Raw genomic sequence first — 55,528 nt, 5'->3', positions numbered from 1 at the left:
CAGCAGGATGGAGGCGGCGTTGCGGGCGCGCGGCGGCGCGAGCGTCGGGACGTTGCTGATCGGCGCCTCGATCCCGGTCAGGGCGGCCGAGCCGGTCGAGAACGCCCGCAGCACGAGCAGGGCCCCGAACAGCCCCGTCAGGCCGGCCTCGTAGCCGGCCTCGGGGACGATCTCGAAGCCGGCGCTCGGTGCGCTGCCGAGGGTGCCGGTGGCCGCTGCCACCGCCCCGGCGCCGATCATGGCCGCCATGCCGGCGACGAACGCGTAGGTCGGCACCGCGTTGCCGATGCGCGAGCGGCCGACGCCGCGCAGGTTCAGGACCGCCAGGAGGACGACGCCGGAGCCCGCCAGGAGCGCCTGCCTCCCGTCGAGCAGGGGGACGGCGGCGACGAGGAAGTGCGCGGCCGAGGACATCGAGACGGCGACGGTGAGGACGAAGTCGATCAGGAGGGCGGCGGCGACCGTGGTCCCCGCGCGGGGACCGAGGTTGACGGAGGCGATCTCGTAGTCGCCCTTCCCCGAGGGGTAGGCCTTCACCGATTGCCGGTAGGAGGCGATGATGACGAGCATAACGGCCATGACGGCGACGCCGACCAACGGGGAGAAGTAGATGGCGGACAGCCCGGCCATCGCCAGCGTCAGCAGGATCTCGTCCGGGGCGTAGGCGACGGAGGACAGCGCGTTGGAGGAGAGCAGGGGCAGGGCGAGGCGGCGGCGCAGCGGGGCCTGCTTGAGGCTTTCGGTCCGGAAGGGCCGCCCCACCAGCATGCGTTTGAGCGCGTCGAGGAACGTCAGCACCTGTCAACGTTAGCCCGGCGGGCGCCGCACGGCCACACCGGCACGGCCGAAGCGTGCGAGACTGGGGTTCACAAGGCGCGGAGGGCCGTCGGGGCCGCTCCGCCGAGGTACGGAAACCAGGAGCTGACGTGGCGCACTTCGTCATCATGGGGGCGGGCCGGGTCGGCGTGACCCTGGCCCACGCGCTCGACGATTCGGGACACAGCGTGGCGATCATCGACCAGGACGAGCGGGCCTTCCGCCGCTTGAGGCGCGGCTTCTCGGGGCGCCGCGTGACCGGCGTCGGATTCGACCGCGAGACGCTCGAGCGGGCGGACATCGCCGACGCCTATGCCTTCGCCGCCGTCTCGAGCGGGGACAACTCGAACATCCTGGCCACGCGCGTGGCCCGCGAGAGCTACCACGTGCCCCACGTCGTGGCCCGCATCTACGATCCCGGCCGGGCCGAGATCTACCAGCGGCTCGGGATCCCCACGGTCGCCGCGGTGCGCTGGAGCGCCGACCAGGTGCTGCGGCGCATCCTGCCCGAGCAGGGCGTCAACGGCGACTTCCGCGACGCCTCGGGCCGGCTCCTGCTCGGCGAGGTCGCGGTGCATGCGGACTGGTACGGCAGCTCGTTGACGGACATCGAGGCCGCGGCCGGGCTGCGCGTCGCGTACCTGACCCGCTTCGGGGAGGGCCTCATTCCCGGCCCCGGCGCCCGCCTGCAGCAGGGCGACGTCCTGCACGCCATGATGCCCGTGGGGTCCACCGGCGAGATCGACAGGATCCTCTCCTCACCGCCGGCGGCAGCCGGAGACGGCGCGGAGGAGGAGCTGTGAAGGTCGTCATCGTCGGAGCGGGGAGCGTGGGCTCCTCGATCGCCAGGGAACTGCTCGCGCACGGGCACGACGTCCTGCTCATCGACGAGAAGCCGGAGGTCGTCGGGCGCAGCGGGCTGCTCGGCGCCCGGTGGCTCTTCGGCGACGCGTGCGAGCTCAGCACGCTCCAGGAGGCCGGGCTCGACGGCGTCGACGTCGTCGTCTCCGCCACCGGGGACGACAAGGTCAACCTCGTCGTCTCCCTCCTCGCCAAGAGCGAGTTCGGCGTCGGCCGCACGGTCGGCCGCGTCAACAACCCCAAGAACGACTGGATGTTCGACGACGCGTGGGGCGTGGACGTCGCGGTGAACACGCCGCGCCTCATGACGGCGCTCGTCGAGGAGGCCGTCGAGATCGGGGACCTCGTGCGGCTCCTGACGCTGCAGACCGGCGTCACGTCCATGGTGGAGTTCACGGTTCCCGCCGATTCGCCGCTCATCGGGATGACCCTCGGGCAGCTGGACTGGCCGCAGGACTCCACCGTCGTGGCGGTGCTGCGCGACGACCTGCCCATCACGCCGAGCCCCGACGACGTCATCGAGGCCCGGGACGAGCTGTTCCTCATCACGGCGATCGCCGCGGAGGACGAGCTGCGCCGCGTGCTCCGGCCCCAGCCGGAGCCGGGGAACCCGTCGGCCGGGTAGCACGTGCCGACGGGCGCGCGGCCCGGAAGGACCGCTGCGACCCCGTGGCTCAGGACTTGGCGGTGGCCGTCCCGTCCGCGGGCGGGCGCGAGAGCGACCAGGCGAGCCACAGGCCGATCGCGTAGAGCGGGAGGCCCATGGCCAGGCGGGCCGCCCCGAGCGCGGGCACGTTGTCCGCGAAGTACAAGGGGACCTGGACGGCGAGCCGGGCCGCGAACACGGCCACGACGATCCACGTGGCCACGGCATAGGCGCGCAGCCGCGCCGGCTCCCGGCGCCACGTCGTCCCCTCGCCGCGGATGAAGCCCAGGACGACGCCCATGAGCGGCCAGCGCAGCAGGATCGAGAGCACCATCGCGCCGCCGTAGGCGAGATTCGTGAAGAACCCGGCGACGTAGTAGTCCTTGGCCTCGCCCGTCGTGCGGGAGACGAGCGCGCACACGACGACGCCGGCGAGGCCGGCGAGGGCCTGCGTCAGCGGCGTGCGCTGGACGAGCCGCGCCACGGTGAAGACGGCGGCGACGGCGAGGGAGGCGATCAGTGCGGGATTGAGCTGCTGCCATACCGTGAAGACCACGAGGAACACGAGGCCCGGCAGCACGCTCTCGGCGAGGCCCCGGACACCGCCGATCGTCGCGAGGACGTCGACCTGGCCGTCCGCGCCGCGCCGGACACCGGCGTTCTCCGCGACGCGCCGGGCGATGTCCTCCGCGCTCGGCGCGGCGTCGTCGTCCGGTCGGGGTCGAACCGGTTCCTGCTCACTCATGGCGGGGGGCCTCGTTGCTCTCGGGCGCTGGAAGGATCTCGTAGCGCGGGTTGAAGACCGTGGGGACGCCGTCGACGGCGGACACCATGCCGGAGAAGCGGAGCCTCGCCCCGGCCACGACGCCGGGGACGGTCCGCTGGCCGTGCCAGACGAGCCGCAGCGACGGTGCGGGACGGCGCCGGCCGCCGGGCGGGGCCGGCGCGTCCACGACGCTGGCCAGGAACGACGGCGTCTGCGCGGCCGGCTGCAGCCGGACGTGCTCGACGAAGCCCTCGGCGTGGACCCGGCCGCGCGGGGGCAGCCCCTCGATGCCGGTGCAGGGCCCGGACGGAGCGGGCACCGCCTAGCCGATCTGGGTCGTCTCGGGGCCGCGCTCGGGCGGGGCCACCGGGGACGGGCCGCCCGGCTGCGCCGGTTCGCGGCGGGCGACGGCCCCCTCGGGCATGCGCAGCGGAAGGAGCTCGGCCGGGGGCATGGGCTGCTCGCCGCGGACCACGATCGCCCGGGCGATCCGGTCTTCGAGGCGCTCGGCCTGGGCTCGGTCCAGCGTGGCCGGCCCGCCGACGACGCCGCGGAGGAACCAGCGTGGTCCGTCGACGCCGATGAAGCGGGCCACCATGTACCCCTGCGTGCCGTCGGGTCCGGTCGCGGGGACGCGGGCGATGATCTCCTCGCCGAAGCGGCCCTGCACGCGGTCGGTCTTGCCGCCCTGACCGGCGATGCTCTCGGAGATCTGGTCCGCGATGCCGGACCACAGGCCGCTGGACTTCGACGCCGCGAAGACCTGCAGCTGCAGCCGCGAGCCGTCGAGCTCGAGGGCGACGGCGACGACGCGCTTCGTGGCGTCCTCGACCTCGAGCCGCAGGTTCATCCCCTCGATGGGCTCGATGAGCAGGGCCCCGAGGTCGACGTATCCGTCGCGCGCCGGCGCGTCCTCGGACTCGGCGTCGAACGGGCCGGACAACGCGGTGGGCGCCGTCCCCGCCTCGGCGGGGACGGATCCGGGTTCAACGGCTTCCGGGGCCTCCGCGGCGTCCGTGGCCGCGGCGTCCTGCGTTCCCGCCGCGTTCTTGTTCTTGCGCTTGAAGATCATGGTGCTGCTCCTTGGGCCGGACGGGCCGGCCGATCAGGGCCGGTGGTGGACACACCGGCCGGAAGGTCAACGTGCGGCGCCGGCGCCGGGTTCCGCAACGGCGAAGCCCCCGGTGGACCCGAAGCCCCCTTCGCCCCTCACCGAGCCGGGCAGCTCGTCGACGGCCACGAATCGGGCGGTCTCGACGCGCTGGATGACGAGCTGGGCGATGCGGTCTCCGCGGCGCAGTTCGATCGGCTGGCTCGAGTCCGTGTTCAGGAGGGTGACGGCGATCTCTCCGCGGTAGCCGGCGTCGACGGTCCCGGGGGCGTTGACCACGGTCAACCCGTGGCGCGTGGCCAGGCCCGAGCGAGGGTGCACCAGTCCGACGTAGCCGTCCGGCAGCGCGAGCGAGACGCCCGTGGGCACGAGCCGGCGCTCGCCCGGAGCGAGGACGACGTCCTCACGGGCCCGCAGGTCGGCCCCGGCATCGCCCGGATGGGCGTAGCTCGGCGGTTCGAGTCCGGGGTCGAGCATCTTCAGCTGGACGTCGAGGGTCGCGTGCGTCTCGGGCATGGGGCCGGGTTCTCCAAGGCTTCGGGAAGGGGACGTGTTCACTCTAGCGGCGATCCGGCACCGCCCCAATGCGCAAGGCTTCCTTCACGGGCCATAAACTGGTTGCCATGGCCACCACCCCGCAGCAGTCCCCCACCGCCCCCGCTCCCCTGTTCCACGAGAAGCTCTGGCCGGCCTGGTGGATCTGGCTCCTGGTCCTGGGGACGGGCGGCGCGGCGTTCGTTGCCCTGGCGCCGGTCGGCATCACGGCCGGCATCGTGGCCGCCATCGTCGTCGTCCTGGCCCTGATCGTCGTCGGCGTGGCCACGACGTCCGCGATCACCGTCACGGAAGACACCCTGCAAGTGGGCCGCGCCGTGATCGAGCGCTCCTACGTCGGCGAGGCCGCGGCGTACCGCGGCGAGGACGCCACCTTCCAGCGCGGCCGCGGCCTGAACGGCACGGCCTTCCTGTGCCTGCGCGGGTGGATCGACCCCGTCGCCCGGATCGAGATCACGGACCCGCGCGACGCCACCCCGTACTGGCTCGCCTCGACGCGCCGGCCGGAAGATCTCGTCGCCGCGCTGCAGCGCCCGTAGCCGCACCCCGCGGGCCCCCGACATCACACGGTCCCGGAAACCACAAAAGCGGCGTCCCGTCCGGGACGCCGCTTGATGCAGTCGGGGTGCCCGGCCCTCTGGCCCGGCTTCCCTGGTTCCTAGCCTTCGCAGTCCTTGCAGAAGAGCAGGCCGTTCTTCTCCTTGGCGACCTGGGAGCGGTGCCGCACCAGGAAGCAGGAGGCACACGTGAACTCGTCCGCCTGCGCGGGCAGGACGCGGACCAGCAGCTCCTCGCCGGACAGGTCGGCGCCCGGAAGCTCGTAGCTGTCGGCGGTCTCGGCCTCGTCCTCGTCAACGACCGCGGACTGCTTGTCCGAACGGCGGCCCTTCAGCTCTTCGAGGGAGTCCTCGCTGAGCTCGTCCTCATTCTTGCGCGGCGCATCGTAGTCGGTCGCCATAGTCTCTCAATCACGCTCCGGTGGTAGCTGCTATCGGTCTGCGCAGGCCCTGGCCCGCGCGGGAAATCCTCGTCTAGGCGCAGGCCGTGCCTGCGGGAAACAACTTCCGTCCCGTCCCTTGTCCGGAGCGGAATCCCCCTGTCCCGGCCCGTACAACGCCGCAACGGGCCGTTTTGTGCCCGTGACGCACAGATTGTTCACCATCGGCGGAGAAAAATCCAATCCCCGTCGGCCGCCCCGTCATCCTTGCCGCCAGGACACATCCGCGGGTCCCACCGGAGTGCGCGCCACACCCCCGCAAATCACGGGTTTCCGGGCCCTTCAATGGCATTGTTTCTGGGAGAACGCAACGGCTGTGGAGGTTTTTCATGCGGCAAGTCAAGCTGGTGGGTGTCCATGAGGACGGCGGGCACCTGCTCTTGGGCACCGAGGACGGTGGCAGCTTCCAGCTGGTCATCGACGAGGCCCTGCGCGCTGCCGTGTCCCGGCCCGCGTCCCGCTCCGGCGCGCCCTCGCCCGGGGCGTCACTGGCCCCGCGGGAGATACAGGCCCGGATCCGGTCCGGCGCCACGGCGGAGGAGCTCTCCGAGGAGTCCGGCCTGCCGCTGGCCAACGTGATGCGCTACGCGGGCCCGGTCTTCGCCGAGCGGGAGTACGTCGCCCAGCAGGCGCGGGGCGTCGAGGTCTCCGCACCCCAGGCGAACGACGGCTACCGCTCCACCTTCGGCGACGATCCCGCCACCCTGGGCGAGGTCGTCCCGGTCCGCCTGACGGGATTGGGCATCGACGCGGAGTCCGCCGAGTGGGACGCCTGGCGCCGCTCCGACGGCACCTGGGAAGTCGTCGTGAGCTTCGCCCCGTCCTCCTCGACGCACCAGTCGATGATCGGCGAGGAGCCGCCCGCGCGGTGGATCTTCCACCCGGCCCGCAAGTCGCTGCAGAACACCAACCGCTGGGCCCAGGTGCTCAGCGAGCTCGAACCCCTGGACACGCCCCTGGGCGGCCGCCGGTTGACGGCCGTCTCCGACCGGCCCTTCGACTTCGAGGCCGATGCCGCGACGCCGGCGGGCCCGGCGACCGGCGTCCCGCAGGCCGACCGCGACCGGGAGGACTTCCTGGACCTGCTCCGCTCCCGCCGTGGGCAGCGGCTCGGCACCGACGAGGACGCCGACGACGCGCTCGCGGAGGCCCTGACGCGCGGCGAGATCCCGGCCGCCCATCCGCGCGACGAGGAATTCGCCGACGCCGACGAGGCGGAGCGCCTCGGCCTGGCCGAGGACACGGACCATGACGGCCTGCCCCGGCTGCACGACGGCGTGAGCACGCACACGAGCGAGTTCACGGTCGTGCCGTCGCTGCGGGCCCTGCGCTTCGACGCCCGGGACGAACCGGAGCCGGACGGCGACGACGCCGCTCCCGACGAGTCCGGCCAGCCGCGCAAGAACCGCCAGAAGCGCTCCTCCGTCCCGAGCTGGGACGAGATCGTCTTCGGCCGCAAGAACGACTGACCCGCAGGCCGCGGCCGCGCGGTTCGCGCACGACCGACGCGGTGGCGGGCCGGGCTAGGCGCGGTGGAGGATGTTCTCCTGCAGCACGTCGTAGCCGAGGCGCAGGATCAGCACGCCGACCACCACGAGGAAGACGATCCTGATGAACCGGCTCCCCTTGCTCACGGCCATGCGCGCGCCGAGGTAGCCGCCGATCATGTTGGCCACGCCCAGGACCAGGCCGAGACCCCAGAGCAGGTGGCCCGAGGGCAGGAAGAACGCCAGGGCGCCGAGGTTCGTGGCCATGTTGACGATCTTCGCCTTGGCGCTCGACGCCAGGAAGTTGTAGCCCAGGAAGACCACCATGGCGATGATGAGGAACGAGCCCGTCCCGGGGCCGATCAGCCCGTCGTAGAAGCCGATCACGAGCCCGATCAGGCCCGCCGTGGCGTAGTGCCGCGGACCGGTGAAGCGCAGCCTCGTCAGCTCGCCGACGGTGGGCTTGAAGGCCGTGAAGAGCGCGACGGCGACGAGAGCGGCCACGATGATGGGCTTGAACACGGACGCGGGCAGCACGGTGGCGATGATCGCCCCGCCGAAGCTGCCGGCCAACGCGATGCCGGCCATGGGCAGCGCGGTCTTCAGGTCCGGGCTGGCCCTGCGGTAGTACGTGACGGCGCTCGTCGTGGTGCCGAAGACCGAGCCGAGCTTGTTCGTGGCGAGGGCCTGGACGGGCGTGATCCCCGGAACGAGGAGCAGTGCCGGGAGCTGGAGCAGCCCCCCGCCGCCGACGACGGCATCGATCCAGCCGGCGGCGAGGCCCGCGACCACCACGAGGAGCAGGGTCCCGGCCTGGAGGTCCTCCAGGCCGGAGCCCTCAAGCCCGGCGAGCCATTCGACCACGCGGGGCCGCTAGCCGCGGACCGTCGCGGCCAGGCGTGCGACGACCTCGTCCACGGGGACGTTCTCCGCCGTCCCGGAGGCCCGGTCCTTGACCTCGACGAGGCCCTCGGCGAGGCCGCGCCCGATGACGGCGATGGTCGGGACGCCGATGAGCTCCGCGTCACCGAACTTCACGCCGGCGGAGACCTTGGGACGGTCGTCGTAGATCACCTCGAGGCCGAGCGCCTCGAGCTCGTTCGCGATCTTGTCGGCGGCGGCGAACATCTCCTCCGTCTTGCCGGTGACGACGAGGTGGACGTCGGCCGGGGCCACGTTGCGCGGCCAGACCAGGCCCCGCTCGTCGTGGTTGGACTCGGCCAGCGCGGCCACGGCGCGCGTCACGCCGACGCCGTAGGACCCCATCGTCACCGTGACGAGCTTGCCGTTCCGGTCCAGGACCTGCAGCCCCAGGGCCTCGGCGTACTTGGTGCCGAGCTGGAAGATGTGTCCCATCTCGATCCCGCGCGCGGTCTGCAGCGGCCCCGAGCCGTCGGGGGCCGGATCGCCCTCGCGGACCTCGACGGACTCGATGACGCCGTCCCAGCCGAAGTCGCGTCCCGCCACGAGGCCGAAGACGTGCTTGCCGGCCTCGTTGGCGCCGGTGATCCACCGCGTGCCGGCCACGACGCGCGGATCGACGAGGTACGTGATCCCGCTGGCCGCGTCGGTGCCCAGCAGGCGGTCTCCGTCGCCCAGGCCGGGGCCGATGTAGCCCTTGACGAGCCGCGGGTGCTTCTTGAGGTCCTCCTCGGTGGCGGCCTCCACGGACAGCTCGCCGGGGACGTCGACGTGCGCGCCGATGTTGGCCTCGACGCGCTTGAGGTCCACGGCGCGGTCGCCGGGGACGCCGATCACGACGAGCTGGCGCTCGAGCGTGGGCAGCGTGACGGCCAAGACGACGTTCTTGAGGGTGTCGGCGGCGGTCCACGGCCCGCCCTCGCGCGGGGCGATGCGGTTGGAGGCCTCGACGAGCGTGTCGATCGTCGGGGTGTCCGGGGTGTCCAGGACCTCGAACGCCGGGAAGTGCGTGAAGTCGATCTCCTCCGGGACGACGGTCGTCACCGCCTCGACGTTGGCGGTGTAGCCGCCGGGCGAGCGGACGAACGTGTCCTCGCCGATCTCGGTGGGGTGCAGGAACTCCTCGGACTTCGACCCTCCCATGGCGCCGGCCGTCGCGGCGACCGGGACCACCTCGAGGCCGAGCCGGGCGAAGATCCTCAGGTAGGCGGCGCGGTGGGCCTGGTAGGCCGCCTCGAGGCCGGCTTCGTCGATGTCGAAGGAGTAGGAGTCCTTCATGATGAACTCGCGTCCGCGGAGCAGGCCGGCGCGCGGGCGGGCCTCGTCGCGGTACTTGTTCTGGATCTGGTACAGGTAGACGGGCAGGTCCTTGTAGGAGGAGTACAGGTCCTTGACCAGGAGGGTGAACATCTCCTCATGGGTGGGGGCCAGGAGGTAGTCGGCGTCCTTGCGGTCCTTGAGGCGGAACAGCCCCTCGCCGTACTCCTTCCAGCGGTTCGTGGCCTCGTAGGGCTCCCTCGGCAGCAACGCCGGGAAGTGCACCTCCTGGCCGCCGATCGCGTTCATCTCCTCGCGCACGATCGCCTCGACCTTGGCGAGGACCTTCAGCCCGAGCGGGAGCCACGTGTAGATCCCCGGGGCGGCGCGGCGGATGTAGCCGGCGCGGACCAGCAGCTTGTGGCTGGCGACCTCGGCGTCGACGGGATCCTCGCGGAGGGTGCGGAGGAAGAAGCTGGAGAGTCGGAGAACCACGGCTCCTCTTTCTGGATCGTGGGCCGGGGGCGCGAGCCGGCCGGCACGGGGACGTGACAGGGGGTCCGGGGCGGTCTGGCCGCCCGGGCCCCCTTCACTTTACCGCCTGCTCCCCCGGCGTCCGGCCCGCCCGGCGCCGGTTCAGAAGAGGATGGTCGCGAACTCCCCGACCTGGTGGAAGCCGACGCGGCGGTAGGTCGCCAGCGCGGGCGTGTTGTAGTCGTTGACGTAGAGGCTCGTCACGGGCGCCAGCTCGAGCGCGTGCCGGGCCACGGAGGCCATGTAGCCGGCGGCGAGGCCGAGCCCGCGGAACTGAGGCGCGAGCCAGACGCCCTGGATCTGGGTGGCGCGCGGCGAGACGGTGCCGAGCTCCGCCTTGAAGCGGACCCGTCCGGAGGGCTCGAGGTCCACGAAGGAGTGCCCCTGGCGGATCAGCGTGCGCACGCGGGCCCGGTAGTAGGATCCTCCTCCGGCGAGCGGGGAGTAGCCCAGCTCCTCCTGGAACATCGCCGCGCAGGCGGGCAGGACGACGTCGTACTCCTCCTCCCGGGTCCGCCGGACGACGCCGGGGCCCGGCTCGGGCGCGCGGTCGAGCCGCATGAGCGGCTGGGAGGCGCGGATGTCGAAGGCTCGCTGCGGGCCGTCCTGCAGGCGCGACCACAGCGACAGGACCGTGCGGGCATCGCCGAAGACGGAGGAGAAGCGGCGCTCGAGCGGCAGGATCGCGTCCGCGAACGCCGTCGCGTCCTCCGGCGAGGCCTCGACGGGGACGATGTTCATCCCCACCCAGCATGCGGCGGCGAGCCGGTTCCCGTCGAAGCGGCCGAGCACGAGCGAGCCGGTCGAGGACGGCGCGGCGGTCCCGGTGGCCTCGAGCTGGGAGTCCATGAAGAGGTGGGCGACGGGGTCTCGGTCCACGAGGGCGCGCAATCCCGGCGTGTCGGCGTCGCCGAGCACGCGGACGCCGCCGCCCAGCTCCTCGCCCGCCGACGGCATGCGCCGTGTTCCGGGCAGCCACGGTGCCACCCTGGAGAGAATCCTCGCCACCGTTCCCCTTATCCCGTTCCGCCCGGTTCCCTGCCCCTAGTCTGTCAGGAACCGGAGCGGATGCGACAGGGCGCGCCCGTCGGGGGGCGCGCCCTGTGTCATGCGGCCGTCATACGGGCGGCCCGCCGGCGTCAGGAGACGGTGACCGTGGGGGCCCCGCCGCCGTCCTCGGGGACCTCCATGGACTCGGCGATGCGCATGGCCTCCTCGATGAGCGTCTCGACGATCTGGTCCTCGGGTACGGTCTTGATGACCTCGCCCTTGACGAAGATCTGGCCCTTGCCGTTGCCGGAGGCGACCCCGAGGTCCGCCTCGCGCGCCTCGCCCGGTCCGTTGACGACGCAGCCCATGACGGCCACGCGGAGCGGGACCTCCATGCCCTCGAGGCCCGCCGTGACCTCGTCGGCCAGCGTGTAGACGTCGACCTGGGCGCGGCCGCAGGACGGGCAGGAGACGATCTCGAGCTTGCGCTCGCGCAGGTTCAGCGACTGCAGGATCTGCAGGCCGACCTTGATCTCCTCCACGGGAGGGGCGGAGAGCGAGACGCGGATCGTGTCGCCGATGCCCTGCGAGAGGAGCGCACCGAAGGCCGTGGCCGACTTGATGGTGCCCTGGAAGGCCGGGCCGGCCTCGGTGACGCCGAGGTGCAGCGGCCAGTCCCCGCGCTCGGCCAGGAGCTCGTAGGCGCGCACCATGACCACGGGGTCGTTGTGCTTGACCGAGATCTTGAAGTCGTGGAAGTCGTGCTCCTCGAAGAGGGAGGCCTCCCAGACGGCGGACTCGACGAGGGCCTCGGGCGTCGCCTTGCCGTACTTCTTCAGGAGCCGCGGATCCAGCGAGCCGGCGTTGACGCCGATGCGGATGGAGGTCCCGTGGTCCTTGGCGGCCTGGGCGATCTCCTTGACCTGGTCGTCGAACTTGCGGATGTTGCCCGGGTTCACGCGCACGGCGGCGCAACCGGCCTCGATCGCCGCGAAGACGTACTTGGGCTGGAAGTGGATGTCGGCGATCACGGGGATCTGGGACTTCCGGGCGATGATCGGCAGGGCCTCTGCGTCGTCGGCGGAAGGGCACGCGACGCGGACGATGTCGCAGCCGGAGGCCGTCAGCTCGGCGATCTGCTGCAGCGTCGCGTTGATGTCGGTGGTGGGCGTCGTCGTCATCGACTGCACGCTGATCTGGGATTCAGAGCCGACGCCGACCGAGCCCACCTTGATCTGGCGGGTCTTGCGCCGCGGCGCGAGGACGGGCGGGGGCGCGGACGGCATTCCGAGGCTGACCGGGGTCAAGGCTTCCTCCGGGGTCGTGGGGGGCGGGAAGGTCAGGCGTGGTGGGCGAGCTCGCCCGTGGCGGGGATCCACGCTGTGGTGCGCAGCGCCGCGACGAGGCCCTGGGCATTAAACGGGTCCTGCTGCAGGGCGCTGGCCAGCCGCGCCTCGTCCGGGGCGCGCAGGATCAACAGGGCCCCGCTGCCGTCGGCGTAGGGGCCGGAGGCCACGAGGGACACGCCCTCGGCGTCGGTCAGCGAGGCGAGGAAGGCGCGGTGCTCGGGGCGGTGCTCGTCGCGGGCGGCGTCCGTGCCCGTCCCGTAGACATACTCGACAGCGAAAATCGTCATGTTCCTACCCTAGACCGTGCGGCGGCGCGGCCACGACGGACGTGGCGCGCCCCACCTCGGCGGCGCGGCGGTTCCGGGCCCCGGTCCGCTACTGGTAGGAGACGAACCACGGCTTCGGCTCGACGTCGTAGGTCTGCTCCGGGCTGAACGTCGGCGAGTCCTCGTCGATGAAGTTCTTCCAGGCCATGCGGATCCCGCCGGGGAGGTCCCGGCGCAGCGCGTTCCAGGTCTCGAGCTTCTGCCCGGGGGTCCCGTTGCCGTCGGCGTGGAGCACGAGCGACAGCTCGGGATGGCCCGTTTCCAGGCTCTCCCGGTCGCGGATCATCCGCAGCTGGAACTGGTGCAGGATGACGACCTTCTGCGGCAGCCGGTGCTTGCGGGTCAGCTCGGCGAGCCACGCATTGGCCTCGTTGAGCTCGGCGGCGGACACGGAGCCGATCTGCACCATGTGGCGCTGGTCCGGCCCCAGCCGCCACTCGGGGTCGTAGGCGATCCCGACGTGCGGGAGCTTCAGCAGCTCCTCGTAGTGCCTGGCCTGGCTCAGGAAGTCGTTCCGGCCCGGCTGGAGGTCCAGGACCACGTAGACGCCGGCCTTTCCGGCGGCCTCGACCCAGGGGCGGAGCGTCTCGACCGGCGTGTAGCGGGAGTAGGTGCCGTCATCGCCCGCGCCCGCCGAGGCGACCGTGGCGATGATCTCGAAGGCCGGTTGCACGGGCTCGTCGCTGTAGGGCTGGTAGTCCGCGGCCAGCTTCTTCACCCGGGCGACGGCGGCCTCGGCGTCCTGCTCCCCCAGCAGGCCCAGGGCCCCGGTCTCCGGGTGCCCGTAAAGGGCGACCATGCGGCGCGCGGGGAAGACCGTCTGCCCGCCGCCCGGGAGCTCGGGGCCGGTGGCCGCGGTCTCGGCGAGGGCGGCGAAGTCCTCCTCGGCCCCCAGTCCGGGGCCCAGCCCGAGGACGGGGCGACCGGCAGCCGCCTGGAAGAGCGCCAGGTTGGCTCCCTCGCGCGGATCGGGCGAGGCGAGCACTTCCACGTCGGCGCCGGCCGCGGCGGCCGTCGCGGAGGCCGCGGCGAGCGCGTCCTCGTCCTGATCCAGGACGACGACGAGCGGCGGCTGCCCGGGGGCCGGCGCCGGTGTCGTGGGCGGCAGTTGCGCGTCCGGTGCCCGGCCGTCGACGAGAGAGCGCCCGGCCGTGAAGGGCTCCCACTCGCCGTCGGGCTCTCCCCAGGCCACGACGTGCTCGGCGCCGAGCCGTTCGATCTCGGCGGCGAGCGGTGCGGCCTCGTCGCCGGGCCCTGCCTGCAGGAGCGGGACGCCGAGCCGGGCGGCGGCCTCGGCGGCGGCCGGAGGCAGGGCGCCACTGTTGGGGACCGCCACGAGGACGACGGCCGGGGCGTGGTCGAAGTAGAGGCGGCTGGCCTGGAGCGCGGCGTCGGAACCGGTGGCGTCGAGCCGTGCCGGGCCCGGATCCGGCTCCTTCAGCACGACGGCGTGCGGGTCCGCCGTCGACGCCGGCGCGGCGGTGCCCGCGGCGTCCGACGGCCCGGTGCCGGGCGTGCAGCCGCCCAGGAGCAGGGCGAGGGCGAGGACCGCGCAGACGGCGGCGGCAGGGCGGATGCCGGGGGTTCCGGCGGCGGGGTGGCGTGGAGTGGCAGGACGCACGACGTGTCCTTCCGGTGGTGGTGCGGCGCCGGGCGGTGCGGCGGCGGCAGTCAGAACAACTGGACCGGCTTCACGATGTCAGCGTAGATCAACAGCACGCCCATCCCGAGGAGCATCGCCGCGACGACGTAGGTCAGCGGCAGCAGCTTGGCGATGTCCACGGGCCCGGGATCGCGGCGCCGGAAGAGCTTCGCGAAGCCGCGGCGGAGCGCCTCCCACAGCGCGCCGGCGATGTGTCCGCCGTCGAGCGGTAGCAGCGGGATGAGGTTGAAGACGAACAGGGCCACGTTCAGGCTCGCGATGAGCCCGAGCAGCGTGGAGAAGCGGTTCTGCAGCGGGATCTCCTCCATCGCCGAGACCTCGCCGGCGATCCGGCCGACGCCCACGACGGACATGGGACCGTTGACGTCCCGCGGCGCGTCGGTGAACGCGGCCCGGGCCACGGCCGCCATGCGGGCGGGCAGGTCCAGGACCACGTCGGCGACGGCCCGGACGTTCTGGCCGACGAGGCCGGGGACCTCCGTGACGGGCAGGGTCATGAGGAGCTGCTCCGAGCCCATGCCGACGAAGCCGACCTGGACCGTCTCGACCGTGCCGTCGGGGGCGACGACGGCCCGCCCGTTGATGTCCAGCGCCGGGCGTTCGGTCAGCAGCGGCGTGATGGTCCCGGCGAGTTCCCGGCCGTCGCGCTCGTAGGTGATGGTGGTCTCCTGGCCCGCGCCGGCGCGGATGCGCTCGGTCAGCCGGTCCCAGTCCCACAGGCGCACGGGCACGCCGTCGATGGAGGTGACGACGTCCCCGGGCCGCAGCCCGGCGGCGAAGGCCGGGGCCTCGGGGTCGCCGGGCTGGCAGGCCTCCTGGCCGGCCTCGGCGCGCTGGGCCTGCTCGGCGTCGGAGACGACGCACTGGTAGACCTCGGAGACCCGCGTGGTGCTCTGCACCGTGCCGAAGCCCGAGACGAGCACGGCGATGAGGGCGCACGCGATGAGCAGGTTCATGAGCGGCCCGCCGAGCATGATGATGATCCGCTTCCACACGGGGAGCTTGTAGAACATGCGGTTCTCGTCGCCGGGCTGCAGCTGCTCGGCCGCGGCCTTGCGGGCGTCGTCGGCGAGCTGCTGGAACATCCCCGTGCTGGACTGGCGGACGACCTCCTCCCCCGCGCCGGGCCGTCCCGCGGGAACCGTGGCCGGCGGGTACATGCCGATCATGGAGACGTAGCCGCCCAGGGGCAGGGCCTTGAAGCCGTACTCCGTCTCGCCGCGCTTGAAGGACCAGACGGTCTTGCCGAAGCCGACCATGTACTGGGGAACGCGGACGCCGAAGAGCTTGGCGGGGACCAGGTGGCCCACCTCGTGCAGGGCGATGGAGACGGCGATGCCGACGGCGACGATCAGCACGCCGACGGTGAAGAGGAGGACGGTCACATCTGCTCCCAACGCGCGCGGGCCCGGTTTCGTGCCCAGTCCTCGGCCGCGAGCACGGCCCCGAGGGTGAGGGAGGCGCCGGCGACCGCTCCGGCGTCGTACTCGTCGACGACGGCGGCGACCGAGTCCACGATGTCCAGGAAGCCGATCCGGCCGGCGTGGAAGGCGTCCACCGCCTCCTCGTTCGCCGCGTTGTAGACGGCCATGTGGGTCGCCGAGGCGCCGGCGGCCTGCTTGGCGAGCCGGACCGCGGGGAAGGCCTCCTCGTCGAGGGGCTCGAACGTCCACTCGGCGGCGAGCGTCCAGTCGCACGCCGCGGCGGCCCCCGGAACGCGGGCGGGCCAGGCCATGCCGAGCGCGATCGGCAGGCGCATGTCCGGCGGGGAGGCCTGGGCGAGCGTGGAGCCGTCGACGAACTCGACCATCGAATGCACGACCGATTGCGGGTGGACCACGGGGACGATCCGCTCGAGCGGGACGTCGAAGAGCAAGTGCGCCTCGATGACCTCGAGCGCCTTGTTCACGAGCGTCGCGGAATTGGTGGTGACCACGCGGCCCATGTCCCACGTGGGGTGGGCGAGCGCCTCGGCGGGGGTCACGGCGGCCAGCTCGGGGCGGCTGCGGCCGCGGAACGGGCCGCCGGAGGCGGTGACGACGAGCCGGGCGACCTCCGCGCGCGTGCCGCCGGCGAGCGCCTGGGCGAGCGCGGAGTGCTCGGAGTCGACGGGGACGAGCTGTCCCTCGGCGGCGGCGTCCTTGACGAGCGCCCCGCCGACGATGAGCGATTCCTTGTTGGCGAGGGCGAGCAGGCGGCCGGCCTCGAGGGCGGCGAGGGTGGGGGCGAGCCCGATCGAGCCCGTGATCCCGTTGAGGACGACGTCGGCGCCCTCCCAGGCGGCGATGCGCGCCGCGGCGTCGGGGCCGGCGAAGAGCTCGGGGCGGTAGCCGCGGACGCCCTCGGCCGCGGCGCGCTCGGCGATGGCGGCGGCGAGGCCGTCGACGGTGCCCGCGGCGGATCCGACGGCGCCGGCGCGCGTGGCGACGGCCTGTTCCGCGAGGAGGGCGGTGTTGGAGCCGCCGGCGAGCGCCGCGACCTCGAAGCGGTCCGGGGCCGCGGCGGCGACGTCGAGGCCCTGGGTGCCGATCGAACCGGTCGATCCCAGGAAGACGACGCGGCGGGGCCGGTCCGCGGGCGGAGGGGTGAAGTGCTGCTCGGTGGTGCTCACCGGCCCATTCTTCCAGACCGCCGGATCAGTCCCAGTCCTCCTCGGCTCCGTCCGGGGCCGCCCCGTGGTCCGGGGATTCGTAGGGGTGGGACAGCATCCAGGCGATCCGCCGGCTGGCGGCCGGGTCGGCCGGGAAGGTCCGGGCGTGGAAGAGTGCGGGATCCATCAGGGAGGGCCGCCGGCCTTCGCCGTCGGCCCCGTCCCAGCCGCTTCCGGCCTCCCACGGCGATCCGCCCGCCTGGTGCGCCGCCGCGTCGGGGTCCCACGAGGGGTCGGCGGCGCCGAACTCCACGGCGAGTGGCGAGCCGAGGTGCGCCGCGAGCTCCTGGGCGATCAGGATGCCCTCGGCGCGCAGGCGCTGGAGGACGGCACTTGTCCCTCCGCCCGCAGTCGTTCCGGCCCCGCCGGACCCCTCCGCCAGGTGTGTCTCGTGCCATCGCCGCAGCCGGCGCTCCAGCTCGGGGGCGGGCGAGAGGACGTCGTACCCGATCGCCTCCCAGGCCCAGACCGGGCTGGGCCCCTCCTCGGGAACGAGCCGGACGTACGGGACGCCCTCGAGCGTCGTGTAGCTGGTATCCGGGCCCTCGGCGTCATCGAAATCCATGCCTGCCATTCTGCGCCACGCGGGGAGATGGCGCGGTCCCCCATGGCCCGGCCCGTGTCGGCGTCCGCTTCCCCGCGGCGTCCGGGAACACCGCCGGGGCGCTCGCGTGCGGGGCGGGCTGGTCCGGGCCCGCTGCCCCGGCGCGGCTCAGTCCCCGGCGCGGTGGGCGATGAGGCGAGCGCGCTTGAGGACGACCTCGTCGACCATGCGCCCCTCGAAGCCGAACGCGCCCTGGCGGCCCCCGGCGGCCGCGAGGAGCCTGCGGGCCCAGTCGAGCTCCTGGGCCGTCGGCGCATAGGCACGGCGGATGACGGGTACCTGGCCGGGATGGATGCAGGCCGTCGCGGCGAAACCGCTCGCGACGGCGTCGAGCGCCTCGGCGCGCAGGCCCCCGTGGTCCTCGAGGTCCAGGAACACGGCGTCGATGGCGGCCTTGCCGTGGGCGCCGGCGGCCAGCCGGACGGCGGCCCGGGCGTGGCGCGGAACGTCCCGGTAGCGCCCGTCGTCGAAGCGGCTGGATGTCCCCCCGAGGGAGGCCATGAGATCCTCGGCTCCCCACATCAGCGCGACGGTGTGGGGGGCGGCGGCAAGGGCCGGGGCATTGACCACGCCCGCGGCCGTCTCGCACAAGGCCACGACGCGGTAGCCGTCCAGGGACTCGAGCTGCTCCGGGCGTTCGGCCTTGGGCAGCATGACCGTGGTGTAGCCGGTCCGGGCCAGGGCCTCGAGGTCCGCGGCGAAGTCGGGGCTGCCGGCCTCGTTGACGCGCACGATCGTCCGCTCGGGGTCCAGCCGGCTCGCCGCGACGGCCTCCCGGGCGGCGGGGCGGGCCTCCGTCAGGACGGCGTCCTCGAGGTCGATGATGACCGCATCGGCGCGCTCGGCCGCCTTGGCGTAGCGCTCCGGCCGGTCGGCGGGCACGAAGAGGATGGCGGGGCCCAGCGCGAACCCGCTCATGGCGCGCTGCCCTCCGGTCCCCTGCCCGCCGCACCTCGCCCGCCCCCGGCGGACCCGCTTCCGGCGGCAGGCCGGCCCCCCGCCAGCGCGGCCCGGTGGCCCTCCGAGGTCCACATGAGGCAGCTGCGGGTCGCCTCGGCGACGATCGTGCCGTCCTGCTTGCGTCCCGTGTGGCGCATCGTGGCGATCCCCTGCCCGGGCCGGGACGCCGAGGGCCTGGCCGCGAGGATCTCCGTTTCCGTGTAGAGGGTGTCTCCGTGGAAGAGCGGGTGCGGGAAGCGGACGTCGTCCAGCCCCAGCTGTCCGACGATCGTGCCCTGGGTGAGCTGCGCAACCGACTGGCCGACGACCGTGGCGAGGGTGAACATGGAGTTCACGAGGCGCTGGCCGAACGGCTGTCCAGCGCTCCAGGCGGCGTCCAGGTGCAGGGCCTGCGTGTTCATGGTCATCGTCGTGAACAGGACGTTGTCCGCCTCCGTGACCGTGCGCCCGGGGCCGTGGACGTAGACGGCCCCGACCTCCAGCTCGTCCAGGTACAGGCCCCGCTGCTCGATCCGCCGCCCGCCCGACGGGCCGCGCTCCGGCGTCGTCCCCGCGCCCATCCCTAGAGCCCCAGCTCGCGGGCGATCAGCATGAGCTGGACCTCCGTGGTGCCCTCGCCGACCTCCAGGATCTTGGAGTCGCGGTAATGGCGGGAGACCAGGAACTCGTTCATAAAGCCGTAGCCGCCGAAGACCTGGGTCGCGTCGCGGGCGTTGTCCATGGCGGCCTCGCCGGCGACCATCTTGGCGATCGCCGCCTCCGTCTTGAACGGCTTGCCGGCCAGCATCTTCGAAGCGGCGGCGTAGTAGGCCAGGCGGGCGGTGTGGGCGCGGGCCTGCATGCGGGCGATCTTGAACGCGATGGCCTGGTACTTGCCGATGTTCTGGCCGAAGGCGCTGCGCTCCTTGGCATAGCGGACCGATTCGTCGACGCAGCCCTGCGCGGCGCCCGTGGCGAGGGCGGCGATCGCGATGCGGCCCTCGTCCAGGATGGACAGGAAGTTCGCGTAGCCCCGGCCCCGCTCGCCGAGGAGGTTGGCCTCGGGGACGCGGACGTTCTTCAGGGTCAGCGGGTGCGTGTCGGAGGCGTTCCACCCCACCTTGTTGTAGGCCTTTTCCGCGGTGAATCCGGGCGTTCCCGCCGGGACGACGATCGTGGAGATCTCCTTCTTCACCGTGCCGTCGGGCCGCTCGCTCGTCCCGGTGACGGCCGTGACGGTGACGTGCTGGGTGATGTCGGTGCCGGAGTTGGTGATGAACTCCTTGGTGCCGTTGAGCACCCATTCGCCGTCCTCGAGCCGGGCCGTCGTGCGGGTGCCGCCGGCGTCGGATCCCGCCTCGGCCTCCGTCAGTCCGAAGCCGGCCAACGCGGTGCCCGCCGCGAGCGGAGGCAGGAGCTCCTGCTTCTGCTCCTCGGTGCCGAAGCGGTAGACGGGCATGGCGCCGAGCGAGACACCGGCCTCGAGCGTGATCGCGACGGACTGGTCGACGCGTCCGAGCTGCTCGAGGGCCAGTGCCAGGGCGAAGTAGTCCCCGTCCATGCCGCCGTACTGCTCGGGGAAGGGCAGCCCGAACAGGCCCATCTCGCCCATCTGCGCGACGACCTCGTAGGGGAAGCTGTGCTCCTCGTCGTGCTTGGCGGAGACGGGGGCGACGACCTGGTCGGCGAAGTCGCGGACGGTGTCGACGAGGTCCTGGTATTCGTCTTCGAGTTCAAGGTTCGGCATGCTCAGGCTCCTGTGGTGGTGGTCTGCTGCGCGGCGCCGGCGGTGGCCGGATCCGGTTCGGGCTCGGGGTCGGGGTGGACGGTGGCGAGGACCTGGTCCTTCCGGACCTGCTCGCCGACGGCGGCATGGAGGGTGACGACGCCGGACACGGCCGCCGTGAGCGGGTGCTCCATCTTCATGGCCTCGACGCCGATCAGCTGCTGGCCGGCGACGACGTGGTCCCCCGTGGCGACGGAGACGGAGACGACCGTTCCGGGCATCGGGGAGCGCGCCTCCGGATCCCCGGCCGACTCCCCCCGCTCGATCGCCGACAGGGCGCGGTGCAGCAGCTCCCGGCGGTCCGGGCGGCGGACCACGGTGCTCCAGCCCTCCGCGGAGACCCAGGCGTCGCCGAAGCCGTCGGATGCGGTGGTCCGGACCGTCAGCCGCACGGCGCGGCCGTCGACGCGGGCCCGTCCGTCCGGCGCCGCGGGTGCGACGACGTACTCGACGCCGTCGACCTCCAGGACCTCCCCGCGGCCGGCCGGCGCCGGGCGGCGCAGCACCGTGCGGGGGCCGTCCTGCGTGTCGATCAGCAGCTCCCGGCAGCGGCGGCCCGCGACGCGCCAGTCGTCGTTCCCGTCCCACGGTCCCGGCTGCCCGCCGCGCCCGCCGGCCGGCGTCCGCCCCGCCTCGTCGGCGAGGAATCGGGCCGCGGCGACCGCGAGCTCCGAGCCGGTGATCGCGCGTTTCGGTGCGACGCCCTTGCGGTCGATGAGCGTCGTGTCGAGGCGGCCGGCGGCGACGTCCGGGTCCGCGACGAGCGAGCGGAGGAACTCGAGGTTGGTCTCGACGCCGAGGACCACGGTCGCGGCAAGCGCGCGGTCGAGGCGGTCCAGCGCCTCGGGGCGGCCTGGGCCCCAGGCGATGACCTTGGCAATCATCGGGTCGTAGTGCTCGCTGACCCATCCGGCCGTCCCGAGCGAGGAGTCGACCCTGATGCCGTCTTCCGAGGGCTCCTCGAGGTGGAACGCCTCGCCGATGGAGGGCAGGAAGCCGTTCGAGGGCGACTCCGCGTAGACGCGCGCCTCCACGGCGTGGCCCTCGAGCCCGATCTCGTCCTGCCCGAAGCCCAGTTCCTGCCCGGCGGCGACGCGGAGCTGCCACTCGACGAGGTCGATCCGGCCGCCGCCGATGCGCACGACCTCCTCGGTGACGGGATGCTCGACCTGCAGGCGGGTGTTCATCTCCATGAAGAAGAACTCCCCCGGCTCCTCGTCGGAGACCAGGAACTCGACCGTTCCCGCGCCGACGTAGCCGACGGACCGCGCGGCGTCGACGGCCGCGGCTCCGAGGCGCTCCCGGAGCGCCGGACCGTCCGCCAGGCCCTCGAGGAGCGGGGACGGCGCTTCCTCGATGACCTTCTGGTGGCGGCGCTGCAGCGAGCACTCGCGTTCGCCCAGATGGACGGTGTGCCCGTGCCGGTCGGCGAGGACCTGCACCTCGATGTGGCGTGGGCTGCGCACGAGCCGCTCGAGGAACAGCGTGTCGTCGCCGAACGCGCCGCGGGCGGTGCGCCGGGCGCTCGCGAGGGCGGCCGGGAGCTCCTCCGGGGACTCGACGGCGAACATGCCCTTGCCGCCGCCGCCGGCCGAGGGCTTGATGAGCAGCGGGTAGCCGACCCCGGCCGCGGCCTCGACGAGCTGGTCGTCGGAGAGCCCGGGCTCCGCGATCCCCGGCACCACTGGCACGCCGTGGGAGGCCACGTGGTTCTTGGACCGGATCTTGTCGCCCATGAGGTTGATCGAGTGGACGTCGGGGCCGATGAAGACGATCCCGGCGTCCTCGAGGGCGCGGGCGAAGTCGACGTTCTCGGAAAGGAAGCCGTAGCCCGGGTGGACCGCTTGCGCTCCCGTGGCCCGGCAGGCCTCGACGACGGCGGCGATGTCGAGGTAGCTCCGCGCGGCCGCCGCGGGTCCGATCCGCACGGCGAGGTCCGCCTCGCGGACATGGAGGGCGCCGGCGTCGGCGTCGGAGTAGACGGCGACGGAAGTGATCCCGAGGCGCCGCAGGGTGCGGATGACGCGGACGGCGATCTCGCCCCGGTTGGCGACGAGGACGGTGTGGAACAGCTGCTGGGTCATGGAGGGCATCTCCTACATCCGGAAGACGCCGAAGGAGGTCTCCGGCAGGGGTCGTTGGGCGCAGACGTCCAGGGCCATGCCGAGCACGCGGCGGGTGTCGGCGGGATCGATGACCCCGTCGTCCCAGAGCCGGGCGGTCGAGTAGTAGGGGCTGCCCTGCGACTCGTACTGCTCCTTGATGGGCGCGGTGAACGCGTCCTCCTCCTCGGCGCTCCAGGAGCCCCCGCGGCCCTCGATCTGGTCGCGCTTGACCGTCGCCAGCACGGACGAGGCCTGGTTCCCGCCCATCACGGAGATCCGCGCGGCGGGCCACATCCACAGGAAGCGCGGCGAGTAGGCGCGGCCGCACATGGAGTAGTTCCCGGCGCCGAAGGACCCGCCGATGACGACCGTCAGCTTGGGCACGCGGCACGTCGCCACCGCCGTCACCATCTTGGCGCCGTTGCGGGCGATCCCGCCGGCCTCGTAGTCCCGTCCGACCATAAAGCCGGAGATGTTCTGCAGGAAGACGAGCGGGATGCCACGCTGGTCGCACAGCTCGATGAAGTGGGCGCCCTTCTGCGCGGACTCGGAGAACAGCACGCCGTTGTTGGCGACGATCCCCACGCGGTGCCCGTGGATCCGGGCGAAGCCCGTGACGAGCGTGTCGCCGTAGCCGGCCTTGAACTCGTGGAAGCCCGAGCCGTCGACGATCCGGGCGATGACCTCGTGGACGTCGTAGCGCGCGTTGACGTCCACGGGCACCGCCCCGTACAGCTCGGACTCGTCCGCGGCCGGTGCCTGGGCGGCCGTGATCTCCCACGCCGGCTCGGGGACGGGCGGCAGCGTCTCGACGATGTCCCGGACGATCTGCAGGGCGTGGGCGTCGTTCTCGGCGAGGTGGTCGACGACGCCGGAGACGTGGGCGTGCAGCTCGCCACCGCCGAGCTCCTCGGCGGTGACGACCTCCCCGATCGCCGCCTTCACGAGGGGCGGCCCGCCGAGGAAGATCGTGCCCTGGTTCCGGACGATCACGGTCTCGTCGCTCATCGCGGGGACGTAGGCGCCACCGGCGGTGCAGGAGCCGAGCACGGCGGCGATCTGCGGGATCCCGCGGGAGGAGAGGTTGGCCTGGTTGTAGAAGATCCGGCCGAAGTGGTCGCGGTCCGGGAAGACCTCGTCCTGCTTGGGCAGGAACGCCCCGCCCGAGTCGACCAGGTAGATGCACGGCAGCCCGTTCTCGAGGGCGATCTCCTGCGCTCTGAGGTGCTTCTTGACCGTCATCGGGTAGTACGTCCCGCCCTTGACCGTGGCGTCGTTGCACACGACCATGACGTGGCGGCCGTGGACCAGTCCGATGCCGGCGATCACGCCCGCGCCCGGGCTGTCGCCGTCGTACATGCCCTCGGCCGCGAGCGGCGAGATCTCGAGGAACGGCGAGCCGTCGTCGAGCAGGGCGTCGACGCGGTCCCGCGGCAGGAGCTTGCCGCGTTCGACGTGGCGCTTCCGGGAGGCCTCGGGTCCGCCGAGCGCGGCGCGGGCGAGCCGCTGGCGCAGCTCGCGGACCAGGCCGCGCTGGGCCTCGTCGTTGGCGGCGAAGCCGCCGGAGCCGGCGTCGACGCGGGATACCAGGGTCTCCATTGACGTCTTCCTGTAGCAGTGGGGGCGCCCGCGCCGCGGGGGCGTAGGATGACCGCACGGGACATTCGGTTAGCATCGGCTAACTGAAATCGAGGTTAGTGGTCGCTAACTGGAATGTCCAGCCGGATTCGTGGCGCGCGCCACATCCGGCCGCGCCCGACGACGCAAGGAGCAGGACACGCGATGACCGACACCGACCAGGCCCCCACGGAGCGCGGCCGCGCCAAGGCCAGCCGCCGCTCGACGCTGCTCGCCGAGGCCGCGCGGCTCTTCGCGCTCCACGGCTACAACGGGGTCTCGATCGAGGACCTCGGCGCGGCATCGGGCATCAGCGGCCCCGCCGTCTACCGCCACTTCCCCGGCAAGTCGGCCGTCCTGGGCGCCCTGCTCACGGGCGTCAGCGCGGACCTGCTCGACGGCGGACGCTCGGTCGCCGGAGCGGGTGGAGGGGCCGCGGAGGTGCTCGCCCGGCTCGTGGACTTCCACGCCGAGTTCGCGCTGGGACACCGGGACGTCATCCGCGTCCAGGACCGGGACCTCGCCAGCCTGTCCGACGGCGACGCCGCCGAGGTCCGCCGGCTCCAGCGCGCCTACATCGACGTGTGGGCGGACGAGCTGCTGCGGCTGCACCCACGGGAGGACCGGGCCGCCGCCCGGTTCCGCGCCCAGGCGGTCTTCGGCCTGCTGAACTCGACTCCGCATTCGACCCACCGCACGGACAGCGATCCCGACGCCCGGAGACTCCGTTTGACGGCGATGGCGCGTGCCGCCCTCTCCGCGCCGGTACCCTAGGACGAAGGACCCCACCACCGCATCGAGAGAGGCAACCACCGTGAAGCTACGCCCCGTCGAGGCCACGGACCTTGACTGGTTCTTCGAGCACCAGCAGGACCCCGAGGCCAACCTCATGGCCGCCTTCACCGCCAAGAACCCCGCCGACCGCGGCGTGTTCGACCACCACTGGGGACTGATCCTGAACGACCCTGAGATCACGGTGCGCACCATCGAACACGACGGGCGCGTGGTCGGCTCGGTCCTGGCCTACCCCAACGACGGGGTGCCGGAGATCAGCTTCTGGACGGCCAAGGAGTTCTGGGGCCAGGGCATCACCACGAGCGCCGTCGACGCGTTCCTCGCCGAGTTCACGCAGCGCCCCATCCGGGCCCGCGTCGTGACCGACAACATCGGCTCGCAGAAGGTCCTCACGCGCCGCGGCTTCGAGGTGGTCGGCGAGGCCGAGGGCTTCGCCAACGCCCGTGCCGCGGTCGTCAAGGAATACATCATGGAGCTGTCCTGACCCGGAGGGAGCGCTCGGCATGAAGGCGCGGCGCCCCACGGCACTCGACGTGGCCAAGCTCGCGGGCGTGTCCCGCAGCGCCGTCTCCATGGTCCTCAACGGCCATGCGGACGGCAACGTCGCCCCCGAGGCCCAGTCGAGGATCCGGGCTGCCGCCGCGGAACTCGACTACACGCCGCACCCCGTGGCCGTGAGCCTGCGCAACCAGCGCTCCCTCACCCTCGGGATCGTGACGGACGAGATCGTCTCCAGCCCGTTCGCCGGCAAGGTCGTCTCGGGAGCCTCGAGCGCCGCCGCCGAGCGCGGCTACCTCGTCGTCGTCGCCGACTCCGACCGGCATCCGGAACGGGAGCAGGAGCTCATCGCCGAGCTCGTCCGCCGCCGCATGGACGGGATCATCTACGCCACGGGCGCCCTCCGCACCCTCGACGTGCCCTCCGGCCTGCTCTCCCAGCCTGCCGCCCTCGCGAACTGCCGCGACGCGCAGGGGCGGCTTCCCGGCGTCGTCCCGGCCGAGGTCGAGGGCGGGCAGGCGGCGGCGGCCCACTTGATCTCGCTCGGCCACCGGCGCCTGGCGATGGCCGCGGGCGACGACAACGACGCCGGCCCCGAGCGCGTCGTGGGCTACCGGCGCGCGGTCTCCGCCGCCGGCCTTCCGGAGGGAACCGTCCTCGAGGCGGGGTGGGAGGTCGACGACGGCTACGCGGCCGCCGCACGCCTGCTCGGCGGTTCCCCGGAGGAACGCCCGACGGGGATCGTCTGCGCCAATGACCGCGTGGCCGTGGGCGTGATGCTCTACGCCGCGCGGCACGGGATCTCGGTTCCGGACGAGCTGTCCGTCATCGGCTACGACGACCAGCAGCACCTCGCCGCCCACCTCGTGCCGTCCCTGACCACGGTCGCCCTGCCCCACGCGGAGATGGGCGCCGCCGCGGCGGGCCTGCTCCTGGACGCGCTGGAAGGCCGGCCCGCGGCCGGCCCCCGGGGTGGCGCCGGGGCCGGCGCGCCGCTCATCCGCGTGCCGTGCCCGCTCGTGGTACGCGCCTCGACGGCCCCGCCGCGGACGTAACCCGGCCCGGCTCAGTCCGCCGAGGGGACCGCGAGCTCCCATGCCCGGCCCGTGGCGCCGGCCGGGACCCGGACGGCCCACGCCTGGCCCGCCCCCGGATAGGCCCTGACGGTGTGCGGCACCGAGCCCGTCCGGAAGACCTCGGCGATCGAGACGTCGACGACGATCCGCAGGCCGTCCCCGATCGGCAGCCGCGCCACGGTCACGGTGCCTTCGGGTCCCTCCAGGACCAGTTCGGCATCGCCGTCCGCCGCGTCGAGGTGGACCTCGGCCGCGTCGGGCAGGACCGTTCCCCCGGCCCGCCAGTCCAGCGGGCCGCGGCGGAATCCGGCGTTCTCGGCGGCGGGCACCGATACGAGCCGGCCGCCCGAGAACCCCAGTTCGCGGGGCAGCGTCAGCATCCCGGCCCAGCCGGCGGCGTCGGATTCCTCCTGCGGCCGGCCCTCCCAGGACCAGCCCCAGAGCAGCGCCCTCCCGTCCTCGCGCAGGACCTGCGGGGCGTAGAAGTCGGGTCCTGAATCGACCTCCCCGCCGCCGGCGGGCACGAGGCGCAGGGCCGGCGCGGCCGGGCCGGCCACCTCGGGACCGGCACCGACGGCGGCCCGCGAGAGCCCGGCGGGCTCCTGCCCCGGGACCGCCTCGAGCGCTCCGTGCAGGTAGCTCACGCCGCTCAGGCGGTGTTCGCCGCCGTCGTTGCGCCACAGCGAGAGGATGAGCACCCACGTTCCGTCGATCTCGAGGAGCTGCGGGCACTCCCAGATGTTGGCCGGCGCCAGTCGCGCGGCCAGCGGATCGGTGGAGTCGAGGAGCGTGCCGAGGTAGACCCAGTCGTCCAGGACCGTGGCGTCGTAGAGCAGGATCGCGGGGTCGCCGCCCGGGCTTCCCGCTCCCTGGATCGCGTAGCGGCGCCCCCCGTGGTGGAAGACGAACGGGTCCCGCACGTCAGTGAACGGCTCGCCCGGTGGCATCCCGGTGGCGAGGCGTCCGGGCTGCTCGAATCCGGCCAGTCCCGGGCGTCCCGTCGCGACGATCACGGAGGACGCTCCGCCGTCGGCGGTGACCCCCGTGTAGACGGCGGTCGGGCGGCCGGCGTCGTCCAGCACGGCTACTCCGGACCAGCAGCCGGCGGCGTCGGCTTCCCCTGGCTGGGGCCGCAGGGCCGGCGGATGCTGCTCCCAGGCCAGCAGGTCGGCGGAGCTCATGTGGCCCCAGACGATGTCCCCGTGCCGCGCCGAGCCGGGGTTGTGCTGGAAGAAGACGTGGTACCGGCCCTCGTGCCGGATGATGCCGTTCGGGTCGTTGATCCAGCCGGCCCGGGGCCGCGGGTGGATCGTGGGAAGGTCTCGGACCGGTGCCCGGGTGGCGCTGGCGGCGGCGGATGTCACGGTGATCTGCTCCTGGGGTGTCGATGGCCGGGCGTCGCCGGCGAAACGGGGATCCGGACGGGGCCGGAGGCGGTGGTGGACGGGTCCGGGCGGGGCTACTTGCCGACCCCGGCGGTCAGGCCTTCGCGCAGGCTGCGCTGGCCGAAGAGGAACACGACGAGGGCGGGCAGCATCGACAACACGACGCCGGCGAGGACCACGGAGATGCTCCCGGTGCCCATGTTGCCCTGCAGCGAGACGAGGCCGAGGGGAAGCGTGAAGTTCTCCTCGGAGATCGTCAGGATGAGCGGCCGGAAGAACTCGTTCCAGTGGAAGTTGAACGCCAGGATGCCGACGATCGCCATGCCGGGCGTGGCCAGCGGGAGGTAGACGGACCAGAACGTGCGCCACGGGCTCGCGCCGTCGATCTGTGCCGCTTCGGCGAGCTCGGCGGGCACCCCCATGAAGTACTGCCGCATGAGGAAGGTGCCGAACGCCGTCGGGATGGCGGGGATGATGAGGGCGAGCAGGGTGTCGGACAGGCCCATGCCGCGGATCAGCATGAACACCGGGACGATCGTGACCTGGACGGGGACCATCATGGTGGCCAGGACGATCGAGAACAGCGCCCCCTTGCCCCGGAAGCTCAGGCGGGCGAACGCGTAGCCCGCCATCGCCGCCGTCATCATCTGCCCGGCGGCGATGAGCCCCGTGACGAGCGCGGAGTTCAGGACCAGCCGGACCATGTCGATCTGCCGGAACACCTCCGCGTAGGAGGAGAAGTCCGGGTCCAGGGGCAGGAACTGCGGCGGCAGGTCGAACGACTCGGCCGGAGTCCGCAGGGAGGTGGACAGGGTCCACATCACGGGGCCGAGCGTCAGCACGGCGGCCAGGACCAGGAGGGCCGTCCGGCCGACGGTGGTCCAGGGAAACCGTCGGCGTCCGTCCGGCGCCGTGGCGGTGGGGGCCGCGGGGGCGGTGGCTTGGGTGTGCATCATGGCCTCACTGGTAGAAGACGAATCGGCGGCTGAGCCGGAACTGGACGAACGTGACGGCCATGATCAGCAGCATCAGGACGAGCCCGATCGCCGACGCCCGGCCGAACTCGAGCTGCTGGAAGGCCGACTCGAAGATGACCATGACGGCGGTGCGTGTGCTGTCGCCGGGACCGCCGCGGGTGAGCACGTAGGGCTGGTCGAAGACCTGCAGCGCGCTGATCACGGCCATGACCGAGGCCACGAGCGTCGTCGGGCTCAGCAGGGGCAGGGTGACGTTGCGGAACTGCTTCCAGCCGGTGGCCCCGTCGATGGAGGCCGCCTCGTTCAGTTCCTTCGGGATCGAGGCCATGCCGCCGATGAACAGGAGGAAGGAGAACCCGAAGTTCTGCCACACGTAGACCAGGACGACGACGGCCGCCGCCCCCTGGGAGGTCGTCAGCCAGGGCACCGCCGGGATCCCGAAGAGCGAGAGCAGCCAGTTGACGACGCCGAACTGCTCGTTGAAGAGGTATCGCATGAAGATCGAGACCGACGCGGCGGAGAGGATCAGCGGGAAGAAGAAGGTGGAGCGGAAGAACATCCGCAGCCACGAGGGCATCCGGGCCTGCAGGAGGGCGGCCAGGCCGAGCGCGATGCCGAGCTGGAGCGTCACGGCGACGACGACGAACACGATGGTGTTCAGGAAGCTGACCCGTACGGTCGGATCGGTGGCGATCTCGGCGAAGTTGGCCAGGCCGACGAACTCCGGCGCGGAGATGATGTCCCAGCGGAAGAAGGCCAGGACCACCGATCCGGCGATCGGCACGAGCGTGAACACCCCCATGCCGATCAGGGTGGGCGCCAGCAGGATCCAGGCCAGCAGCCGGTAGCCGGAGCGTCGGACGGTCTCCGGTGCGGCCGGGGCCTGTTGGCTCCTGCGGGCCTCCCGGACCGCCAGTGGCGGTGCGGTGCTCATGACTTCCTCCCGAGTGCTAGTTCAAGGTCCCGCTGGAGCAGCCCCATGGACTGCCGCAGCTGGGCGGGCCCCCCGCCGACGGCGGAGGAGACGTTCTTCATCAGGGCCGTTTCCACGGCGGCCTGCTGGGGCGGGGCCGGGATGGGCCCGGAGTCCGGGAAGCGGTCCAGGGTGTCGTAGAAGACCTGCCAGTGCCTGGGACCGGTCTCGCGGTAGAGCCCCTCGTTGACGAGGGAACGCCGCGTCGGGGTCGTGTTGGGCGTGGGGAAGACGAGCTCCATCGACTCCCGCCGGGCGCAGAACTTGACCCACTCCCACGCCGCGTCCTTGTCGCGTGCGGTGCGCATGACGGCGTAGCCGGCGGCGCCGAACTGGTGGCGCTGCGTGCGGGCCCGGGGGAAGAACTGGACGTCGAAGTCCCCGCTTCCCATGCCGGCCTCGTGCAGGCCCTGCACCCAGTAGCCGCCGGCCGGCGCGGCGCCGATGCGCCCGCTCGCGAAGAGGCCGACGAGCGCGCTGCCGCCGCCTTCCTCGGGCCGGACGCCGAGCCCTTCGCCGACGAGTTCGCGCAGGTAGTCGAAGGTGTCCAGGACCAACTCGTCGGTGGCGTTTGCCCCTTCCCAGAGGTAGCCGCCGCCGCGGCCGGACCGGGCGGGGTCGCCGGGATAGAAGCGGTCCCAGAGCCAGTCCCCGCCGGGCGCCTTCTCCTCGGTGAGGAAGGACGTGCCGTTGGCGTAGAGCCACGGCACGACCCCGCCGAAGAGGCGGTTGGTCCAGTAGTACGGTGTGAATCCCGCGGGCTGCGTCCGCTTCATGGCGCGCAGCACGTCGGCGAAGTCGTCCCGGTTCCAGTCGTCCGCGGGGCGTTCGAGGCCCGCCTCCTCCAGGTTCCTGGTGTTCAGGTACATGTTGGCGGCGTTCCAGTCCAGCGGAAGCTGGTAGAGGCTCCCCCGGTACATAAACGCCTCGATGAGGCTCGGGTGGACATCGTCGAAGTAGTCCGCCATCTCGGCGGCGTCGCGCCGCACGAACGCGTCGAGCGGCTCGGCGAGCTTCTCGGCGAATAGCTGGGCGCCCTCCGTGGCCACGTAGACGACGTCGGGCGGGTTGCCCGCCGCGACCATCGTGAGGATCTTGGCGAAGAAGTCGCGCCAGTCCGCCCCCTGGATGGCCTGGAGCCGCACCGGGATGTCCGGGTGCGCCCTGCGGAAGGCCTCGACGAGCCCCTGGCGCGCGGCGGCGTCGGCCGACGTGCCCAGGATGGCGATGCTCAGCTCGCTGCCGCCGCGCCCCGGGATGTCGGTCCCGCTCAGGCGGGGCCAGGCGCCGATCGTGGCGCCGGCAAGGCCCAGGCCCGCCGCTCCGAGGAGCGCGCGGCGCGTGAGCTGCCCCGCGCGGCCGGCGTTGTGTGGTTTCTCCATGATGACCTTTCCTAACACGTGTCAGGCTTCTGATCGTCAAGAGTAGAGGGACGCCTGACACGTGTCAAGCGTCACATTTCACCTCGTCGTTGGTCTGGGGCCCGGCCTCCGCGAGGCGAGGCCGGCCGGGACGGAAGGGACCGGACACGACAGCGTCGCCGCACGGCCCCGGCGGGGCGTGCGGCGGCGCGGGGACCCCGGGCCGGATCCGCCGGCTGGCGGACCCGGCCCGGGGTCCGGATGGGCGTCTACCGCGGGACCGCGGTGGACTGCGGCTAGACCATCGTGAGCAGCATCCCCGGATCGGCCAGGATGGTCCCGACGTCCGCGAGGAAGCACGAGCCCTGCTCCCCGTCAACGAGCCGGTGGTCGAAGGAGAGGCTCAGCGTCATCACCTGGCGCAGCGCGATCCCGCCCCGGTGTTCCCACGGCATGCGGCGGACCTGGCCCATCGCCAGGATCGCGGCCTCGCCCGGGTTCAGGATCGGGGTGCCGGCGTCGATGCCGAAGACCCCGACGTTGGTGATCGAGATCGTCCCCCCGGACAGCTCCGCGGGACCGGTGCGTCCCTCGCGCGCCGTCTCGGCCAGGACACGCACGGCCTGCGCCATGCCGGCGAGGTCGAGCGCCTGCGCGTCCTTGATGTTCGGCACGGTCAGGCCCCGCGGCGTCGCGGCCGCGATCCCGAGGTTGACGTAGTTCAGCTGCACGATCTCCTGGGCGGCCTCGTCCCAGCGGGCGTTGAGCGAGGGCGTGCGCTCGAGGGCGATGCAGACGGCCTTCGCGACGACGGCCAGGGGCGTGAGCTTCACTCCCGCGAACGCGCGGCCGGAGCGCAGGCGCTCGAGCAGCTCCATGGTCGGCGTGACGTCGATCGTCAGGAACTCGGTCGCGTGCGGGGCGGTGAAGGCGCTCGCGACCATCGCGGCGGCGGTGTGCTTGCGCACGCCCTTGATCGGGGTCCGTTCCTCCCTGGGCCTCCCGCCGAGGGTGCGGACGACGCCGGGGCCCGGCCCGGTGCCGCCGACCGTCACCGGCGCGGGGCCGGCTCCCGGGATCGGGGCCGCGCCCGGGGTGTCCCCCGAGGGCCCCGCGGATGCGGTCAGAACGCCGCCGGTGCCGGCCCGCGCGGCCGCCTCCACGTCCCCGCGCGTGATGAGCCCCCCGTCGCCGGAGCCCGCGACGGACGCGAGGTCGAGACCGAGGTCGCGGGCGAGCTTGCGCACGGGCGGGGTCGAACGGGGTCGTTCCGCCGCCGGAGCCGGAGCCGCGACGGACGCGGCGGCGGCAGCGGGGGGCGCGGCGGCGGCCGTGAGCGGCCCGGGGACGGCGTTGCCCTGGGCACCGCCGGCCGCGGCGCCCGGCCGCTCGCCACCGGCCGGGGCGGCCGACGGCGATCCGGCCGCTGCGCCCGGCCGCGCGCGGCGCGCCGGGCGGCCCTTCGTCTCGACGGCTGCCCCGTACCCCACGAGGTTCGGCTCGCGCTTCGCCGGGGCCCCGGCGTCGTCCGCCGAATCCGGGGCGGGGGCACCCGGCTCGTCGGCGACCTCGAAGGAGACGATCGGCTTGCCGACCTCCACCACGGTCCCGGGCTCCTCGTGCAGCTGGGCGATGACTCCCGCGTACGGCGACGGGAGCTCGACGACGGCCTTGGCCGTCTCGACGTCCGCGATGACCTGGTTCAGGGCCACGGTGTCCCCCACCGCGACCTTCCAGACGAGGATCTCCGACTCGGTCAGACCCTCGCCGAGGTCGGGGAGCCTGAATACCTTCAACATGGCGCTCATCTAGCCTTCCAGGGAGCTCAGGGAATGGGGGCGGCCCAGGACGCGGTCCACGCCGTCCAGGATGCGGTCCAGATCGGGCAGGTGGTGGAACTCGAGCTTCGACGCCGGGTAGGGGATGTCGAACCCCGTGACGCGGACGGGGGCGTGCTCGAGCTGGTAGAAGCAGCGCTCCGTAATGCTCGCCGCGATCTCCGCGCCGAGGCCCCCGTGCTGACCGGCCTCATGCGCGATGACGAGCCGGCCGGTGCGACGCACCGACGCCTCGACGGCCGCGAAGTCGATGGGCGAGAGGGAACGGAGGTCGATCACCTCGACGGACACGCCGTCGTCGGAGGCCGCGACGGCCGCGTCGAGGGCCGTCTTCACGAGCGGCCCGTAGGCGACGAGGGTGGCATCGGATCCGGCCGCGGCGACGCGGGCCGAGCCGAGCGGGAGCTCCGGAGCAGCCTCGAGGTCGACCTCGGCCTTCTCGTGGTAGCGGCGCTTGGGCTCGAAGTAGATCACGGGATCCTCGCACGCGACCGCCTGCTGGATCATCGTGTAGGCGTCCTGCGGGTTCGAGGGGCTCACGACGCGCAGGCCCGCGGTATGGGCGAAGTACGCCTCCGGCGACTCGGAGTGGTGCTCAGGGGATCCGATGCCTCCGCCGTAGGGGATGCGGATCGTCAGGGGCATCCGCACGCGGCCCTTGGTGCGGTAGTGGAGCTTGGCGATCTGGCTCACGATCTGGTCGAAGGCCGGGTACACGAAGCCGTCGAACTGGATCTCCACGACGGGGCGGAAACCGCGGTAGGCCATGCCGACGGCGGTCCCGACGATCCCGGACTCGGCGAGCGGCGAGTCCAGGACGCGGTGCTGCCCGAAGTCCTTCTGCAGCCCGTCGGTGACGCGGAAGACCCCGCCGAGCTGGCCGATGTCCTCGCCCATCAACACGACCTTGGGGTCGTTCTCCATGGACCGGCGCAGGCCGGCGTTGATCGCCTTGCCGAAGGTCAGCGTGCTCATCGTCCGGCTCCTTCCGAGGCCGCGTCGGCGGCGAACTGGTCGAGGTACAGCCCGTAGTGGCTGCGCTGGCGGTCGAGCCAGCTGTGCGGCTCGGCGTAGACGTGCTCGAACACGTCCATGGCCCCGGGCTCCGCCATCGAGATGACGCCGGCCCGCAGCTTCGCCGCGACGGCGTCGGCGTGGGCGCCGGCCCGGGAACGCAGGCCCTCGGGATCCACGCCCCTCGAGGCGAGGTGCGCTTCGAGCCGGTCGATCGGGTCCTTGGCCCGCCAGGCCTCGAGCTCGTTGGCGTCACGGTAGCGGGTGGGGTCGTCGGCCGTGGTGTGCGGGCCCATCCGGTAGGTCACGGCCTCGATGAAGGTCGGGCCGTTGCCGCTGCGCGCCCGGTCCAGGGCGATCCGCGTCGCCGCGAGGCAGGCCAGGACGTCGTTGCCGTCAACGCGCAGGCCGGGCATCCCGAAGCCAGCGGCCCGGTCGGCGATCTTCACGTGCGTCTGCAGCTCCACGGGTTCCGAGATGGCCCAGTGGTTGTTCTGGCAGAAGAAGACCACGGGTGCCTGGTAGCTCGCGGCGAAGACGAGGGCCTCGTTGACGTCGCCCTGGCTCGTGGCGCCGTCGCCGAAGAAGGTGATGGAGGCCTGGTCCCCGCCGTCGAACTTGATGCCCATCGCGTAGCCGACGGCGTGGAGCGTCTGGGCGCCGATGATGATCTGCGGGGTCGCCATGTTCAGCTCGAAGGGGTCCCAGCCGCTCGAGGCGTTGCCGCGCCAGACCCGCAGGATGTCCTCGAAGTCGACGCCACGGCAATAGGCCACGGCGTTCTCGCGATAAGAGGAGAAGACGAAGTCGTCGTCGCGCAGTGCGCGCGCCGCCCCGATCTGCGCGCCCTCCTGGCCCAGCAGCGGCGGCCAGAGCGCGAGCTCCCCCTGGCGCTGCAGGGCCGTGGCCTCGTTGTCGACGCGGCGCACCGCGACCATGTCCGTGTAGAGCGCCTCGAGGAAGGCGTCGTCGACGTCCCCGAGGACCGCGTCGAACGCGGCGTGGGCGCTGCGCTCGCCGGTGGGCCCGATCAGCTGGACCATCTCCTCCCGCCCACTGCCGGAGGATTCCTGTTGATGTTGCCAGGACACTGTTTGCACCCTTCGTCGTTGGTCGGGAAGCCGGCATCCGGCGGTGGCCGTGGGCGGTTCCCCGGAGGCGGGGCGCCGTCGCCGCACCTGTACTGTGACGATACTCACAGGGATCACCTCGCACAACCGGGGCGCGGCGAACTGAGCACTCTGCTCTGCCTCCGAACGGCGCATCGTGCTAATCTTGCGCACTATGCCGCACCTTGATGACACCGACGTCCGGCTCGTGGATGCGCTCTGCGACGATCCCAAGGCGACCGTCGTGGCACTGGCCCAACAGCTGGGGCTGTCCCGCAACACGGTCCAGGCGCGGCTCGCGCGCCTCGAGGAACGCGGGACGTTCCTCCCCTTCGAGAGGCGCGTGGCGCCCTCCGCCCTCGGATACCCCCTGACGAGCTTCGTCCATATCCACGTCCAGCAGCGCCGGCTCGGCGACATCGTGCGGGAGCTGGCCGGGATCCCGGAGATCGTCGAGGCCCACGGGCTCACCGGCGCGGCCGACATCCTCGCCCGCGTCGTCGCGGCGAGCGCCGAGGAGCTCTTCGCGGTCAACGGGAGGATCCTCGCCATCAAGGGGGTCGACCGGGCCGACACCTCGCTGTCCATGGCCGAGCTCATCCCCCACCGCATGCGCCCGCTGCTGCACCGGTCCCCCGGGCCCTCAGGCCACAAGACGCTCCCCTGACCCCCGCCCCAGGGAACGCTCCCCGAACCGCAGGGGCACAAGACGCTCCCCGGCCGTGTCGGGGTAGGTGCTCGACAGCGCGCCGCATTCCAACACGTTCCCCGACGCCGCGTGATGCGGGGCGTCGGGATGCGGGGCGTCGGGGAGCAGGACATCGGGGAGCAAGGCTTCGGGGAACATGCAGCGGGGGGGGGGGGGGGAAAGAAAGGCACCCCCGTCCCTCTGTCTCCCCATCCCGCGGGGGATCCGCTATTCGAAGCCCGGTCCTACCGCCCCCCCCCCCCCCCCCCCCCCCCCCCCCCCCCCCCCCCCCCCCCCCCCCCGCCGCTGCATTCGGTGCCGCGCGCCCGGTGGGGCGTCCGGCGTCGTACCCGGTTCCCCCTACGCGGGAGGAACCGGGTGCCGCGCTAGTGCTGCACCGCCTTCTCGGCGCCGACACCGGTGAGGGAACGGACCTCCATCTCGGCCTGGGTGGCCCGGTCCTCGCGGCCCTTGTCCAGCATGGTGCCGAGCCAGCCCAGGAAGAACGCGAGCGGGATCGAGACGATGCCCGGGTTCTTGAGCGGGAAGAGGACGAAGTCCGCGCTCGGGATCATGGCCGTCTCGCCGCCGGACATGACCGGCGAGAAGACGATCAGGATCAGGGCCGAGCCCAGTCCGCCGTACATCGACCACAGCGCGCCCTGGGTGGAGAAGCGCTTCCAGAACAGCGAGTAGAGGATCGTCGGCAGGTTGGCGCTGGCCGCGACCGCGAAGGCGAGGGCCACGAGGAAGGCCACGTTCTGGCCCTGCGCGCCGATGCCGCCCAGGATCGACAGGACGCCGATCACCAGCACCGTGCGCCGTGCGACCTTGACCTCCTTCTCGGGGGTGGTCCGGCCCTTGGCGATGACGCTCGCGTAGACGTCGTGGGCGAAGGACGCCGCCGCGGTGATGGTCAGGCCGGCGACGACGGCGAGGATGGTCGCGAACGCCACCGCCGCGATCAGCCCCAGCAGGAGCGAGCCGCCGAGCTCGTAGGCCAGCAGCGGCGCCGCGGAGTTCACGCCGCCGGGGGCCGCGAGGATGCGGTCCGCGCCGATCAGGGCACCGGCGCCGTAGCCGAGGACCAGGGTGAACAGGTAGAAGGCGCCGATGAGCCAGATCGCCCAGACCACGGACTTGCGGGCATCCTTGGCCGTCGGAACCGTGTAGAAGCGCATCAGCACGTGAGGCAGGCCGGCCGTGCCGAGCACGAGGGCCAGGCCCAGGGAGAGGAAGTCCAGCTTGGCCGTCTCGCTGACGCCGTACTGCAGGCCCGGATTCAGGATGTTCGGGTCCCCGGCGGTCTCGACCGCGGCGCCGAGGAGCTCGGAGAGGTTGAAGCCGTAGATGGCCAGGACCCAGACCGTCATGACGAACGTGCCGGCGATGAGCAGGCAGGCCTTGATGATCTGCACCCAGGTGGTGCCCTTCATGCCGCCCACCAGTACGTAGAGGATCATGAGCCCGCCGACGATCGTGATCACGAGCGACTGGCCGAGCCGGTCGTCGATGCCCAGCAGGAGCGAGACGAGCGCACCCGCGCCGGCCATCTGCGCCAAGAGGTAGAACAGGCACACGGCGAGCGTGCTGATCGCCGCGGCGATCCGCACGGGGCGCTGCTTGAGCCGGAAGGACAGCACGTCGGCCATGGTGAACTTGCCGGTGTTGCGCAGCAGTTCGGCGACGAGCAGGAGGGCCACGAGCCAGGCGACGAGGAAGCCGATTGAGTACAGGAAGCCGTCGTAGCCGTTGATGGCGATGGCGCCGACGATGCCGAGGAAGGAGGCGGCGGACAGGTAGTCGCCGGCGATGGCCGTGCCGTTCTGCGTGCCGGAGAACGAGCGCCCGCCCGCGTAGTAGTCGGCGGCGGTCTTGTTGTTCTTGCTGGCGCGGAGCACGATCACGAGCGTGACGGCGACGAACGCGCCGAAGATCGCGATGTTGATCCAGGGATTGCCGACCTTCGTCGACTCGGTGGCGGCCGCCGCGAACGGGGCCAGGGATGCGTGGATCACGGGCGGACTCCTTCCGGATCGCCTTCGAGCTCGTGGCGGATCGCCGTGGCCTTCGGGTCCAGCTTCTTGTTGGCGAACCGCACGTAGGCGGCGGTGATGGCGAACGTCGAGACGAACTGCAGCAGGCCCAGGACCAGGCCCACGTTGATGTTGCCGACGACCTTGGTCGACATGAAGTCGTGCGCGTAGGCGGCCAGCAGCACGTAGGCGAAGTACCAGAGCAGGAACACCACGGCCATCGGGAACACGAAGCTCCGGTGGGTGCGGCGGAGTTCCTTGAACTCGTCGGTGGCCTGCGTCTGCTGGAAGTCGGCGGCCGGCCGGTCAGTGGCGACCGGCGAGCCCTCCTGCTCCGGACCGCTGTCCGGTGGTGGGTTGCCCATGATTCCTCCTCGTGGGTGCGTTCCGCCTGTGCGGAACGTGACTGCCATCACTCTGTGGCAGGCGCCCGCGTGGTGTGAAGGGCGTCACATTTGCCGAGGGCCGAACGGTGCCGGGCGTGCGCCGAGCGGCACCGCCACCCGACGAACGGCGGGGCCCGGACGGGGCCCCACGGGGCGCCGCGCGCGGCCCCGGCGGGCCGTCTACGCTGGGTCCATGATGTCGACCGCGCTGGAGACCACGCTGATCGCCGCGATCGTCCTCGTGGCCGTCGCCGTGGTGCTCTTCATCGGCTACCGGATCGTCCGCTCCTCCCGCGATCTGGGCACCGACGCCGACCGCGCGACCTTCGAGACCCTGCACACCGTCTCCTTGGCGGCGCCCCACTTCAGCGCGGGCCTCACGGCCGAGGGGGCCGGCAAGGCGGCGCGGCACCTGCGCGGGCTGCTGGCCTGCGACGGACTCGCGATGACGGATACGACGTCGGTGCTCGCCACCGAGGGCCGGGTCCCCGGCGCGGATCTGCCGGGGATCGCCGCGGGCGCCCTGGCCACGGGACGCACGGAAATGGTCCGGGTCGGGGATGTCGACGCCGTCTGCGCGCCCGTCGTCGTCGGAGACCGGATCGCCGGTGCGGTGATCGCCTTCACGGACCGGGCGGACGCCGGCCTGGTCCGCGCGGCGACGGAGGTCGCCGCGTGGGTGGCGGCACAGCTCGGGCTCGCCGAGCTCGACGAGTCCCGGGCCCTGCTCATGGAGGCGGAGGTCCGCGCCCTGCGGGCCCAGATCAGCCCGCACTTCATCTACAACAGCCTCAACGCCATCGCCTCGTTCATCAACACCGATCCGCAGCGAGCCCGAGCGCTCGTGGTGGAGTTCGCGGACTTCACGCGCTATTCGTTCCGCCGCCACGGGGACTTCACGACGCTCGCGGAGGAGCTGCAGGCGATCGACCGCTACCTGCTCCTCGAGAAGGCGCGCTTCGGCGAGCGGATCCAGGTCAGCCTCTCGATCGCGCCCGAGGTCCTGAGCACCGTGATCCCCTTCCTGTCCCTGCAGCCGCTCGTCGAGAACGCGGTCCGCCACGGACTCGAGGGCGTCGCGGAGGGCGGGCTGATCACGCTGACGGCCACCGATGCCGGGGAGTACGCCGAGATCACCGTGGAGGACGACGGCGTCGGCATGGATCCCGAGGCGCTGCGCGCAACCCTCGCCGGCACCGTCGAGGGCGTGCACGTAGGGCTGCGGAACGTGGATGTCAGGCTGCGCCAGGTCTACGGCCAGGAGCACGGACTGGTCATCGACACCGCCCCCGGCGCCGGAACGCTGATCACCCTGCGGATCCCCAAGTTCCAGCCCCGCCACGACGCCTCCCCGCGGGCGGGCCGCGGAGCAGGTGGAGGCGACGGCCTAGAATTGCAGCCATGATCAACGTGGTCGTCGCCGATGACGAGCTCCCCGCCGTCGAGGAGCTCGCGCACCTCCTGTCCCAGGACGCGAGGATCGGCCAGATCCACCGTGCCACGTCCGGTGCCGAGGCCCTCAAGGCCCTCGAGGAGTTCGAGGTCGACGCCCTCTTCCTCGACATCCACATGCCGGCCCTCTCGGGCTTGGACATCGCCCGCGTCATCTCCCGCTTCAGCCGGCCCCCCGCCGTCGTCTTCGTCACCGCGGACGAGGACCAGGCCCTCGAGGCCTTCGAGCTGGCGGCCATCGACTACGTGCTCAAGCCGATCCGACCCGAGCGCCTCGCCGAGTCCGTGCGGCGCATCAGCGAGCAGATGTCCGGCGAGGCGCCGGCCGACCCCGAGCTCGTGACCGTCGACCAGGGCGGCGTGACCAAGATGATCCGCCGCGACGAGATCACCCACATCCAGGCCCAGGGCGATTACGCGCGGCTGCACACCCCCGAGGCCAGCTACCTCATCCGGGTGCCCCTGAACGACCTCGAGCAGCAGTGGGCGTCCGCCGGCTACGTGCGCATCCACCGCAGCTACCTCGTGGCCATGGACCGGATCGAGCAGGTCAAGCTCCAGACCGGGCGCGCCTGCGTCCTCGTCGCCGGCACGGAGCTGCCCGTCAGCCGGCGCGCCCTGCCGTCCCTGCGCGAGCGGCTCGCCGCCAACCGGGTGCGCCCGTTGTGAGCCGGCCGGCGCGCCCGGAGCGCGTCCGGGTCACCGCGCCCGCCGACGCCCGGGTACCCCGGACGGGGCGCGGGGCAGCGGATCCGAGCGGGGACTTCTACGTGCGGTCCCTCATCCGTTCCCAGCTGCGGCTCGCCCTCTCCGTCGCGATCGGCTTCCTCCTGCTGCTCGTCGGCCTCGCCGTGCTCGTGGCCGCATGGCCGCAGATCCACGACATCCGGCTCCTGACCGTCCCGCTGCCCTGGCTCGTGCTGGGCATCGGCGTGTACCCGATCATCCTGCTCGGCGCATTCGTCTATAACCGGGCCGCCGCCCGCAACGAGGAGCGCTACCGGGACCTCGCCGACCCGGGGGGATCGTGAACCCGTCCACGGCGCTCGCCGCCGTCGTCCTCGTGACCGCCGCGACCGTGCTCGTGGCCGTGTACGGGCTGCGCCTGTCGAGGACGACGAGCGACTTCTACGTGGCCTCGCGGACCGTGAAGCCGTGGTGGAACGCCTCGGCGATCGGCGGCGAGTACCTCTCCGCCGCGAGCTTCCTCGGCGTCGCCGGCCTCATCGTGGTCTCCGGCCAGGATGCCCTGTGGTTCCCCATCGGCTACACGGCCGGGTACCTGATGCTGCTGCTCTTCGTGGCCGCGCCCCTGCGCCGCTCCGGCGCCTACACGCTGCCCGACTTCGCCGAGGCCCGGCTCGGGAGCATGACGCCGCGGCAGGTGACGAGCGGCCTCGTCGTCGTCGTCGGATGGCTGTACATCGTCCCGCAGCTCCACGGGGCGGCGCTCACGCTCGGCATCACGACGGGACTGCCGGGCTGGCTCGGGGCCGTCCTGGTCATGGTGATCGTGTGCGTGACCGTCCTGGCCGGCGGGATGCGCTCGATCACGTTCGTCCAGGCGTTCCAGTACTGGCTCAAGCTCCTGGCCCTTGCCGTTCCGGCGGTCTTCCTGCTCCTGCACCTGGGCCTCGCCGGGGAGTCGGCGACCGCGGGAGGCCGGGCGTTCGAGCGCGGCCCCGGGACCGGGCTCGGGATCTACGGGACCATCTCGCTCATCGTGGCGCTGCTGTTCGGGACGCTCGGGCTGCCGCACGTGCTCGTGCGCTTCTACACGAACCCGGACGGCCCCTCGGCCCGGCGGACGACGGTGATCGTGCTCGGACTGCTGTCCCTGTTCTACCTCTTCCCCACCATGCTGGGCGTCCTCGGACGCACCTTCACCCCCGAGCTCGCGGCGAGCGGAAACGCGGACGCGACGATCCTGCTCCTGCCTGGCCGGATCGTCGGCGGGACCGCCGGAGACGTGCTGTCCGCGCTCGTCATCGGGGGCGCGTTCGCCGCCTTCCTGTCGACGACGTCGGGCCTCGTCGTCTCGCTCGCGGGCGTGATCAGCCAGGGGCTCTTCAAGGGCACCGTGCGCGGGTTCCGGATCTCCACGGTGGCGGCGTGCGCGGTCCCGCTCCTGCTCGCCGTGGGGACGAGCAGCTTCGCGCTGGCGGGGGCGATCGGCTCGGTCTTCGCCTTCACGGCCTCGACGATCTGTCCCCTGCTGCTGCTCGGGATCTGGTGGCGGCGCCTCACGGCGGCCGGTGCGGTCGCCGGGATGGTCGCCGGCGCCGTCGCGTGCGGCGGGGCGCTCGTGGCCGCCGGACTGCCGTTGGGGCTGCCCTCCGGCGTCGTCCAGCTGCTGGAGCAGCCGGCGGCCTGGACCGTGCCGCTCGCGTTCCTGACCATGGTGGTGGTGTCGCGGGCCGGGAGGCCGGCCGCGCACGTGGGCGCCGTGATGGCCCGGCTGCATGCGCCGAAGGCCCGGATGCCCGGGCCGGAGGGTCCTAGTCGATCGAGGCCATGAGCTCCACGACGCGGTCCAGGAAGGCGTCGACCTGGCTCTCCTCGTAGCCCTCGTGGCCCCGCGCCTCGCGGAAAGTCGCGCGCCGGACGACGTCGACGCTCATCGGAGTGTCGTTCTCGAAGTAGTCGACGAGCTGGGAGCAGAGCTCGTCGACGTCCTCGACGTTGTAGCTGGGGGCGCCGCGGCGGCTGGGGCGGCGGAAGCGCTCTCCCGGCTCGCGGTGCAGCCGGCCGCGGAGGATGGCGGAGAGCCGTCCGACCTGCTGGAGCCAGGCCTCCTCGCCCTGGCCCTCGATGAGCGCCTCGCGCTCGCGCTGGGCGAAGACGTCCTCGAGGCGGTCCAGCGCGAGGTCGACCTCGCGGGCGTCGTAGCCGCCCTTCTGAGGCTCGAACGCGGTGCGGCGGATCAGGTGGCTTGTCACGATGCTCTCGTCATCGCCTGCGCCGTTGAAGGTCGCCCGGGCGCGGGCCAGGAAGTTGTCCACCTGGCGGATGTTGTAGCCGAACTCCTGGGCCGGGACACGTTCGAAGGGCGTCTGCGTCGTCGATGTGGTCTCGTGGCTCACTACGGTCTTCCTCAACTTCGGCCGGCGCCGCTCGGACTGGATGCTCATCAAAGCGCGGCCGCCGGGGCGGACCGCTCAGACCATCTTACCCAGCAGTCGCAAGTGCGGCTCCCACCCGGCGCCGGAGGCGTGCGGACGTCGTGGCTCCGGGGCCGGCGGTCCCCGGCGCCGGCAGGGGCGTCCGCCGTCACTCGTCGTCGCCGACGAACGGCGAGGCGCAGCCGGGTCCGTCCGGATTGGCCGTGCAGTCCTCCGCGACCATGAGCTTCCTGGTCCGCCAGACGCTCATCGTCAGCGGGTCGCTCGGGACGCCGGCGACCCCGGGGATCGGAGTCCACGGTCCGCCCTCGGTCGAGTACTCGCCCCGGTAGAGGGTGGTCAACCGGACCTGGAAGTCGCCGGTCTCCGTGTAGACGTGGCTGCTCGGAGTCTCGACCGCCAGGTCGTGGTCCGGCATCGGCGCTCCGGCGAAGTCGCGGCGCACCGTCTCGCCGTCCCCGTAGTCCCAGACCCACGTCGTCGGGATGGCTCGCACCCGCACGTCCTGGTCGAAGATCGTGACGCTGAACGTCTGGGTCTCCGATTCCGCGTAGAGATGCGCGTGGCCATTGCGCAGCGAGAACCCGTCCGGCTGGCTCACGACCGACGACGCGAGGATCGGGAACTCCTGGAAGCGCTCCGGCGTGACCACGGCGATGTCCTGCTCCAGGCCCACGATGGTCGGATCGGGTTCGTCGCGGCAGTAGGTTCGCGTCTCGACAACCTGGCCTTCGCGCGGACCGTTCAGCGCAAACACCCGACGCGTCGTCATGTACGAGCCGTCGGCACATGGCACCTCGCTCAAGGCGATACATGAACCCAACGCGGCCTGTTCGGCAGAGCAACCCTGAATGTACACGACTCGATACTGGAGCTTAGGGCCTACGTCAATGTGATCAGAAGTCGTCCCAGCCCATCCGGCCGACCCTGGCTTCTTCGTAGTACACCCTGTCGTCTTGGCGTGCGCGTTGCCACCGCTCAGGCCATATCCCCGGCCGCAGTTCGCGGCGGCAGCTGCCTCATGAACGCCCGCTAGCGAGATGCCGGCCGCGACCAGCACGAGGCAAACGGCGATCCTCAGGAAGCTGAATCGACAACTCACGGCTAGGAGTCTTCCGAGACATCGAACCCCACAACGGTCCAACCATCGTCGAACTCAGTCGAAATGGCGCCGAGAATGTCCTCTTCCTCCTCGGCCTCGCCGTTGAGCGTCCCATCGCTGTTGTAAATCGTCATCGGTGCGACCACCACTCCGAATGTCGCGATTCCAGTGCCCGCTTCCTCGCTGTGGGAGGTGAACACCGTCACATCGTGCTCCCCGCCAACGATCCACGCGCCCGCTTCCTTGTTCAGGTCGGCCACGTCGATGAATGCCGTGGCACACAGCTCACAGGAACGCGACGTAACGGCCTTGAGCGGAGCCGAGTCCTGAGTCTGCCCCGTGTAGTTGATGAGGTCGAAGTAGTACTCGACGAAGGCCTTGAGCCCCTCCGCCGTCTGCTCCTTGGCCTCCGCCGGCATCTCCGGAACGGGCCAGTTCTCGGCGGGGCCCGTCGAGCTCGCCGGGACGGGCGTCGGCGAAGCGCTGCTCGGTGCCGCGCTCGATGAAGGCGCTGCCGACGAGGTGGGAGCCGCCCCGGAGGAGGTCTCCGGTGCCCCGGGTTCGGCATCCCCGCCGCCAGCACACCCGGCCGCGAGCAGGGCAACGGCCAGGGGAACGGCCAGGAGGCGCGACCGCGCGATCGAACGGCTCAGCATGGGGACCTCACAGAATGTTGACACCAGAAGTAAAAACATCCTATCGCGAAATCAGGCCCGCAGCCGGTTGTCCACAACCGGCCCGGCGGGCAACACGGGAAAGGACCCCGGCATCAGCCGAGGCCCTTCCTGGTGATTCCCTTGCGCCGGGCGGCCTATCCGCCGCCGGGCAGCAGCAGCACCGACAGGATGTAGGAGACGGGAGCCGCGAAGACCACCGAATCGAGGCGGTCCATGACTCCCCCATGGCCCGGCAGGAGGTTGCTCATGTCCTTGATGCCGAGCTCGCGCTTGACCATCGACTCCGACAGGTCCCCGGCCGTCGCGGCCGCAACCGTGGCCATCGCGAGCGGCACGCCGGCCCACCAGGGCTGGTCCAGAAGGAACACCGTGGCCAGGATGCCCACGGCCACGGCCCCGGCGACGGACCCGCCGAAGCCCTCCCAGGACTTCTTGGGACTGATCTTCGGCGCCATCGGATGCTTGCCGAGGAAGGCACCCACGAGGTAGCCGAAGGTATCGTTGGCGACCACGAGCAGCAGCAACGTGGCCACCTTGTACGGCCCGTGGTCCTCGTTCAGCAGCAGCACCGCGAAGCTGATCAGGAACGGCACCCAGAGCGCGATGAACACGGAGGACATCACGGAGCGCAAGGCCCCGGGGCCGCCTTCGATGACCCGCCACAGCAGGGCGAGCACCGCCGTCCCGGCCAGGGCGAACCCCAGCCCCTCGGCCCCGGCGTAGTAGGCCGAGAACGGCATCGCCACGGATCCGACGGCCAGCGGTGCGAGCGGAACCTGGACCTTCGCGGCCGTCAGCGCCCGGCTGATCTCCCAGCATCCGATGACGCCGAATAACGAGATCGTCACCACGAACGCCAGCGGCAGGAGGAACATGCCCAGCAGGACGGCCGCCAGGAGCAGCACGCCCACAACGATCGCGGCCGGAAGGTCGCGTCCCGCCCGGGACTGCTTGCCGCCTCGCATCGAACGCCGCGTCGGGGCGGCGGGCGGTGGCCCGGCGTCCGGCGGAGGGACGTCCGGCTGCGTCGGGGTCGTCATCAGACCTCCAGCAGCTCCGCTTCCTTGCGCTTGAGCAGCTCGTCGATCGCGTCGGTGCTCTTCTTGGTCAGGGCGTCGAGTTCCTTCTCGCCGCGCGCGCCGTCGTCCTCGCCGACCTCGCCGTCCTTGACGAGCTTGTCCAGGGCGTCCTTGGCCTTGCGGCGGTGGTTGCGGATCGCGACCTTGGCGTCCTCGCCCTTGCCCTTGACGACCTTGACGTATTCCTTGCGCCGCTCCGCGGTGAGCTCGGGCAGGACCACGCGGATGACCTTGCCGTCGTTGGACGGGTTGGCGCCGATCTCCGAATCGCTCAGCGCCTTCTCGATCTCGCGCAGCGCGGAGGTGTCGTAGGGGGTGATGAGGATGGTCCGTGCGTCCGGGACGCCGAAGGAGGCGAGCTGCTGCAGCGGCGTCGGCGAACCGTAGTAGTCCACGAGGACCTTGGAGTAGAGGGCGGGGTTTGCCCGGCCGGTGCGGATCGTGGCGAAGTCTTCCTTCGCCGCCTCGACGGAACGCTCCATCTTGTCCGCGGCGTCCAGCAGGGTTTCGTCAATCACTGTCTTCTCCTTCGGGATCCGGGCCGCGAAGTCACGGTCCCCGGGGCTTGAACGGGCTCTTGGATCATCCTATGCCACCTGCTCAGACGGTGACGCGGGTTCCCATTTCCTCGCCGAGGATGGCACGCGTGACGTTGCCGTCGCCCTCCATCCCGAACACCATCATCTCGAGCCTGTTGTCCTTGCACATCGTCATCGCGGTCTGGTCCATGACCCGGATGTTCTTGATGAGCGCCTCGTCGTAGGTCAGGGTGTCCAGCTTGACGGCGGACGGGTCCTTCTTCGGATCGGCGGTGTAGATGCCGTCGACGCCGCTCTTGGCCATGAGGACGACGTCGGCGCGCACCTCGAGCGCGCGCTGTGCGGCGACCGTGTCGGTGGAGAAGTAGGGAAGGCCGGCGCCGGCGCCGAAGATGACGACGCGGTCCTTCTCGAGGTGGCGGATGGCGCGGCGCGGAATGTAGGCCTCGGCGACCTGGGCCATGGAGATCGCCGACTGGACGCGGGTCTCGACGCCTGCCTGCTCGAGGAAGTCCTGCAGCGCGAGGCAGTTCATGACGGTTCCCAGCATGCCCATGTAGTCGGCACGCGAGCGGTCCATGCCGGACTGGCTCAGCTCGGCGCCGCGGAAGAAGTTGCCTCCGCCGACGACGATCGCGGTCTCGACCTGGCCGACGGTCTCGGCGATCTGGCGCGCGATGCCGCGCACGGTCTCGGGATCCACGCCGAGCTTGCCGCCGCCGAACACCTCGCCGGAGAGCTTCAGCAACACGCGCCGACGCTGCGGGGCGGTCTCCTCGGCCGTGAGCGGTGCTGCCTGTTCCTGCGTGGCTTCCATGGTGCCTCCTGTCGCGGACCCGGGATCCGCCGTCGTCTTCGCTGCTGGGTGGTCTGTGGTGGGCGGCCCGCCGGAAGGGGCGGGACGGCAGGGAAAAGGGGTGGCCACCGTGTGGTGGCCACCCCCTTTGCTGCCTTGCGCGGCGGGCGGTATCCGGCCGCCTTGGTCCTGCTAGGAGCCTACGCGGAAACGCGCGAAGCCGGTAGCGGCAACGCCGGCCTCGTCGAGGACCTTGCCGACGGTCTTCTTGGCGTCCTTGGCGAACGCCTGGTCCACGAGGACGATCTCCTTGAAGAAGCCGGTCAGGCGTCCTTCGACGATCTTCGTCAGCGCGGCCTCGGGCTTGCCCTCGGCGCGGGCCGTCTCGTCGGCGATGCGGCGCTCGTTCTCGACGGTCTCGGCCGGGACTTCGTCGCGGGAGACGTACGTCGGAGCCATCGCGGCGGTGTGCACGGCGACATCGTGGGCGACGGTCTGGGCGGCCTCGCCGGAACCGTCGACGGACAGGAGCACGCCGACCTGGGCCGGGAGGTCCTTGGACGTCTTGTGCAGGTAGGCGTCGACCGTGGCGCCCTCGACGCGGGCCAGACGGCGCACGACGACCTTCTCGCCGAGCACGGCGCCCTCTTCGACGACATAGTCGCCCAGGGTCTTGCCGTCGACGTCGGCGGCCAGGAGGGTCTCCAGGTCGGCGGCGCCGGAAGCGACGGCGACCTCGAGGACCTTGTTGGCCAGGGCGATGAACTTCTCGTTCTTGGCGACGAAGTCGGTCTCGCAGTTGACCTCGACCATGTAGCCGACGGTGCCGTCGACGACCGTCGCGGCCACGAGGCCCTCGGCGGTGGAGCGGCCCTCGCGCTTGGTGGCGCCCTTGAGGCCCTTGATGCGGATGATCTCGACGGCCTTGTCGGCGTCGCCGTTGGCCTCGTCGAGGGCCTTCTTGACGTCCATCATGCCGGCGCCGGTGCGTTCGCGCAGGGCCTTGATGTCAGCGGCGGTGTAGTTGGCCATGTGCAACCCCATTCTGTGTGGTTCGTTGATGTTCCAGGCGCGGCGGAATGGTCCGCACCCGGTTGACCCGGGCCGGCGGGCTCACGCCCGCCGGCTCGAAACTCGGATGGTTACTTGGCGTCCTCGGCCGGGGCCTCGGCGGCGGGGGCCTCCGTGGCCGGCACCTCGGCGGCGGGGGCCTCGGCGGCCGGAGCCTCCTCGGCGTTGCCCTCGAGCAGCTCGCGCTCCCACTCGGCCAGCGGCTCGGCCGCGGCCTCGGTGTTGCCGGCGGCCTTGTTGTTGCGGGCGATGAGGCCCTCGGCAACGGCGTCGGCGATCACGCGGGTGAGCAGGTTGACGGAGCGGATGGCGTCGTCGTTGCCCGGGATCGGGAAGTCGACCTCATCCGGGTCGCAGTTGGTGTCGAGGATGGCCACCACGGGGATGCCCAGCTTCTTGGCCTCGTCGACCGCCAGGTGCTCCTTCTTGGTGTCCACGATCCAGATGGCGGACGGGGTCTTGGTGAGGTTGCGGATGCCGCCCAGGTTGGCCTGCAGCTTGGTGAGCTCGCGCTTGAGCAGCAGCAGTTCCTTCTTGGTGTGGCCCGAGCCGGCGACGTCGTCGAAGTTGATCTCTTCGAGTTCCTTCATCCGCTGCACGCGCTTGGCGACGGTGGAGAAGTTGGTCAGCATGCCGCCGAGCCAGCGGTGGTTGATGTACGGCTGGTTGACGCGCGTGGCCTGCTCGGCGATGGCCTCCTGGGCCTGCTTCTTGGTGCCGACGAAGAGCACGGTGCCGCCGTGGGCGACGGTGGCCTTGACGAACTCGTAGGCGCGGTCGATGTAGGACAGCGACTGCTGGAGGTCGATGATGTAGATGCCGTTGCGCTCGGTGAAGATGAAGCGCTTCATCTTCGGGTTCCAGCGGCGGGTCTGGTGACCGAAGTGGACTCCGCTGTCGAGCAGCTGGCGCATGGTAACGACGGGCATGTCGTCACTCCTTCCGGCAGTGGCGGACCAGCCCGTGGGGCTGCGGTAACTGCCTGTTGTTTATCGGTTGTCGGCCTCCGCCCCTGGTGGACGGCGCCCCTGGCATCGGCCCCGGTGTCCCGGCCCCGCCGCCCCACCGGTATTCCGGACCGAAGGCGGCGCGGTCCACACCCGTTCCCGAGGGTTCCGGTGGTGGATGCGCGATGCGCGAAGTCAGTTCCGCGGCCGGGATCCGGACAGGGATCATCGACGCACAAAACTGCACCCCCAAGTGTACTACAGCGCCGCCGCGGCCCGGACCGCGTCCCGGCGCCGCCCGGGGCCCACCCCACAGCCTGTCCCGGCCGCGCGGATCCGCCCTCCACAAGCGCCGCGGTCGGGCAGGGATCCACAGGAGTACGACGCCGGACGGGCACCCGGGCGGCGGCCGTCCAGACTGGTTCGGAAGGCGCCGGGAGCCGGCGGACCACAACGGAAGCGGCAGAGCGGAACAGGAGGGCGGCATGCGCGTCGTCGAGCACCGGCAGGCGGTTCCGCCGGGCGGGAACAGCCGCCCGCCCGGCCCCTGGCGGACCGGGCATCGCGGCAACAGGATGCCGGGTGCGGGGCGCCGGGCCCCAGCGGTCCTCCTCGCCGCGGCCCTCGCCCTCCTCGGTACCGCCTCGGCCGCGGCCCCCTCGGAGCCGACGGCCGCGCCGACGGGTTCCTGGGCCTGGCCGGTCGGCGGGCCCGCCGGTCCCCGCGTCCTCGAGGGCTTCGATCCGCCGCCGAAGGACTGGATGGCAGGGCACCGCGGCGCCGACCTGGCCTCGTCGCCGGGAACGCCCGTCGTGTCCCCGGCCGCAGGCAGGGTGGCGTTCGCCGGCATCGTGGTCGACCGGCCCGTCGTCACGGTCGACCACGGCAACGGACTCGTCACGAGCCTTGAACCGGTGGAGACGGAACTCGAGGTCGGAGCCGTGCTCGCCCGGGGACAACCGCTCGGCGCGGTCGGATCCGGCGGCCACTGCGGCAGCAGCTGCGTCCACTGGGGACTGCGGCTGGACGGAGAGTACATCGACCCGCTAGACACGGTCGGCGACCGGAGGCCGTCCGTCCTGCTCCCCCTCCCGCCGGGAGGGCGGTGAGCCGCGCAGGACCATGGCGGCTGCGGACGAGCGACCGGGACGGCCCCGGCCGGCGGCGCACCGGAAGGTCCGAGACCCGGGGCTTGATCGGACGGGAGGCCGGGAGGGGCCGGCGACCGGTGGGCGTCAGCGGCGGATCAGGACCGAGACGTAGGCGTCGAGCATGAGCCGGGTCTGCCGCGACTGCAGGACCGCTTCGGGGTCGATGCCCTCGACGCGGCCGAGGCGGCCGTCCTTCAGCGCGGCGACCGAGGACCGCAACGCGGTGGCGAGCGGCTCGACATCGTCGGCGTGCTGCCCGGACGGCACCTGGACGAACGAGCCCGGCGGCAGGTCCTCGGCGATCCGGGCGTCGCTGAGGATCGTGGGCGTGCCGAGGGCCGCCGCCTCGAAGACGGTCATGCCCTGCGTCTCGAAGCCGAGCGAGGTCTGCACCAGCGCATCGGCGGCCCGCAGCTCCCCCAGCATGGCCGCGTAGGGGACGGTGCCCCGGAAGACGACGTCCGGCGTCGTCAGCCCCCGCACCGCGGCCTCGGCGCGCGCCCTCTCGGCCCCGTCGCCGAAGACGTGGACCTCGGCGTCGATGCCGGAGCGCCGCACGGCATCGAGGAACGGGAGCAACCGCTTCTCGGGGCTGAAGCGGCCGATCCACACGAGGCGCGGGCGGCCCGATCGCTGCGGCCGCGGGACGGCGAGCAGTTCGGCGGCGAGGTCGTCGTCGAAGCCGTTGGGGACCACGCGGACGGAGTCGAACACTCCGCGTTCCTCGAGGAGGCGGGCGAAGTGGCTGGACGGGGCCGTGACCACGGCAGCCCGTTCGGTCATGACCCGCAGATAGCCCCAGGCGTCCCTGGCCGGCGGCGTCGGCCCGGGCAGCATCGCCCGCATCGCCGGGCCCATGGCCCGCTCGACGACGTCGGGGAACGGGACCGTGGCGCGCAGGCCCACGTCCAGGCGGTTGTGCATGGTGTGGACGACGGGCAGGCGGTGCCGGTGGGCGAAGCGGTATCCGGTCGCGGCCTGCCAGAAGTCGGCCTGGACGTGGACGACGTCGACCGGGGCGCTGCCGGCCAGCGCCTCGTCGAGCACGCGACCGGCCCGGCGGCCCGGAAGGCTCACCGAGTACTCGCTGCCGCGCACGCCGAAGCCCGGCAGCTCGATGACGGCGGCGCCCTCGGGTTGGCCGTGCCGCGCCGGCGGAGCGACGACGCTGACCTGGTGGCCCAGCCGCTCGAGGTACTTGCGCTGCAGGCGGACGGAGGTCTGCATGCCGCCGAGGGACTGCGGATGCTGGTCCACGAACATGGCGATGTGCAGCGGCCGGTCCATGCGGCACCTCCCTACGGATTGCTGTCGTGCCCCGAAGGGCGGTCCCGGTACACCGGAACCGCCCGTGGTAGGGCGGGTGGGGCTTGAACCCACGACCCAGGGATTATGAGTCCCTTGCTCTAACCAACTGAGCTACCGCCCCTCGGCCGCGGCACCGCGGAGCGCCGGGCAGCACCAACCATCCTAGTGGACGGCCGGAGGGCTTCATGCGCCGAGGACGTCCTGCGCCGTGGCGCCACGGTAGAGCGCCTCGAAGGTGTTCATCGTCTTCTCCGCACTGTGGAACACGGCCTTCCGGTGGCCGGCCTCCCCCATCGCCGCGCGTTCCTCATCCGAGGCGGCCAGGACGCGGTCGATCTTCCCGGCCAGGTCCTCCGCGTCCCCCGGGGTGAAGAGGTAGCCGTTCCCGCCGTCGTCCACCAGATGCGGGAGGGCCATGGCGTCCGCCAGCACCACGGGACGGGACGCGGACAGCGCCTCCAGCGTCACGAGCGACTGCAGCTCGGCGGTTCCCGGCTGGCAGAACACGTCGGCCCGCAGGTAGGCGCGGCGCAGTTCGTCGTCGTCCACGTGGCCGCGAAACGCCACGCGGTCCGCGATGCCGAGCTCCGCGGCCCGCCGCTCGAGGTTGGCGCGCTGCTCTCCGCCGCCGATGACCTCGAGGTGAGGAGCGGGCTCGGTCTTCATCCGCGTCAGCGACTCGAGCAGGACGTCGACGTTCTTCTCCACCGCCAGGCGTCCCACGAACAACACCAGGGGCCAGGGGTCCTTCACGACCTCCTCCCCCGGCGCCAGCTCGTAGTGGCTCGAATCGATGCCGTTGGACAGCGGCAGCACCTCGTCGAGGCGGGCGTGGAGCTTCATCGCACGGGCCGCCAGCGGCGTCGGCGTCGTGACGACGTCGGCCCGACCCATGATCTTGCCCATGTCCCGCCACGAATTGCGGGCCACGATGCGCTTGAACCACCGCGGGAACGGCAGGAACGGGTCGAGGTTCTCCGGCATGAAGTGGTTCGTCGCGATGGTCCGGATCCCGCGCTTCACCGCCTGGTTCACCGCCGCCTGGCCCACCATGTAGTGGCACTGGACGTGGACGGCGTCGGGCCGCACGTCGTCGATGATGCGCGCCAGGTCCCGGGCCGCATCCCACGGGAAGACGATCCTGTAGCTCGGGTGCGTCGGGACGGCGTGCGAGGCCAGCCGGTGCACGGTCGCCTCCGGACGCTGCTCGACGTAGCCCGGGCCCTTCGAGGCGCGGGCCGCCACGACATGCACTTCGTGGCCGCGCGCCGCCATCGCCGTGGCGAGCCGGTGGCAGAAGACCGACGCCCCGTTGACGTCCGGCGGATACGTGTCCGCGGCGATGAGGATCTTCAGTGGCTTGTCACCGGTCACGGTGGCGGGCTCCTTGCGTCGTTCGGGGGAAGCGGCTGGCGGGACGTGCGGCCCGTGGGACGGGCACCGGCTAGGCGTCGGGATGCTTCCGACGCGCCTCGGCCTGGCGTTGCAGGACGTCCGGGTGGTGCCGGGAAAGGGCAACGACCCCCACGATAGCAACGATGGCGGCCCCGGCCATGGAGATCGCCGTGACCGGATGCACGTCGGGGCGCAGCTCGCCGAGGATCCAGATCCCGATCGCGATCCCCACGATCGGGTCGATCACGGTGAGACCGGCGATCACGAGGTCCGGCGGGCCGCTCGAGTAGGCGTTCTGCACGAAGTACGTCCCGAGCAGTCCGGCCGCGGCCACGGACAGCACCACATACCAGGAGACGTTGGCGAGGAAGAGCCCGTTCGGGTCCATGAGCGCGATCGCGATGGTCCGGACCAGGACGGCCACGAAGCCGAACAGCACGCCCGCGCCGACGATGTAGAAGAAGGCGTTGAGCCGGTGCCGGAAGACGGAAGCGAGTCCTCCGAACGCGGCCACGACCAGCACGAGCAGCAGCACCGTGGTCAGTTCCTGCTCCCGCGTGACGCTGTGGTTCTCGGCCGTCGCATTGATGGCCATGAGGACGAATCCGATGCTGCCGACCATGCATGCCGTGATGGCCAGGACGGTCGGGCGGTTGATCCGGATGCCGAGCTCTCGGGAGTTCACGATCGTGGTGATCACGAGCGCGATCGCCCCGATGGGCTGCACGACCGTGAGCGGCGCCGTCGCCAGCGCGTAGACGTTGAGCGACATGCCGATGACCATCAGGAGCAGGCCGAAGACCCAGCGGGGGTTGGCCAGCAGGCGGACCATGCCACGCGAGGTGACGCTCAGTCCGCCCGTGCTGGCCCGCACCGCACCGCCTTGGCGCTGCGTGCCGAAGGCCAGGAAGAAGGCCGCCGCGATCGCGCAGCAGACGGCTACCCAGACCATGCGGTCCCGGAACGTCGTGCCCTGGCCTTCTGGTGGGCCTTGACGAAGTAGCCGGCCGCGGCGGCGATGTGCAGTGCGCAGGCGATGGCGAGCAGCACGGTCGCCGTCGGACCGATGGCGCTCTCCTCCAGGCCGGGGACGCGGCCCAGCAGCAACAGGGGCGCGCCGACGAGCATCAGGGCCGTGCGGGTCTTGCCCAGTCGCGAGACGCGCAGGCCCGGACTGCCGCCGAAGAGCAGGAGCGAGTTGACGATCAGGATGACGTCCGGCACGACGATGGAATAGACGAGCCACGCCGGGGCGATTCCCGTGACGACGAACGTGGCCGCCACCGTGATCAGCGCCAGGCGGTCCGCGAGGGGGTCGAGCCACATCCCGACGGTGGAGACCTGGTTCAGGCGCCGCGCGAGGTATCCGTCGATCCAATCGGTGCTGCCGAGGACCACGAGGACGACCGTCGCGGCCAGGTACTGCCCGGTGGCGCCGAGCCAGACGAACGCCGGGACCAGGAGGAACCGGCCGACGGTGATGACATTGGGTACGGTCCAGAACGAATCGAGGACGCGGTACTCGATGTCGTCGCGGTGGCCGGCGCCGAAGATCCGCAACGTGGCTCCCCCTTTCTTGTGCTCGGTGGCGGCGCGGCGCCCGGGGCCTACCCCTTGGTCAGGCGCCTGAGGAACACGGCGAGGGCGATGAGGGAGGCGCCCATCACCGCGAGGGGCTGCCACCGTTCGCGCACGAGGCGCGCGGCGTCGTCGCCCACTGCCGACCCGGCGTCGGACACGGTCTGCGAGGCCCGCTCGGCACCGCGGGAGGCGAAGCCCATGAGGCGCTCGACGCCGTGCCCGGCCCGGGTCTTGACGTCGACCTTGGGGCCGATCTCGTCGCGCAGGCGGGCGAGGTGGTCGCGGCGCTCGGCCGAGCGGCGCAGCAGCTCGTCGTAGGGGACGGGCTCCGGCTTGGGCTTCTTCTCCTTGGCGTCTTCCCCGGAGGAGTCCTCCTCCTTCTCGGGCTTGGGCTCGTCGAGGACGGAGGGGTCGAAGGCCGATCCCTCGGCGATCACGCCGAGATCGTGCTTGAACCCTCGGATCGCGTCCTCCGGGACGAGCGGCATGGCCTTCTTCACGCGCCCGAAGCCGATGAGGCCGAGGAGTCCGCCGAGGACCAGGAAGAACGCGGCCACGAGCAGCGCGGCGAGCCACGGCTCGACGACGAGGCCGAGCGCCAGGATCCCCGCCACCAGCAGTGCCACGACGACGAACGCCACGAACACGAGCGCGACGACGGCCAGGGCCGCGGCGATGCCGACGTGGATCCCCTTGGACTTCATTTGGGCGACGGCGAGCTGGATCTCGTCGTTCAACTGCTTGGGTGCCAACCGGCCCGCGTCCTTGAGCAGTCCGATGAGCGATGCCGACTGGCCGTTGGAGGTGCTTCCTGCCATGGTCCGCTTCCATCCTCTCCCGGCCACCCTGGGCCGATCCACACCAAAGCTACCACTGCGTCACGTGGGATCGGCTCAGCCTCCGGGCGTACGACCCCGGGATGAGGCGGGCCGCCACGTCGCGGCCCGGGGACGGGAAAACCCCCGCCTCGAGGACCAAGGCGGGGGTTTTCGGGAACGCTCCCCCGACTGGACTCGAACCAGTAACCCTTCGATTAACAGTCGAATGCTCTGCCAATTGAGCTACGGGGGAATGAAGCGAACAAAACTCTAGCAGGCTCCCGCGCACCAGTGCCAATCCGTGCCGCGGCGGGGGGGGGGGGGGAAAAGGGGGGGGCAGGGCCCGCGCCCGGACACCCCTAACCACCCCAACA

General features: G+C 71.9%; 55 protein-coding genes and 2 tRNA genes (1 of these 57 cut by a window edge). 13 read left to right on the top strand and 44 right to left on the bottom strand.

Annotated features, from left to right (window positions below):
* Positions 1-798 carry the start of an APC family permease gene (locus ACQ3I4_RS01790; protein ID WP_430632693.1) on the bottom strand. The gene continues 1,278 nt to the left of window position 1, outside the view, so only the first 798 of its 2,076 coding nucleotides appear in the window; its start codon is at positions 796-798; the stop codon falls past the left edge of the window.
* A gap of 128 nt (positions 799-926) precedes the next feature.
* Between ACQ3I4_RS01790 and ACQ3I4_RS01785 the strand changes: the two genes are divergently transcribed.
* Both ACQ3I4_RS01785 and ACQ3I4_RS01780 read left to right on the top strand, forming a co-directional pair.
* Complete coding sequence (locus tag ACQ3I4_RS01785; RefSeq protein ID WP_430632692.1) at positions 927-1,619, top strand: potassium channel family protein; 693 nt, start codon at positions 927-929, stop codon at positions 1,617-1,619.
* Entirely contained in the window at positions 1,616-2,302 is a 687-nt protein-coding gene (locus tag ACQ3I4_RS01780; protein WP_329859983.1) for a potassium channel family protein, read from the top strand. Before ACQ3I4_RS01785 ends, ACQ3I4_RS01780 begins: the two co-directional genes overlap by 4 nt.
* A gap of 49 nt (positions 2,303-2,351) precedes the next feature.
* Here the strand turns inward: ACQ3I4_RS01780 and ACQ3I4_RS01775 are convergent, their stop codons facing one another.
* From ACQ3I4_RS01775 to dut, 4 genes are all read right to left on the bottom strand, one after another.
* Positions 2,352-3,068: a DUF3159 domain-containing protein gene (locus ACQ3I4_RS01775; protein WP_430632691.1), complete on the bottom strand. Its 717-nt coding sequence runs from the start codon at positions 3,066-3,068 to the stop codon at positions 2,352-2,354.
* Positions 3,061-3,408 carry a hypothetical protein gene (locus ACQ3I4_RS01770; protein WP_329859981.1) on the bottom strand — a complete coding sequence of 116 codons (348 nt, stop codon included), beginning with the start codon at positions 3,406-3,408 and terminating at the stop codon, positions 3,061-3,063. Before ACQ3I4_RS01770 ends, ACQ3I4_RS01775 begins: the two co-directional genes overlap by 8 nt.
* A gap of 3 nt (positions 3,409-3,411) precedes the next feature.
* Entirely contained in the window at positions 3,412-4,161 is a 750-nt protein-coding gene (locus ACQ3I4_RS01765) for a DUF3710 domain-containing protein (protein ID WP_329859979.1), read from the bottom strand.
* A gap of 66 nt (positions 4,162-4,227) precedes the next feature.
* Positions 4,228-4,716, bottom strand: coding sequence for a dUTP diphosphatase (gene dut / locus ACQ3I4_RS01760; RefSeq protein ID WP_329859978.1), 489 nt, complete (start codon positions 4,714-4,716; stop codon positions 4,228-4,230).
* Between the two features lie 107 nt (positions 4,717-4,823).
* Here dut and ACQ3I4_RS01755 point away from each other — a divergent pair, with 107 nt between their 5' ends.
* Positions 4,824-5,294, top strand: coding sequence for a DUF3093 domain-containing protein (locus tag ACQ3I4_RS01755; protein ID WP_329859976.1), 471 nt, complete (start codon positions 4,824-4,826; stop codon positions 5,292-5,294).
* Positions 5,295-5,413: 119 nt separating this feature from the next.
* Here the strand turns inward: ACQ3I4_RS01755 and ACQ3I4_RS01750 are convergent, their stop codons facing one another.
* Complete coding sequence (locus ACQ3I4_RS01750) at positions 5,414-5,713, bottom strand: DUF4193 domain-containing protein (protein ID WP_329859975.1); 300 nt, start codon at positions 5,711-5,713, stop codon at positions 5,414-5,416.
* A gap of 368 nt (positions 5,714-6,081) precedes the next feature.
* Between ACQ3I4_RS01750 and sepH the strand changes: the two genes are divergently transcribed.
* Complete coding sequence (gene sepH, locus ACQ3I4_RS01745) at positions 6,082-7,221, top strand: septation protein SepH (RefSeq protein ID WP_430632690.1); 1,140 nt, start codon at positions 6,082-6,084, stop codon at positions 7,219-7,221.
* Positions 7,222-7,275: 54 nt separating this feature from the next.
* On the opposite strand, the gene ACQ3I4_RS01740 is transcribed toward sepH, so the two are convergent.
* From ACQ3I4_RS01740 to ACQ3I4_RS01675, 14 genes are all read right to left on the bottom strand, one after another.
* Positions 7,276-8,103, bottom strand: coding sequence for a sulfite exporter TauE/SafE family protein (locus ACQ3I4_RS01740; protein WP_329859973.1), 828 nt, complete (start codon positions 8,101-8,103; stop codon positions 7,276-7,278).
* Positions 8,104-8,112: 9 nt separating this feature from the next.
* On the bottom strand, positions 8,113-9,912 hold the full coding sequence (locus tag ACQ3I4_RS01735; protein ID WP_329859972.1) for a proline--tRNA ligase: 1,800 nt from the start codon (positions 9,910-9,912) through the stop codon (positions 8,113-8,115).
* A gap of 141 nt (positions 9,913-10,053) precedes the next feature.
* Positions 10,054-10,938, bottom strand: coding sequence for a GNAT family N-acetyltransferase (locus ACQ3I4_RS01730; RefSeq protein ID WP_329859971.1), 885 nt, complete (start codon positions 10,936-10,938; stop codon positions 10,054-10,056).
* Between the two features lie 152 nt (positions 10,939-11,090).
* A complete protein-coding gene (gene ispG, locus ACQ3I4_RS01725) occupies positions 11,091-12,248 on the bottom strand; it encodes a flavodoxin-dependent (E)-4-hydroxy-3-methylbut-2-enyl-diphosphate synthase (protein ID WP_329859970.1) in 1,158 nt (385 codons plus the stop codon).
* 32 nt (positions 12,249-12,280) lie between these two features.
* Entirely contained in the window at positions 12,281-12,577 is a 297-nt protein-coding gene (locus tag ACQ3I4_RS01720; RefSeq protein ID WP_430632689.1) for a YciI family protein, read from the bottom strand.
* An 88-nt stretch (positions 12,578-12,665) separates the two neighbouring features.
* Complete coding sequence (locus ACQ3I4_RS01715; RefSeq protein WP_430632688.1) at positions 12,666-14,237, bottom strand: hypothetical protein; 1,572 nt, start codon at positions 14,235-14,237, stop codon at positions 12,666-12,668.
* A gap of 50 nt (positions 14,238-14,287) precedes the next feature.
* A complete protein-coding gene (locus ACQ3I4_RS01710; RefSeq protein ID WP_430632687.1) occupies positions 14,288-15,664 on the bottom strand; it encodes a M50 family metallopeptidase in 1,377 nt (458 codons plus the stop codon).
* Entirely contained in the window at positions 15,661-16,890 is a 1,230-nt protein-coding gene (dxr, locus tag ACQ3I4_RS01705; RefSeq protein ID WP_430632686.1) for a 1-deoxy-D-xylulose-5-phosphate reductoisomerase, read from the bottom strand. The genes ACQ3I4_RS01710 and dxr overlap by 4 nt, the downstream gene beginning before the upstream one ends.
* Before the next feature lie 25 nt (positions 16,891-16,915).
* The gene (locus ACQ3I4_RS01700) at positions 16,916-17,494 is read right to left on the bottom strand and encodes a hypothetical protein (RefSeq protein WP_430632685.1); all 579 of its coding nucleotides are present in this window, start codon (positions 17,492-17,494) and stop codon (positions 16,916-16,918) included.
* Between the two features lie 147 nt (positions 17,495-17,641).
* Positions 17,642-18,451 (bottom strand): HpcH/HpaI aldolase/citrate lyase family protein, encoded by an 810-nt coding sequence (locus ACQ3I4_RS01695; protein ID WP_430632684.1) that lies wholly within the window; start codon positions 18,449-18,451, stop codon positions 17,642-17,644.
* A complete protein-coding gene (locus ACQ3I4_RS01690; RefSeq protein ID WP_430632683.1) occupies positions 18,448-19,053 on the bottom strand; it encodes a MaoC family dehydratase in 606 nt (201 codons plus the stop codon). Before ACQ3I4_RS01690 ends, ACQ3I4_RS01695 begins: the two co-directional genes overlap by 4 nt.
* A 2-nt stretch (positions 19,054-19,055) precedes the next feature.
* The gene (locus ACQ3I4_RS01685) at positions 19,056-20,219 is read right to left on the bottom strand and encodes an acyl-CoA dehydrogenase family protein (protein ID WP_329859960.1); all 1,164 of its coding nucleotides are present in this window, start codon (positions 20,217-20,219) and stop codon (positions 19,056-19,058) included.
* 2 nt (positions 20,220-20,221) lie between these two features.
* Positions 20,222-22,342: an acetyl/propionyl/methylcrotonyl-CoA carboxylase subunit alpha gene (locus tag ACQ3I4_RS01680; RefSeq protein WP_430632682.1), complete on the bottom strand. Its 2,121-nt coding sequence runs from the start codon at positions 22,340-22,342 to the stop codon at positions 20,222-20,224.
* Between the two features lie 12 nt (positions 22,343-22,354).
* Positions 22,355-23,962, bottom strand: coding sequence for a carboxyl transferase domain-containing protein (locus tag ACQ3I4_RS01675; RefSeq protein WP_430632681.1), 1,608 nt, complete (start codon positions 23,960-23,962; stop codon positions 22,355-22,357).
* Positions 23,963-24,145: 183 nt separating this feature from the next.
* Here ACQ3I4_RS01675 and ACQ3I4_RS01670 point away from each other — a divergent pair, with 183 nt between their 5' ends.
* The 3 genes from ACQ3I4_RS01670 to ACQ3I4_RS01660 are packed head-to-tail and all read left to right on the top strand — an operon-like array spanning position 24,146 to position 26,328.
* A complete protein-coding gene (locus tag ACQ3I4_RS01670; protein ID WP_329859956.1) occupies positions 24,146-24,754 on the top strand; it encodes a TetR/AcrR family transcriptional regulator in 609 nt (202 codons plus the stop codon).
* 40 nt (positions 24,755-24,794) lie between these two features.
* The gene (locus ACQ3I4_RS01665) at positions 24,795-25,259 is read left to right on the top strand and encodes a GNAT family N-acetyltransferase (protein WP_329859955.1); all 465 of its coding nucleotides are present in this window, start codon (positions 24,795-24,797) and stop codon (positions 25,257-25,259) included.
* Positions 25,260-25,278: 19 nt separating this feature from the next.
* Entirely contained in the window at positions 25,279-26,328 is a 1,050-nt protein-coding gene (locus ACQ3I4_RS01660; RefSeq protein ID WP_329859953.1) for a LacI family DNA-binding transcriptional regulator, read from the top strand.
* Between the two features lie 11 nt (positions 26,329-26,339).
* Here ACQ3I4_RS01660 and ACQ3I4_RS01655 read toward each other — a convergent pair whose 3' ends face one another.
* From ACQ3I4_RS01655 to pdhA, 7 genes are all read right to left on the bottom strand, one after another.
* A complete protein-coding gene (locus ACQ3I4_RS01655) occupies positions 26,340-27,713 on the bottom strand; it encodes a glycoside hydrolase family 32 protein (RefSeq protein ID WP_329859952.1) in 1,374 nt (457 codons plus the stop codon).
* 95 nt (positions 27,714-27,808) lie between these two features.
* Entirely contained in the window at positions 27,809-28,690 is an 882-nt protein-coding gene (locus ACQ3I4_RS01650; RefSeq protein WP_329859951.1) for a carbohydrate ABC transporter permease, read from the bottom strand.
* Between the two features lie 4 nt (positions 28,691-28,694).
* Entirely contained in the window at positions 28,695-29,645 is a 951-nt protein-coding gene (locus ACQ3I4_RS01645; protein ID WP_430632680.1) for a carbohydrate ABC transporter permease, read from the bottom strand.
* Positions 29,642-31,066 (bottom strand): ABC transporter substrate-binding protein, encoded by a 1,425-nt coding sequence (locus ACQ3I4_RS01640; protein ID WP_430632679.1) that lies wholly within the window; start codon positions 31,064-31,066, stop codon positions 29,642-29,644. Before ACQ3I4_RS01640 ends, ACQ3I4_RS01645 begins: the two co-directional genes overlap by 4 nt.
* Positions 31,067-31,341: 275 nt before the next feature.
* Positions 31,342-32,844 (bottom strand): dihydrolipoamide acetyltransferase family protein, encoded by a 1,503-nt coding sequence (locus ACQ3I4_RS01635; protein WP_430632795.1) that lies wholly within the window; start codon positions 32,842-32,844, stop codon positions 31,342-31,344.
* A 9-nt stretch (positions 32,845-32,853) separates the two neighbouring features.
* Positions 32,854-33,858: an alpha-ketoacid dehydrogenase subunit beta gene (locus tag ACQ3I4_RS01630; protein ID WP_329859945.1), complete on the bottom strand. Its 1,005-nt coding sequence runs from the start codon at positions 33,856-33,858 to the stop codon at positions 32,854-32,856.
* Entirely contained in the window at positions 33,855-34,940 is a 1,086-nt protein-coding gene (gene pdhA, locus ACQ3I4_RS01625) for a pyruvate dehydrogenase (acetyl-transferring) E1 component subunit alpha (protein WP_329859944.1), read from the bottom strand. Before pdhA ends, ACQ3I4_RS01630 begins: the two co-directional genes overlap by 4 nt.
* Before the next feature lie 241 nt (positions 34,941-35,181).
* Between pdhA and ACQ3I4_RS01620 the strand changes: the two genes are divergently transcribed.
* Positions 35,182-35,673 (top strand): Lrp/AsnC family transcriptional regulator, encoded by a 492-nt coding sequence (locus ACQ3I4_RS01620; RefSeq protein ID WP_430632678.1) that lies wholly within the window; start codon positions 35,182-35,184, stop codon positions 35,671-35,673.
* A gap of 407 nt (positions 35,674-36,080) precedes the next feature.
* Here ACQ3I4_RS01620 and ACQ3I4_RS01615 read toward each other — a convergent pair whose 3' ends face one another.
* Both ACQ3I4_RS01615 and ACQ3I4_RS01610 read right to left on the bottom strand, forming a co-directional pair.
* Positions 36,081-37,697 carry a solute symporter family protein gene (locus ACQ3I4_RS01615; RefSeq protein WP_430632794.1) on the bottom strand — a complete coding sequence of 539 codons (1,617 nt, stop codon included), beginning with the start codon at positions 37,695-37,697 and terminating at the stop codon, positions 36,081-36,083.
* A gap of 11 nt (positions 37,698-37,708) precedes the next feature.
* On the bottom strand, positions 37,709-38,095 hold the full coding sequence (locus ACQ3I4_RS01610; protein ID WP_329859939.1) for a DUF485 domain-containing protein: 387 nt from the start codon (positions 38,093-38,095) through the stop codon (positions 37,709-37,711).
* Between the two features lie 214 nt (positions 38,096-38,309).
* Here ACQ3I4_RS01610 and ACQ3I4_RS01605 point away from each other — a divergent pair, with 214 nt between their 5' ends.
* Genes ACQ3I4_RS01605 through ACQ3I4_RS01590 form a run of 4 tightly spaced genes read left to right on the top strand, consistent with a single transcriptional unit; the run spans position 38,310 to position 42,086 of the window.
* Entirely contained in the window at positions 38,310-39,521 is a 1,212-nt protein-coding gene (locus tag ACQ3I4_RS01605; RefSeq protein ID WP_329859938.1) for a sensor histidine kinase, read from the top strand.
* Positions 39,518-40,237, top strand: coding sequence for a LytR/AlgR family response regulator transcription factor (locus ACQ3I4_RS01600; protein WP_329859937.1), 720 nt, complete (start codon positions 39,518-39,520; stop codon positions 40,235-40,237). Before ACQ3I4_RS01605 ends, ACQ3I4_RS01600 begins: the two co-directional genes overlap by 4 nt.
* A complete protein-coding gene (locus ACQ3I4_RS01595) occupies positions 40,234-40,599 on the top strand; it encodes a hypothetical protein (RefSeq protein ID WP_329859935.1) in 366 nt (121 codons plus the stop codon). Before ACQ3I4_RS01600 ends, ACQ3I4_RS01595 begins: the two co-directional genes overlap by 4 nt.
* On the top strand, positions 40,596-42,086 hold the full coding sequence (locus tag ACQ3I4_RS01590) for a cation acetate symporter (protein ID WP_430632677.1): 1,491 nt from the start codon (positions 40,596-40,598) through the stop codon (positions 42,084-42,086). Before ACQ3I4_RS01595 ends, ACQ3I4_RS01590 begins: the two co-directional genes overlap by 4 nt.
* Here the strand turns inward: ACQ3I4_RS01590 and ACQ3I4_RS01585 are convergent.
* The 8 genes from ACQ3I4_RS01585 to rpsB all read right to left on the bottom strand — a co-directional run bounded on the left by ACQ3I4_RS01585 (position 42,067) and on the right by rpsB (position 48,883).
* Positions 42,067-42,651, bottom strand: coding sequence for a DivIVA domain-containing protein (locus ACQ3I4_RS01585; protein WP_329859932.1), 585 nt, complete (start codon positions 42,649-42,651; stop codon positions 42,067-42,069). The two genes, ACQ3I4_RS01590 and ACQ3I4_RS01585, sit on opposite strands and share 20 nt — an antisense overlap.
* Before the next feature lie 187 nt (positions 42,652-42,838).
* Complete coding sequence (locus ACQ3I4_RS01580) at positions 42,839-43,447, bottom strand: hypothetical protein (protein WP_430632676.1); 609 nt, start codon at positions 43,445-43,447, stop codon at positions 42,839-42,841.
* A 347-nt stretch (positions 43,448-43,794) separates the two neighbouring features.
* On the bottom strand, positions 43,795-44,448 hold the full coding sequence (locus ACQ3I4_RS01575; protein ID WP_430632675.1) for a DUF6318 family protein: 654 nt from the start codon (positions 44,446-44,448) through the stop codon (positions 43,795-43,797).
* A gap of 155 nt (positions 44,449-44,603) precedes the next feature.
* The gene (locus tag ACQ3I4_RS01570) at positions 44,604-45,509 is read right to left on the bottom strand and encodes a phosphatidate cytidylyltransferase (protein ID WP_430632674.1); all 906 of its coding nucleotides are present in this window, start codon (positions 45,507-45,509) and stop codon (positions 44,604-44,606) included.
* Positions 45,509-46,066: a ribosome recycling factor gene (frr, locus tag ACQ3I4_RS01565; RefSeq protein WP_329859928.1), complete on the bottom strand. Its 558-nt coding sequence runs from the start codon at positions 46,064-46,066 to the stop codon at positions 45,509-45,511. Before frr ends, ACQ3I4_RS01570 begins: the two co-directional genes overlap by 1 nt.
* A gap of 82 nt (positions 46,067-46,148) precedes the next feature.
* Complete coding sequence (pyrH, locus tag ACQ3I4_RS01560) at positions 46,149-46,904, bottom strand: UMP kinase (RefSeq protein ID WP_329859927.1); 756 nt, start codon at positions 46,902-46,904, stop codon at positions 46,149-46,151.
* Between the two features lie 171 nt (positions 46,905-47,075).
* Positions 47,076-47,915, bottom strand: a complete 840-nt coding sequence (gene tsf, locus ACQ3I4_RS01555) for a translation elongation factor Ts (RefSeq protein WP_329859926.1) — start codon at positions 47,913-47,915, stop codon at positions 47,076-47,078.
* A 110-nt stretch (positions 47,916-48,025) separates the two neighbouring features.
* Entirely contained in the window at positions 48,026-48,883 is an 858-nt protein-coding gene (rpsB, locus tag ACQ3I4_RS01550; RefSeq protein WP_430632673.1) for a 30S ribosomal protein S2, read from the bottom strand.
* Between the two features lie 503 nt (positions 48,884-49,386).
* On the opposite strand from rpsB, the gene ACQ3I4_RS01545 reads away from it, so the two are divergent.
* Positions 49,387-50,010, top strand: a complete 624-nt coding sequence (locus tag ACQ3I4_RS01545; RefSeq protein ID WP_430632672.1) for a murein hydrolase activator EnvC family protein — start codon at positions 49,387-49,389, stop codon at positions 50,008-50,010.
* A 126-nt stretch (positions 50,011-50,136) separates the two neighbouring features.
* Here ACQ3I4_RS01545 and ACQ3I4_RS01540 read toward each other — a convergent pair whose 3' ends face one another.
* The 7 genes from ACQ3I4_RS01540 to ACQ3I4_RS01510 all read right to left on the bottom strand — a co-directional run bounded on the left by ACQ3I4_RS01540 (position 50,137) and on the right by ACQ3I4_RS01510 (position 55,407).
* Positions 50,137-51,339, bottom strand: a complete 1,203-nt coding sequence (locus ACQ3I4_RS01540) for a glycosyltransferase (RefSeq protein WP_430632671.1) — start codon at positions 51,337-51,339, stop codon at positions 50,137-50,139.
* Positions 51,340-51,404: 65 nt separating this feature from the next.
* Positions 51,405-51,481 (bottom strand) — tRNA-Ile (locus tag ACQ3I4_RS01535).
* Between the two features lie 62 nt (positions 51,482-51,543).
* Complete coding sequence (locus tag ACQ3I4_RS01530) at positions 51,544-52,734, bottom strand: glycosyltransferase (RefSeq protein ID WP_430632670.1); 1,191 nt, start codon at positions 52,732-52,734, stop codon at positions 51,544-51,546.
* Between the two features lie 70 nt (positions 52,735-52,804).
* The gene (locus tag ACQ3I4_RS01525; RefSeq protein WP_329859920.1) at positions 52,805-53,707 is read right to left on the bottom strand and encodes a DMT family transporter; all 903 of its coding nucleotides are present in this window, start codon (positions 53,705-53,707) and stop codon (positions 52,805-52,807) included.
* Positions 53,695-54,315 carry a CDP-alcohol phosphatidyltransferase family protein gene (locus ACQ3I4_RS01520; RefSeq protein ID WP_329859918.1) on the bottom strand — a complete coding sequence of 207 codons (621 nt, stop codon included), beginning with the start codon at positions 54,313-54,315 and terminating at the stop codon, positions 53,695-53,697. Before ACQ3I4_RS01520 ends, ACQ3I4_RS01525 begins: the two co-directional genes overlap by 13 nt.
* A gap of 47 nt (positions 54,316-54,362) precedes the next feature.
* Positions 54,363-55,154 carry a phage holin family protein gene (locus ACQ3I4_RS01515; RefSeq protein ID WP_329859916.1) on the bottom strand — a complete coding sequence of 264 codons (792 nt, stop codon included), beginning with the start codon at positions 55,152-55,154 and terminating at the stop codon, positions 54,363-54,365.
* A gap of 180 nt (positions 55,155-55,334) precedes the next feature.
* Positions 55,335-55,407, bottom strand: a tRNA-Asn gene (locus tag ACQ3I4_RS01510).
* Positions 55,408-55,528 lie beyond the last annotated feature (121 nt).

Origin of the sequence: Zafaria sp. Z1313 (assembly GCF_050563205.1) — a bacterium.
In the GTDB taxonomy this organism is placed as follows: Bacteria; Actinomycetota; Actinomycetes; order Actinomycetales; family Micrococcaceae; genus JAZDCJ01.
The sequence above is the reverse complement of the archived record's forward strand: the minus strand, read 5'-3'. Positions and strand labels throughout refer to the sequence as shown.

Bases quoted from the DNA above. Each gene is read 5' to 3' on its own strand.
- ACQ3I4_RS01765 (WP_329859979.1), bottom strand. From the start codon at position 4,161: ATGATCTTCAAGCGCAAGAACAAGAACGCGGCGGGAACGCAGGACGCC.
- sepH (WP_430632690.1), top strand. From the start codon at position 6,082: ATGCGGCAAGTCAAGCTGGTGGGTGTCCATGAGGACGGCGGGCACCTG.
- ACQ3I4_RS01775 (WP_430632691.1), bottom strand. From the start codon at position 3,068: ATGAGTGAGCAGGAACCGGTTCGACCCCGACCGGACGACGACGCCGCG.
- ACQ3I4_RS01645 (WP_430632680.1), bottom strand. From the start codon at position 29,645: ATGAGCACCGCACCGCCACTGGCGGTCCGGGAGGCCCGCAGGAGCCAA.
- ACQ3I4_RS01685 (WP_329859960.1), bottom strand. From the start codon at position 20,219: ATGCCGAACCTTGAACTCGAAGACGAATACCAGGACCTCGTCGACACC.
- ACQ3I4_RS01630 (WP_329859945.1), bottom strand. From the start codon at position 33,858: ATGAGCACGCTGACCTTCGGCAAGGCGATCAACGCCGGCCTGCGCCGG.
- ACQ3I4_RS01700 (WP_430632685.1), bottom strand. From the start codon at position 17,494: ATGGATTTCGATGACGCCGAGGGCCCGGATACCAGCTACACGACGCTC.
- ACQ3I4_RS01690 (WP_430632683.1), bottom strand. From the start codon at position 19,053: ATGGGCGCGGGGACGACGCCGGAGCGCGGCCCGTCGGGCGGGCGGCGG.
- ACQ3I4_RS01640 (WP_430632679.1), bottom strand. From the start codon at position 31,066: ATGGAGAAACCACACAACGCCGGCCGCGCGGGGCAGCTCACGCGCCGC.
- ACQ3I4_RS01660 (WP_329859953.1), top strand. From the start codon at position 25,279: ATGAAGGCGCGGCGCCCCACGGCACTCGACGTGGCCAAGCTCGCGGGC.
- ACQ3I4_RS01650 (WP_329859951.1), bottom strand. From the start codon at position 28,690: ATGATGCACACCCAAGCCACCGCCCCCGCGGCCCCCACCGCCACGGCG.
- tsf (WP_329859926.1), bottom strand. From the start codon at position 47,915: ATGGCCAACTACACCGCCGCTGACATCAAGGCCCTGCGCGAACGCACC.
- ACQ3I4_RS01605 (WP_329859938.1), top strand. From the start codon at position 38,310: ATGATGTCGACCGCGCTGGAGACCACGCTGATCGCCGCGATCGTCCTC.
- pyrH (WP_329859927.1), bottom strand. From the start codon at position 46,904: ATGGAAGCCACGCAGGAACAGGCAGCACCGCTCACGGCCGAGGAGACC.
- ACQ3I4_RS01755 (WP_329859976.1), top strand. From the start codon at position 4,824: ATGGCCACCACCCCGCAGCAGTCCCCCACCGCCCCCGCTCCCCTGTTC.
- ACQ3I4_RS01620 (WP_430632678.1), top strand. From the start codon at position 35,182: ATGCCGCACCTTGATGACACCGACGTCCGGCTCGTGGATGCGCTCTGC.
- ACQ3I4_RS01540 (WP_430632671.1), bottom strand. From the start codon at position 51,339: ATGGACCGGCCGCTGCACATCGCCATGTTCGTGGACCAGCATCCGCAG.
- ACQ3I4_RS01680 (WP_430632682.1), bottom strand. From the start codon at position 22,342: ATGACCCAGCAGCTGTTCCACACCGTCCTCGTCGCCAACCGGGGCGAG.
- ACQ3I4_RS01515 (WP_329859916.1), bottom strand. From the start codon at position 55,154: ATGGCAGGAAGCACCTCCAACGGCCAGTCGGCATCGCTCATCGGACTG.
- pdhA (WP_329859944.1), bottom strand. From the start codon at position 34,940: ATGGTCCAGCTGATCGGGCCCACCGGCGAGCGCAGCGCCCACGCCGCG.
- rpsB (WP_430632673.1), bottom strand. From the start codon at position 48,883: ATGCCCGTCGTTACCATGCGCCAGCTGCTCGACAGCGGAGTCCACTTC.
- ACQ3I4_RS01670 (WP_329859956.1), top strand. From the start codon at position 24,146: ATGACCGACACCGACCAGGCCCCCACGGAGCGCGGCCGCGCCAAGGCC.
- dut (WP_329859978.1), bottom strand. From the start codon at position 4,716: ATGCCCGAGACGCACGCGACCCTCGACGTCCAGCTGAAGATGCTCGAC.
- ACQ3I4_RS01570 (WP_430632674.1), bottom strand. From the start codon at position 45,509: ATGACGACCCCGACGCAGCCGGACGTCCCTCCGCCGGACGCCGGGCCA.
- ACQ3I4_RS01575 (WP_430632675.1), bottom strand. From the start codon at position 44,448: ATGCTGAGCCGTTCGATCGCGCGGTCGCGCCTCCTGGCCGTTCCCCTG.
- ACQ3I4_RS01600 (WP_329859937.1), top strand. From the start codon at position 39,518: ATGATCAACGTGGTCGTCGCCGATGACGAGCTCCCCGCCGTCGAGGAG.
- ACQ3I4_RS01750 (WP_329859975.1), bottom strand. From the start codon at position 5,713: ATGGCGACCGACTACGATGCGCCGCGCAAGAATGAGGACGAGCTCAGC.
- ACQ3I4_RS01545 (WP_430632672.1), top strand. From the start codon at position 49,387: ATGCGCGTCGTCGAGCACCGGCAGGCGGTTCCGCCGGGCGGGAACAGC.
- ACQ3I4_RS01675 (WP_430632681.1), bottom strand. From the start codon at position 23,962: ATGGAGACCCTGGTATCCCGCGTCGACGCCGGCTCCGGCGGCTTCGCC.
- ACQ3I4_RS01635 (WP_430632795.1), bottom strand. From the start codon at position 32,844: ATGTTGAAGGTATTCAGGCTCCCCGACCTCGGCGAGGGTCTGACCGAG.
- ACQ3I4_RS01695 (WP_430632684.1), bottom strand. From the start codon at position 18,451: ATGAGCGGGTTCGCGCTGGGCCCCGCCATCCTCTTCGTGCCCGCCGAC.
- ACQ3I4_RS01720 (WP_430632689.1), bottom strand. From the start codon at position 12,577: ATGACGATTTTCGCTGTCGAGTATGTCTACGGGACGGGCACGGACGCC.
- ACQ3I4_RS01610 (WP_329859939.1), bottom strand. From the start codon at position 38,095: ATGGGCAACCCACCACCGGACAGCGGTCCGGAGCAGGAGGGCTCGCCG.
- ACQ3I4_RS01525 (WP_329859920.1), bottom strand. From the start codon at position 53,707: ATGGTCTGGGTAGCCGTCTGCTGCGCGATCGCGGCGGCCTTCTTCCTG.